Origin of the sequence: Streptomyces sp. NBC_00370 (genome assembly GCF_036084755.1) — a bacterium.
GTDB lineage: Bacteria > Actinomycetota > Actinomycetes > Streptomycetales > Streptomycetaceae > Streptomyces.
The window spans coordinates 3,544,906-3,601,609 of record NZ_CP107968.1 but is presented as its reverse complement, the minus strand read 5'-3'; the positions used below and the strand labels follow the sequence as shown (position 1 = coordinate 3,601,609).

50 protein-coding genes, 1 tRNA gene and 4 pseudogenes (1 of these 55 cut by a window edge) are annotated in these 56,704 nt (G+C 69.0%); 21 read left to right on the top strand and 34 right to left on the bottom strand.

Going from position 1 to position 56,704, the window contains the following annotated elements; translation table 11 throughout:
- Positions 1-21: 21 nt before the first annotated feature.
- Entirely contained in the window at positions 22-609 is a 588-nt protein-coding gene (locus OHS57_RS15985; RefSeq protein ID WP_328582377.1) for a TRADD-N-associated membrane domain-containing protein, read from the bottom strand.
- Between the two features lie 392 nt (positions 610-1,001).
- On the bottom strand, positions 1,002-4,790 hold the full coding sequence (locus OHS57_RS15980; protein ID WP_328582376.1) for a hypothetical protein: 3,789 nt from the start codon (positions 4,788-4,790) through the stop codon (positions 1,002-1,004).
- 281 nt (positions 4,791-5,071) lie between these two features.
- Here OHS57_RS15980 and OHS57_RS15975 point away from each other — a divergent pair.
- Together OHS57_RS15975 and OHS57_RS15970 are read left to right on the top strand one after the other, a co-directional pair.
- Positions 5,072-5,298, top strand: a pseudogene (locus OHS57_RS15975) (hypothetical protein); the annotation flags it as partial.
- Positions 5,291-6,334: a phosphotransferase gene (locus OHS57_RS15970; RefSeq protein WP_328582375.1), complete on the top strand. Its 1,044-nt coding sequence runs from the start codon at positions 5,291-5,293 to the stop codon at positions 6,332-6,334. The pseudogene OHS57_RS15975 and the gene OHS57_RS15970, both read left to right, overlap by 8 nt.
- On the opposite strand, the gene OHS57_RS15965 is transcribed toward OHS57_RS15970, so the two are convergent.
- The 10 genes from OHS57_RS15965 to OHS57_RS15920 all read right to left on the bottom strand — a co-directional run bounded on the left by OHS57_RS15965 (position 6,304) and on the right by OHS57_RS15920 (position 14,304).
- Positions 6,304-7,362: a glycosyltransferase gene (locus OHS57_RS15965; protein ID WP_328582374.1), complete on the bottom strand. Its 1,059-nt coding sequence runs from the start codon at positions 7,360-7,362 to the stop codon at positions 6,304-6,306. The genes OHS57_RS15970 and OHS57_RS15965 overlap by 31 nt on opposite strands.
- Before the next feature lie 7 nt (positions 7,363-7,369).
- Complete coding sequence (locus OHS57_RS15960; RefSeq protein ID WP_328582373.1) at positions 7,370-7,984, bottom strand: dTMP kinase; 615 nt, start codon at positions 7,982-7,984, stop codon at positions 7,370-7,372.
- Entirely contained in the window at positions 7,981-8,895 is a 915-nt protein-coding gene (locus OHS57_RS15955) for a PIG-L deacetylase family protein (protein ID WP_328582372.1), read from the bottom strand. The genes OHS57_RS15960 and OHS57_RS15955 overlap by 4 nt, the downstream gene beginning before the upstream one ends.
- A 14-nt stretch (positions 8,896-8,909) precedes the next feature.
- Positions 8,910-9,647, bottom strand: a complete 738-nt coding sequence (locus OHS57_RS15950; RefSeq protein ID WP_328582371.1) for a glycosyltransferase — start codon at positions 9,645-9,647, stop codon at positions 8,910-8,912.
- Positions 9,644-10,564 carry a phosphotransferase family protein gene (locus OHS57_RS15945; protein ID WP_328582370.1) on the bottom strand — a complete coding sequence of 307 codons (921 nt, stop codon included), beginning with the start codon at positions 10,562-10,564 and terminating at the stop codon, positions 9,644-9,646. The genes OHS57_RS15950 and OHS57_RS15945 overlap by 4 nt, the downstream gene beginning before the upstream one ends.
- A complete protein-coding gene (locus OHS57_RS15940; protein ID WP_328582369.1) occupies positions 10,561-11,445 on the bottom strand; it encodes a glycosyltransferase family 8 protein in 885 nt (294 codons plus the stop codon). Before OHS57_RS15940 ends, OHS57_RS15945 begins: the two co-directional genes overlap by 4 nt.
- A 50-nt stretch (positions 11,446-11,495) precedes the next feature.
- A complete protein-coding gene (locus tag OHS57_RS15935) occupies positions 11,496-11,702 on the bottom strand; it encodes a hypothetical protein (protein WP_328582368.1) in 207 nt (68 codons plus the stop codon).
- The gene (locus tag OHS57_RS15930) at positions 11,699-12,142 is read right to left on the bottom strand and encodes a hypothetical protein (protein ID WP_328582367.1); all 444 of its coding nucleotides are present in this window, start codon (positions 12,140-12,142) and stop codon (positions 11,699-11,701) included. Before OHS57_RS15930 ends, OHS57_RS15935 begins: the two co-directional genes overlap by 4 nt.
- 188 nt (positions 12,143-12,330) lie before the next feature.
- Positions 12,331-13,533 carry a helix-turn-helix domain-containing protein gene (locus OHS57_RS15925; protein WP_328582366.1) on the bottom strand — a complete coding sequence of 401 codons (1,203 nt, stop codon included), beginning with the start codon at positions 13,531-13,533 and terminating at the stop codon, positions 12,331-12,333.
- 108 nt (positions 13,534-13,641) lie between these two features.
- Positions 13,642-14,304, bottom strand: coding sequence for an HAD-IA family hydrolase (locus OHS57_RS15920; RefSeq protein WP_328582365.1), 663 nt, complete (start codon positions 14,302-14,304; stop codon positions 13,642-13,644).
- Positions 14,305-14,813: 509 nt separating this feature from the next.
- Here OHS57_RS15920 and OHS57_RS15915 point away from each other — a divergent pair.
- Together OHS57_RS15915 and OHS57_RS15910 are read left to right on the top strand one after the other, a co-directional pair.
- Positions 14,814-15,662, top strand: a complete 849-nt coding sequence (locus tag OHS57_RS15915) for a TRADD-N-associated membrane domain-containing protein (RefSeq protein WP_328582364.1) — start codon at positions 14,814-14,816, stop codon at positions 15,660-15,662.
- Positions 15,663-15,742: 80 nt separating this feature from the next.
- Positions 15,743-15,949 (top strand): annotated as a pseudogene (locus tag OHS57_RS15910) (hypothetical protein); the annotation flags it as partial.
- 48 nt (positions 15,950-15,997) lie between these two features.
- On the opposite strand, the pseudogene OHS57_RS15905 reads toward OHS57_RS15910, so the two are convergent.
- The 5 genes and pseudogenes from OHS57_RS15905 to OHS57_RS15885 form a co-directional block, all read right to left on the bottom strand.
- A pseudogene (locus tag OHS57_RS15905) lies at positions 15,998-17,697 on the bottom strand (mobilization protein).
- 4 nt (positions 17,698-17,701) lie between these two features.
- Positions 17,702-18,103, bottom strand: a complete 402-nt coding sequence (locus tag OHS57_RS15900) for a plasmid mobilization protein (RefSeq protein WP_328582363.1) — start codon at positions 18,101-18,103, stop codon at positions 17,702-17,704.
- A 388-nt stretch (positions 18,104-18,491) separates the two neighbouring features.
- Positions 18,492-19,364, bottom strand: coding sequence for a DUF2637 domain-containing protein (locus OHS57_RS15895; RefSeq protein ID WP_328582362.1), 873 nt, complete (start codon positions 19,362-19,364; stop codon positions 18,492-18,494).
- A 423-nt stretch (positions 19,365-19,787) separates the two neighbouring features.
- Positions 19,788-21,101, bottom strand: coding sequence for a DUF3631 domain-containing protein (locus OHS57_RS15890; RefSeq protein WP_328582361.1), 1,314 nt, complete (start codon positions 21,099-21,101; stop codon positions 19,788-19,790).
- 233 nt (positions 21,102-21,334) lie between these two features.
- Positions 21,335-21,565: a hypothetical protein gene (locus tag OHS57_RS15885; RefSeq protein WP_311304223.1), complete on the bottom strand. Its 231-nt coding sequence runs from the start codon at positions 21,563-21,565 to the stop codon at positions 21,335-21,337.
- Between the two features lie 94 nt (positions 21,566-21,659).
- Here OHS57_RS15885 and OHS57_RS15880 point away from each other — a divergent pair, with 94 nt between their 5' ends.
- The 3 genes from OHS57_RS15880 to OHS57_RS15870 all read left to right on the top strand — a co-directional run bounded on the left by OHS57_RS15880 (position 21,660) and on the right by OHS57_RS15870 (position 26,306).
- On the top strand, positions 21,660-22,340 hold the full coding sequence (locus tag OHS57_RS15880; protein WP_328582360.1) for a helix-turn-helix domain-containing protein: 681 nt from the start codon (positions 21,660-21,662) through the stop codon (positions 22,338-22,340).
- Positions 22,337-23,887, top strand: a complete 1,551-nt coding sequence (locus OHS57_RS15875) for a site-specific integrase (RefSeq protein WP_328582359.1) — start codon at positions 22,337-22,339, stop codon at positions 23,885-23,887. Before OHS57_RS15880 ends, OHS57_RS15875 begins: the two co-directional genes overlap by 4 nt.
- A 511-nt stretch (positions 23,888-24,398) precedes the next feature.
- Entirely contained in the window at positions 24,399-26,306 is a 1,908-nt protein-coding gene (locus OHS57_RS15870; RefSeq protein ID WP_328582358.1) for a hypothetical protein, read from the top strand.
- A 91-nt stretch (positions 26,307-26,397) separates the two neighbouring features.
- Here the strand turns inward: OHS57_RS15870 and OHS57_RS37775 are convergent.
- Both OHS57_RS37775 and OHS57_RS15860 read right to left on the bottom strand, forming a co-directional pair.
- Positions 26,398-26,585 (bottom strand): annotated as a pseudogene (locus tag OHS57_RS37775) (IS630 family transposase); the annotation flags it as partial.
- A gap of 460 nt (positions 26,586-27,045) precedes the next feature.
- Positions 27,046-27,118, bottom strand: a tRNA-Arg gene (locus OHS57_RS15860).
- A 128-nt stretch (positions 27,119-27,246) separates the two neighbouring features.
- Between OHS57_RS15860 and OHS57_RS15855 the strand changes: the two genes are divergently transcribed.
- The 6 genes from OHS57_RS15855 (at position 27,247) to OHS57_RS15830 (ending at position 34,559) form a co-directional block, all read left to right on the top strand.
- Positions 27,247-28,212, top strand: a complete 966-nt coding sequence (locus OHS57_RS15855; RefSeq protein WP_328582357.1) for a threo-3-hydroxy-L-aspartate ammonia-lyase — start codon at positions 27,247-27,249, stop codon at positions 28,210-28,212.
- Positions 28,213-28,373: 161 nt separating this feature from the next.
- Positions 28,374-29,711: a ThuA domain-containing protein gene (locus OHS57_RS15850; protein WP_328582356.1), complete on the top strand. Its 1,338-nt coding sequence runs from the start codon at positions 28,374-28,376 to the stop codon at positions 29,709-29,711.
- Positions 29,712-29,804: 93 nt separating this feature from the next.
- On the top strand, positions 29,805-30,227 hold the full coding sequence (locus tag OHS57_RS15845) for a MarR family winged helix-turn-helix transcriptional regulator (protein ID WP_041988685.1): 423 nt from the start codon (positions 29,805-29,807) through the stop codon (positions 30,225-30,227).
- A 185-nt stretch (positions 30,228-30,412) separates the two neighbouring features.
- The gene (locus tag OHS57_RS15840; protein WP_443043073.1) at positions 30,413-32,128 is read left to right on the top strand and encodes an MFS transporter; all 1,716 of its coding nucleotides are present in this window, start codon (positions 30,413-30,415) and stop codon (positions 32,126-32,128) included.
- Positions 32,104-32,685 (top strand): cysteine hydrolase family protein, encoded by a 582-nt coding sequence (locus OHS57_RS15835; protein WP_328582355.1) that lies wholly within the window; start codon positions 32,104-32,106, stop codon positions 32,683-32,685. The genes OHS57_RS15840 and OHS57_RS15835 overlap by 25 nt, the downstream gene beginning before the upstream one ends.
- Positions 32,686-32,840: 155 nt before the next feature.
- Entirely contained in the window at positions 32,841-34,559 is a 1,719-nt protein-coding gene (locus OHS57_RS15830; RefSeq protein ID WP_443042899.1) for a class I adenylate-forming enzyme family protein, read from the top strand.
- Positions 34,560-34,623: 64 nt separating this feature from the next.
- On the opposite strand, the gene OHS57_RS15825 is transcribed toward OHS57_RS15830, so the two are convergent.
- Complete coding sequence (locus OHS57_RS15825; protein ID WP_328582353.1) at positions 34,624-35,922, bottom strand: M6 family metalloprotease domain-containing protein; 1,299 nt, start codon at positions 35,920-35,922, stop codon at positions 34,624-34,626.
- A gap of 304 nt (positions 35,923-36,226) precedes the next feature.
- Here OHS57_RS15825 and OHS57_RS15820 point away from each other — a divergent pair, with 304 nt between their 5' ends.
- Positions 36,227-36,886 (top strand): TetR/AcrR family transcriptional regulator, encoded by a 660-nt coding sequence (locus OHS57_RS15820; protein WP_041988691.1) that lies wholly within the window; start codon positions 36,227-36,229, stop codon positions 36,884-36,886.
- Positions 36,887-37,081: 195 nt separating this feature from the next.
- Positions 37,082-38,605, top strand: coding sequence for an MFS transporter (locus OHS57_RS15815; protein WP_041988693.1), 1,524 nt, complete (start codon positions 37,082-37,084; stop codon positions 38,603-38,605).
- 82 nt (positions 38,606-38,687) lie between these two features.
- On the opposite strand, the gene OHS57_RS15810 is transcribed toward OHS57_RS15815, so the two are convergent.
- On the bottom strand, positions 38,688-39,197 hold the full coding sequence (locus tag OHS57_RS15810; protein WP_328582352.1) for a MarR family winged helix-turn-helix transcriptional regulator: 510 nt from the start codon (positions 39,195-39,197) through the stop codon (positions 38,688-38,690).
- A gap of 95 nt (positions 39,198-39,292) precedes the next feature.
- Here OHS57_RS15810 and OHS57_RS15805 point away from each other — a divergent pair, with 95 nt between their 5' ends.
- Entirely contained in the window at positions 39,293-40,075 is a 783-nt protein-coding gene (locus OHS57_RS15805; RefSeq protein ID WP_328582351.1) for a dioxygenase family protein, read from the top strand.
- Here OHS57_RS15805 and OHS57_RS15800 read toward each other — a convergent pair.
- On the bottom strand, positions 40,058-40,636 hold the full coding sequence (locus OHS57_RS15800; RefSeq protein WP_328582350.1) for a GNAT family N-acetyltransferase: 579 nt from the start codon (positions 40,634-40,636) through the stop codon (positions 40,058-40,060). The two genes, OHS57_RS15805 and OHS57_RS15800, sit on opposite strands and share 18 nt — an antisense overlap.
- 152 nt (positions 40,637-40,788) lie before the next feature.
- Between OHS57_RS15800 and OHS57_RS15795 the strand changes: the two genes are divergently transcribed.
- On the top strand, positions 40,789-41,784 hold the full coding sequence (locus tag OHS57_RS15795; protein ID WP_041988700.1) for a sigma-70 family RNA polymerase sigma factor: 996 nt from the start codon (positions 40,789-40,791) through the stop codon (positions 41,782-41,784).
- A 118-nt stretch (positions 41,785-41,902) separates the two neighbouring features.
- Here OHS57_RS15795 and OHS57_RS15790 read toward each other — a convergent pair whose 3' ends face one another.
- Complete coding sequence (locus tag OHS57_RS15790) at positions 41,903-42,880, bottom strand: helix-turn-helix transcriptional regulator (RefSeq protein ID WP_328582349.1); 978 nt, start codon at positions 42,878-42,880, stop codon at positions 41,903-41,905.
- A gap of 63 nt (positions 42,881-42,943) precedes the next feature.
- On the opposite strand from OHS57_RS15790, the gene OHS57_RS15785 reads away from it, so the two are divergent.
- Positions 42,944-44,458, top strand: a complete 1,515-nt coding sequence (locus OHS57_RS15785) for an MFS transporter (protein WP_328582348.1) — start codon at positions 42,944-42,946, stop codon at positions 44,456-44,458.
- Between the two features lie 52 nt (positions 44,459-44,510).
- Here OHS57_RS15785 and OHS57_RS15780 read toward each other — a convergent pair whose 3' ends face one another.
- The 3 genes from OHS57_RS15780 to OHS57_RS15770 all read right to left on the bottom strand — a co-directional run bounded on the left by OHS57_RS15780 (position 44,511) and on the right by OHS57_RS15770 (position 47,660).
- Positions 44,511-45,293, bottom strand: a complete 783-nt coding sequence (locus OHS57_RS15780) for a DUF6227 family protein (RefSeq protein ID WP_328582347.1) — start codon at positions 45,291-45,293, stop codon at positions 44,511-44,513.
- 113 nt (positions 45,294-45,406) lie between these two features.
- Positions 45,407-46,453 (bottom strand): P1 family peptidase, encoded by a 1,047-nt coding sequence (locus tag OHS57_RS15775; RefSeq protein ID WP_328582346.1) that lies wholly within the window; start codon positions 46,451-46,453, stop codon positions 45,407-45,409.
- The gene (locus OHS57_RS15770; RefSeq protein ID WP_328582345.1) at positions 46,440-47,660 is read right to left on the bottom strand and encodes a low temperature requirement protein A; all 1,221 of its coding nucleotides are present in this window, start codon (positions 47,658-47,660) and stop codon (positions 46,440-46,442) included. The genes OHS57_RS15775 and OHS57_RS15770 overlap by 14 nt, the downstream gene beginning before the upstream one ends.
- Before the next feature lie 60 nt (positions 47,661-47,720).
- Here OHS57_RS15770 and OHS57_RS15765 point away from each other — a divergent pair, with 60 nt between their 5' ends.
- Positions 47,721-47,924 (top strand): hypothetical protein, encoded by a 204-nt coding sequence (locus OHS57_RS15765; RefSeq protein WP_041988713.1) that lies wholly within the window; start codon positions 47,721-47,723, stop codon positions 47,922-47,924.
- A 37-nt stretch (positions 47,925-47,961) separates the two neighbouring features.
- On the opposite strand, the gene mscL is transcribed toward OHS57_RS15765, so the two are convergent.
- The 4 genes from mscL to OHS57_RS15745 form a co-directional block, all read right to left on the bottom strand.
- Positions 47,962-48,429, bottom strand: coding sequence for a large conductance mechanosensitive channel protein MscL (gene mscL / locus OHS57_RS15760; RefSeq protein WP_041988716.1), 468 nt, complete (start codon positions 48,427-48,429; stop codon positions 47,962-47,964).
- Positions 48,430-48,552: 123 nt separating this feature from the next.
- Positions 48,553-49,149: an RcpC/CpaB family pilus assembly protein gene (locus tag OHS57_RS15755; RefSeq protein WP_328582344.1), complete on the bottom strand. Its 597-nt coding sequence runs from the start codon at positions 49,147-49,149 to the stop codon at positions 48,553-48,555.
- Between the two features lie 144 nt (positions 49,150-49,293).
- Positions 49,294-49,761: a Clp protease N-terminal domain-containing protein gene (locus tag OHS57_RS15750; protein WP_328582343.1), complete on the bottom strand. Its 468-nt coding sequence runs from the start codon at positions 49,759-49,761 to the stop codon at positions 49,294-49,296.
- Positions 49,762-49,768: 7 nt separating this feature from the next.
- Positions 49,769-49,972, bottom strand: a complete 204-nt coding sequence (locus OHS57_RS15745; protein ID WP_041988720.1) for a helix-turn-helix domain-containing protein — start codon at positions 49,970-49,972, stop codon at positions 49,769-49,771.
- 84 nt (positions 49,973-50,056) lie between these two features.
- Between OHS57_RS15745 and OHS57_RS15740 the strand changes: the two genes are divergently transcribed.
- Positions 50,057-51,634: an FAD-dependent monooxygenase gene (locus OHS57_RS15740; protein WP_328582342.1), complete on the top strand. Its 1,578-nt coding sequence runs from the start codon at positions 50,057-50,059 to the stop codon at positions 51,632-51,634.
- On the opposite strand, the gene OHS57_RS15735 is transcribed toward OHS57_RS15740, so the two are convergent.
- The 4 genes from OHS57_RS15735 to OHS57_RS15720 form a co-directional block, all read right to left on the bottom strand.
- Positions 51,621-52,454 (bottom strand): S-methyl-5'-thioadenosine phosphorylase, encoded by an 834-nt coding sequence (locus OHS57_RS15735; protein WP_328582341.1) that lies wholly within the window; start codon positions 52,452-52,454, stop codon positions 51,621-51,623. The genes OHS57_RS15740 and OHS57_RS15735 overlap by 14 nt on opposite strands.
- A gap of 173 nt (positions 52,455-52,627) precedes the next feature.
- The gene (locus OHS57_RS15730) at positions 52,628-53,017 is read right to left on the bottom strand and encodes an FmdB family zinc ribbon protein (RefSeq protein WP_328582340.1); all 390 of its coding nucleotides are present in this window, start codon (positions 53,015-53,017) and stop codon (positions 52,628-52,630) included.
- A 66-nt stretch (positions 53,018-53,083) separates the two neighbouring features.
- Positions 53,084-54,397, bottom strand: coding sequence for an MFS transporter (locus tag OHS57_RS15725; protein ID WP_328582339.1), 1,314 nt, complete (start codon positions 54,395-54,397; stop codon positions 53,084-53,086).
- A 189-nt stretch (positions 54,398-54,586) separates the two neighbouring features.
- Complete coding sequence (locus tag OHS57_RS15720) at positions 54,587-56,104, bottom strand: potassium/proton antiporter (protein WP_078863602.1); 1,518 nt, start codon at positions 56,102-56,104, stop codon at positions 54,587-54,589.
- Positions 56,105-56,353: 249 nt separating this feature from the next.
- Here OHS57_RS15720 and OHS57_RS15715 point away from each other — a divergent pair, with 249 nt between their 5' ends.
- A protein-coding gene (locus OHS57_RS15715) for a penicillin acylase family protein (protein WP_328582338.1) crosses the window boundary here: on the top strand, positions 56,354-56,704 show its start. Its footprint extends 2,517 nt past the window's final position; the window shows 351 of its 2,868 coding nt (coding positions 1-351); the start codon lies at positions 56,354-56,356; the stop codon falls past the right edge of the window.

The window sequence follows — 56,704 nt, the reverse complement described above, 5'->3', positions numbered from 1 at the left end:
CCGTCCCGGGCCTTGTGCTGGTCAGCGGGTGGAGCCGCCGGGCTCAATCTCATCGGGCTGTCGGTTCTCTTGCTCAGGCAAGAGGCGGTTGACCATCACCTCTGGGGTCGACTGCATGTCGAGCGCCTTCATGGCTGCCGCCGAGTTGAGCCGATCGCGCACCGCCGGATCGCCGACACGATCGATAAAGGTGGTGGCGGTCTCCATCTTGTGATCGAGGTCGATCTTGGCGTCCATCCGGTCGGCCTGTTCTGTGACGTGGGCCCTGGCACGTCGGGCGTGAACCGCCAGCGCGCCACCGCCGCCCGTGATCAGTGCACCCGTCAGGAACGTCACGACCGGCAGGTAACTGAGGTCCGGATTCCCGGCGTGCACCAGTCCCAGGACAGCCGCAGTCAGGATGATGGCTGCGCCGCCAGCCATGAACCAGACGCTCAGCCGGAACGTCCACTCGGCTTGCTTGAGCGAGTGCTTCAGAAAGTCGAAGAAGAACTTCTGTCGCTGCTCAGCGAGGGGCTCACCGTCGGCCTTCTGAGCACTGTTTGTCTCAGCGCGCTGATCCGCACCAACATTGATGACACTGCCGGTAACGCTGCCGATGTGCACCACACCGTGATTGCTGACCTGCCCCCTTCTTCGTCGTCTTCTGCTGGCACCGCGTAACTCGAATCGTCCATGTCGTCTCTCGACATGTCGTCCCCCCTTCCGGCGCAGCCGCCACTGCTCCAACTTCGGTCAGAGTAGCGGCGGCAGGACTGTCAGGCGGCGATGGTGACGCGGGACCGAATCGGAGCCAGAGCGGCACCCGGCGCGGAGACGGCGCTGACCCGCACGGGCACGGTCGGGCTCTCGACGTCCCGGGCCGGACAGCCGCGATACTGGCCGACGCGGAGGCCCGAACCATCGGGTGTGCTTAAACTGCCGTACACGATGGTTGAGACAGCCGGAGAGAAACTGGACCTCCTTCGCTGGCAATTCCGCGGGACTTGACGCGGTACGGCCTACTCCAGGCCCTGATGCCGTCGCTCTGCCTCTTGGTCCTCCCGCCGGGCGTCAGCTTCGTACGACTCCGCAAGCCCGTTGAGCAGCTTCTTGGTTCGCGGCCAGGCGCGTGCACGTTCGGCCTGCTCCCGGAAGGACCGGGCCAGCTCCGACTCTTGTACTCCGCCATCCAGGAGTCCCCGGCTGGTCACACCTCGTTTGTTGTAGATACCGATTCTGATACCTCGTTCGAGATCGCTACTGTTGATCTCTTCAAGTAGGTCTCGGACAGCCTCCGGGATCTGCAAGTCGTCCGGGTCGCGTGGGGCGGAAGCAAGTACCTGACCGATCTGTTCGTCACCGATCCTGGCACGATCTCTGGCAGCCAGTTCTGTCCGTGCCGCCATCACCCACGTGCGCAGCGCAACCCTGTCGAGGCTCCCGCCGGCCGTCAGTCCGGGGCATGTACGCAAAGTGTGAAGGATTCCGTAGGCACGGCTCGCGATATTGCGTCTATTTTCTTGCTCTACGGGATCTGTTAGGTCCTCCTCGGTAGCGGTGCTGGGGCGGAAGGACCACGTCACCAAATCCGCGAATGCCTCAGGGTCCTCAGCCAGCGTCTTGTGGAGGGTCGGGGCCTCAGCGTCGAACCCGAGCGCAGGGAAGAGCTGCCACTCCAGACTGAGGATGCGTTGACGCCCGACGTGCTCGTGGTGCCGGGCCAGCAGCGCGAAGAGATCCTGGAAGCTTGAACTAAGTCGGCCGAGCTCGGGATCGCTCAACCTAGCTGCGATGAGGTCTTCAAGTCCGGTGAGGACGATCTCAGCGGCCTCTGCTCTGTCGCCTTCTCCGCCGTATAGGAGGATCACGTCCAGCGCTGCTGCGGGACGGCCTGCACTCAACAGCGATCGGGCCGCTTCAAGAGCTTGCGGGAAGTCGGAGCCGAGCCCGAAATAGGAGAACTCACGCCAATAGTGCTCTGCTACTTCCGGACTGAGTTCGGCTAGCTTGGGCCATGCGGTGGCTGGCTCCAGGGCGAGCCGCAGGATGAGTGCCTGAGTCTGCGGAACCTCGGTAAGAGAAAGAAGCCTGTCGCGGAGATCATTCCCGTGGGCCCACATGCGCCGACGCATGTACCCTGTCGCAACCTCCTTTGCTGGTGAGGTGTCCTCCTCGAGCCAGGACAGCAACTCTTGGTCATGGTCCCCTGAGTGCTCTGCCAGGGCGATGCCCACCAGGTCCGCGAACTCCGTTGCGGAGGCCAGCGCCACAAGGCCCCCCAGTCCTCTGTCCGCGACTGTCTCCCTGACCGCTGCGGCCCGCCGGGCGAGGATTTCCGCGTCGTAGGCGGCGAAGTCGTCACGACGCCTTATGTCGCCGAGCGTGATCCAGTGGGATTGGAACAGCCAGGCGTGCCGCTGCACCGGATTCCGAGGCTCCAGTGCTTCGCACGCGGCTTGCAGAGGGCGAAGCTCGTCTGCGGGAAGGGCCCATGCGGTGTCCGCATACTCCTGGTGCCGGGAGATTTGACTGCGCAGCGCGTGGTGGAGAACCGCACGCTGATCGTCATCTTCCAGGCCGTCGGCCAGCTCGGTCAGTCGTTGCGCGACCTCAGCGCGGTGCTTGGGAGGGAGATCGTCCACTTTGCCGATCAGGTCCACATACAGCTCGGGCGCGGCATTGAGTTCGTCGAGGAGCAGGTCGACAACGGCGGTGATAACACTCCATCGATCATGAGGGGTGACCGCGGTGTCCATTTTCCAGCCACGAAAACGCGGACCAGGATGGCCCATCTGAACCGCGTGACTGTCAGGGATGAGCTGGAGGAGCAACTTCCGGCCGACTACCAGGTGCCTTCGCGCCAAACGTTGGATCACTCTGATGCGGTCCTCGGCGAGGGCGGTTGTGTTGGGAGCCCATGCGCTGAGAATCCCAACCAGGCTCGCGAGGGGACGATTCGATAGGCGGCCGCCCGGGTCCGCGACGGCCAGCGCGGTCAGGACGTCGACTGCGTCATCGAGGTGCTCTGGAGACCATGCAAGGATTTCCAAGGACCACAGGAACCTTGTGTGGGGAGAGCTGGATCCCAGCCCCATGTTGTCAGGCTGGTTGTCGGTGAACATGGCAGCGTGAAGAGGTGTGGTGCCACTGAGGCCCTCGTGCATCGCCTCTATGAACTCCTCCGGTGCAGCCTCAGCTAGCAGGGTGAGCACATCGCCCAGGGAACGCCACAGGCTGTACGAGTCATCAGCGTTGGCCTGCTCCAGCAGGTCACGGACCATCAACCGTGCCCATCGATCCCCCGTGATGCCTTGGGGACCCCGTAGGTCCGCGCCCAGGTTGCCCAGGAGGGCGAGCGACTGGGCGAGCCCTGCGCGAAGGGTGCCTGAGAAGCGCGGCCTCGCGCCCATCACCCCGGCTCTCCACCGCTCGCTCGGGTCTAGGTCGAGAGTTGGATCCGTTTCAGTCAGTACCTCCATGACTGCCGTTCGGAAGACGTGGAGATCGTCGCTGGTAAGGGATGTACCGAGCACAGTCCAGGCATCCTCGGCTGCGAGCACGTGCCAGCTCTCCTCCAGGTGGCCTAGGAAAGGGATGTCGGTCCCGGTGGCGAGCTCTCGGGCTCGTTCCTGCAACTTCTCGTACTCAAGACCCAAGCACTGTGCAACAACACGGCGGTCTTCTCGATTTTCCCCTTGCCAGGAGTTCAGCAGGAGTAGCCGTCGGCGGACCACATCGAGCGTCGAGGCCCGTTCCGATGTGAGTGGCTCCGGGTGGTGGGCCAAGGCTCGCCGCAGCGCGAGCAGGCTGCGACGACCGAGCGTGCCGAGCCGGGCCGCACGTTCGTACGACATGCCAGCTGCCTGCAGCACGGACTCGACGGCCTGGCTGTGGAGCCTGGGCACCATCACGTCGCACGGGGCGCCGGGCATCGCCGCCCACACGAGCTGGTGAGGGCGCTGCTCCGGAATGTCCCGTGCGAGCGCCGGGTCTGCGAGGACCAAGATCAAAGGCTGGAGCTGCGCGACCAGTTGCTCGAGACTGTCCTTGCTGGAAACGAACAGCACTCGCGTCCCGACCTGGCTGGAGCCCAGGATGCCTTCCTGCTCTAGAGCAGCGGCAACGAAAGCACAAACCTCGTCGGGGCGCAGATCACCACCCAGCGCGATCACCGACGGCTTGGTGGCGAGTAAGGCACTGAAGTCGGCGGCCGCCGTCTCTCTCCCGGCCAGCACCACCGTCCGGTCCAGTGGGACGCGCGTCGAACGGAGCCAACTGTCAGTCCACCACGTTTCCAGAGACCGCACGCCCGGCAGTGCTTTCCCTAGTCGGGCAGCAAGCCATGCCGTGGTGGCGGGCGCCTGTTCCAGCCAGAGGTCGATCCCGTCGAGGTTGTACCCGCGTACCTCCCGCCATCGACCATCCTCGGTGTGGCGCTCGACCCAGGTTCGAGCATCTCTCCACGTGTCGAGGACGACTTCCACGTAGGTGACGTCTTTGGTCGCGAGCCCGTTCGGCCCTTTCGTCCTCTTTTCGTAGTCTCCCTCGGCCTTGCTGTTGCCGCCGCCAACAGACAACTCCCACACCGAGGTTCCCTCGGGTACGAACGCCGATGGTCCCGACGCTGTGGCAATGCCGTCGAAACCCCCGACCGCAGTGCCGGAGCCTCCGGGCATGTCCAAGGATTCCAACCCGATTGCGGTCTCGGCTATCAAGCGCCTGACGAGCAACGGGAGCACGGTATCGAAGCCCGCGTCACCGCGTGCCTTGCGAAGATCGTCACGATCGATGGGCGGCCATGCAGTCATGCCCCGACGGTACTGCCACCCACTGACACTCATTTCGGATTTAGTTTCCGTCGACGCCTCCATCGCCCGCGTTCTGGAGCTTCAGTGCCTCATCGCCGGCCGCGGCGGCCCGCTTCTTGCGCGCCCGTGCCGCCGGCGAGAACGCCGGCCCTGAGAAGAGCCAGAGCCTTATGACGCGGGGAAGGCTGGCCTGGACTTCGTGCCGGATGATGCTGATCGGGTGGGAGACATGTCGGAGATCAACTCTCCGTCCGTTCACGCAAACGGCTGCGGACGAAAACCCCGGCGTCTTCGGTGCAGGCTATGTCTTGGGCCGTACCTATAGGCAGGCCATCACCGCAGCCGGCAGCGGCGCTCGGCGGCTCTGGACGCCGAGCGCTACCTCCCCGCACTCACTGCAGGCGCACCTGACACTGCGAGGCTGAGCCCCAGTGAGGTGTGGCCTCGGCGTGCTGTGAAGCTCGTATCTGGGGGCCTCGGCTCCGCGTATCGTCCTTCGCGTGACTGATGCCACCGCGAAGAACAGCACTGATATCCCTGACAGCGTCTTCGTCGAGCTGACCAGTACTTTCGGCCTTGGAGAGGTGCGCGAGAGGCGCTATCTCGCCGATGGACTGATGAACGAGAACTGGAAGGTGGACACCGCAGCCGGGGTGTTCGCACTCAAGCGGGTCACCGACGTGTCGCACGATCGGCTGGTGCGCAACCTTGGCGTGCTGGATTCGCTGGCCTCTGATGGTATCCCGGCCAGTGCTCCCGTCCCTACCGCCTCCGGCTCTCTGGTGGCAGAGGTTGGCGGCGGTGTCTGGTGCCTCTTTCCATGGGTGACTGGCAGCCATCTCCGTGGTGTGGACCTCAGCCTGTCCCAGGCCGCTTCCCTGGGGGTGCACCTGGGGCGCCTCCATGAAGGGCTCGATCGGGCCCGCGACAAAGGCATGCTGCCCGCGGTGCCGGAAACGGTGCCCGCCGATGTGACGACGCCGAAGCGGGCAGTGGAAAAGGCCGAGCGATTGTCCGGAGCGGTGGGAAACAAGGGCGCCTGCACTGGCTTCGACGTGGCGGCGATGGCCGCCCTGGAGCAGCGCCGTGTACTGATCAGCAAGCACGCCGGTCGCCGGCCACAGAGCGGGGTCCCTGCGGGCCGCCACGGGTGGACGCACGGCGATGTCCAGTACCGGAATCTGCTGTGGGAGGGCGGAGATCTGGCTGCCATCCTCGACTGGGACCGTGTCGGCGTCCGACCGTACGCCGAGGAGGTCGTGCGGACGGCCCAGGTGCAGTTCGGTGTGGACGGGGTGTTCGACCTCGCGCGGGTCTCAGAGTTCGTTCGTGGCTACCGCTCGGTGGTGCCGCTGGAGACGTCGGCGCTGGCTGATGGTGCCCGTCGGCTGTGGTGGAAGCGGATGACGGACTTCTGGCAGCTGGAGTTCCATTACGACCGCGGTAAATTCTCGTTCGATGATCTCTTCACGGCGGACGAGGCGCTGCTGCACTGGTGGACGGAGCGGCTCGATCAGGTCGAGGACGCGTTCGCCGCAGGGTAGATCCCGAGGGCTTCGAGCTCTGGCAGCCTGGGGCGGGTGAGGCGCGCCGCGTGGCCTCGGGCTTGCTGGCCGAGGGCGTGATGGTCGGCAGCGTTGATGGCGTTCGCCCAGGCCCGTGGTCCCGCCGTGTGAGGTAAGACGATTCCGTGTGGGCCGATGGCTTCCGGGATGCCGCCTCTGGCGCTGCCGATGCTGGGGGTGCCGTGCAGCGCGGCTTCGACGATCACCCGGGGGAACGCGTCCTCCACCGTGGATGGCACTAGCAGCAGGCGATGGCTTCGGTAGAGAGCGTCCATGCCGTAGGTGCGAGGGACGTAGGCCACGTTCGGGTAGGCCGCGAAATCTTCGGCGTTGTGCCACCAGCCTTCGACCAGCGTGAAGTGCTGCTCGGGCATCATGCGGATGACCTCGTGGAGGAGGGCAGAACCTTTCGCCGGGATCGGGTTGACCATCAGCACCGCCTCCGTCCGCAGCACGTTTGTACCAGGCGAGGGCTGCACGAACGGCGGGTAGAAGACGGCGAGACGTGTACCGAGGTGGTGGCGTGCTCGGCCGAGCACGAACTTCGATACAGCCAGGCCGTATTGAGGGCGTCCCGTCAGGACCCCGAGGCCGGTCTTCGATACGGAGTGCAGGATGCCTGCGACGAACGCAGAAGGCCGGGCCTGTTCGGCGAGGTCCGCCGCACCCTCTTGAGAGGTGAACACAACATCGGGGCGCAGGCCGGTCAGCAGCTCGTGCAGGGCGGTGCCGATTTGATGCTGCGGTGCGGCGATGCAGTCCACTCCGTTCCAGCGGTAGCGGAGCACCCCCTTGGCCTCCTCGTATGGGGTCTGACGTGCATCGAGCAGGCTTCGTAGCTGGGGGAGTTGTGTGGTCTGGTCCCAGGGCGCCTGGTGAGAGCCCAGGTAGACGACCTGCCAGCCGGCAACCGCGAGTTCTTCGGCCAGGAGTTGCTGTGTGACTTCGGCGCCTCCGATGAGGAGTGGTGGTGGGGTGCGGCGCCAGGCGAAGAGGGCAGTGGGCATGGGCGGGTCACCTGGTCCAGAACGAGATGAGGGTTTCCACTGCCTGGGCGATGCCGTCTGGGCTGGTGTCGGCAGGGATCACGGTGACCTCTTGGGAAACGGGAGGCTGTGCGCGGGCGAGGAAGTAGTCGCGGGTGTGCGTGAGGAAGGCGGGCTCGTGCAGGAAGTAGTCGGGCTCGGTGGCCGTGTGCCCTGCGGTTTTGCGGCGCAGGCCGAGTACCTCGGTGGGCACGTCGAGGTAGAGCGTGTGGTGGGGGCGTAGGTGGGGGAGCACTTGGAGCCGGTCGCGTAGCTGGTGCTGGACGGCGTAGCCGAATAGGGCGTCGACGGCGTGGGCATGAGCGAGGAGGGTGTCCACAGAGCGGTCGAGGATCACCACGGGGTTCGCGGCTGCGAGTGCCGTGTGGACGCGCGCTTTCTCGACGGCCATGAACGTCTCGAAGGCGGCGACCTGTTCGGCCGCAGACGCGGTGCGCGCCGGGGGCACGGCGTCCCGACGGCCGATCTGCTTGACGTAGCAGTCCGCGATGTAGGCCCGCTCCCCGTAGCCGCGCCTGCGCAAGTGACGTACCGCCGTCGACTTCCCGGCGTACGAGGGACCTTCGATCGCGATGACCTTCATGACGACTCCGTCCGGTAGAAGCGCTCCGCGTACGTGCCGGAACTGTTCGGGAGATCGGCGGCGGCGGTCCAGGCGTGCCGGATCGGCCGGTACATCTTCCGAGCCGGGTACATCTGTGAGCCGTGCATTCGCAGAACGGTGCACTTGTCGAGGACCACCGAGGTGACGTCGACCAGCGAAGGCACGAGCGCGGCCCGTGTTCGGGAGCGGAAGAGATGCTGGTCGCAGCCCGCGAGAGCGTAGGTGGACCAGAACGCCAGGTCCTCCCAGAACCACCGGCATCCGAGGCGGACAGCGGCGTCGTGCACCAGCAGGTGGTCGGGGTGGCGGGTGGCGGCGGCGGGGGCGAGGAGCTCGGCGTCCGGGTGGGCGGCGACGATCGCGCGGAGTTCCTCCGTGATCTGCGCGAGGCGGCCTTCGTCGTAGGGGCGGTACGGAGGTTCCGCGTCCTTGTGGCCGAGGGCGAGGCGGGTTGCGGCGAACGGGGCCAGGGCGGCGGCACCCTCTCGATCGCGCAGGCGCGAGACCGCCGATTCCGTGCTGTAGGCGTCTTCCAGCGACGGGTGGACGCTGGTGGAGCGGGTGAAGACCGTAGCCACGGTGAGCGGGCGGGGGTGGGCGAGGAAGGTCCCGGAAGCCGACAGCGCGAAGTCGTCGTGGTGCGGTTCGAGCGCGAGAACGGGGCGGCCGGTCGGGCGGCGCAGCTCGATGAAGTGGGGCCGGCCGCTGTGCGGGGCCATCAGCTCGATGACCTGGTGGTCGTGTGCCTGGTGGCGGGTGAGGAGCTGGTGGGTCCACTGGTGGTGGGCGTGGTCGAGGTCGTCGGGGAAGGTGTAGATCCCCGTCGCGTCCGGTATCGGCATGGGAACCGACGGTGCGGACGTGTCGGTGAGGGCGGTCGTGCCGTTCATCCGGGGCTCCTGACTCATCGGACGGTGGTCTCGTACCAGTGGCGCCACATGCGCGGGGAGCTGAGCCGAAGGCGAGCGGTGATCGGGTTCTGCCACCACAGCATCCGGAGGCTCGACCACTGGTCGTAGCGGCGGGTGGAGGGGCGTACTCGCAGGTCGTCCAGAATCTTGACCGGTGCGGCGGTGATGCGGCCGTGGGCGGTCAGGCGGGCAAAGAGGTCGACGTCCTCGCTCATGAGCAGGTCCTCGCGGTATCCGCCGATCGCCTTGAACGCGGCGGCGGTGGCGAACTGGGCGACTCCCTGCGCGCCGCCGTGGCGGGCGCGGTAGTGGTCCCAGTACGCGCACAACAGTCGTGCTCCGAGCCGGTCCGGCGTGTAGAGGGGCGGGATCGCTCCGCCGACGGCTCCGGTGTCCAGCGCGGATGCTGCCGCGCTGATCGCTTCGGCGGGCAGGGCGACATCGGCGTCTGTGAAGAACAGCCGGGGGCTGCGCGCAGCGTTCGCACCTGCGTTGCGTACCCGGCCGATGCTGCGGACCGACTCGCTGATCACTCGGACCCCGAAGGTGGCGGCCATCTCGGCGGTGGCATCGGTGGAGGCGTTGTCGACCACGATGACTTCGCCCTGCTCACCGCTTGCGGCTTGCCAGTGCGCGAGGGAAGTGAGGACGGTGGGGAGGTAGCGGGGCAGGTAGGCGGCTTCGTTGTGGGCGGGGATGACTACCGTCAGGCCGGGGGCTGGGCTGGTCATCGGGCTCTCCTTCTCGCGTGCGGTGCGTGGGAGTGCCCCGGGTGGGGCCGGAAGAGGTGTGGCGTTCGACGGGACAGCTCGGTCAACCGGTTGGACCAAGCGGTCCGGCTGTTGCCGGGGCTGGCGTGGGTCCAGCAGCTGACGGTGAGGAAGGCCGACCATGCCGCGAGATGGGTGTCGTTCAGGGCGTGTGGATAGGCGCCGAGGAGGGCGTGTCGGTCCCATTGCGAGTGGGCGTCCGTCATGACGAGGGCGTGCGCCAGGTCCGCTTCCCGGCGTCCGGGCGTGGCGTCTGTGAAGTCGACCAAGTGACGGGTCTGCCGGGTTCCGGAGAGGACCACGTTGTCGAGGTGGGGGTCGCCGTGGCACCACACGACGGACGCCTCGTCGAGGGGGTCGGTGACGATGGTTAGGGCGGGTGCGAGCCGGTCGAGTACGTCGGACGGGCAGCGTCGACTGAGGGAGGCGACTGCTTCGATCACGGGACGCCGAGGAGCGGTGGCGGAAACCGGTGCCTCGTGGATGCGGCCGAGGAGCGTGCCGAGGTCCCTGAGTGCCTGGAGGCGCGGGACGCTCCCCGAGCGCACGGCGGAGCCGAGGGTGCCGGGGCCCAAGTCGGAGGTGACCAGCGCGGTGGCGCCGGCAGTGGAGGTGGTGCCGTAGCCGAGTACCCGCGGTACGGGCACGGCGGCCGAGACCGCACGAATCGCTGCGGCTTCGGTGAGGGCGTTCCGGCGTGCGGTGTGGGAGTAGAGCTTCACGATCACGTTCGAGCCGACAGCGAGGGCGACGCGGTAGACCGCGGTACGAGAGCCGGTTGCCAGGCGTTCGGCGGCTTTGACGGGGCTTGCCAGCAGCAGGTTGCAGGCGCGTGAGACCATCGGCGGGACGGGTGCGGCGAGGGGTGAGGTGGTCATCGGAGCTCCGGTTGCTCGGGGGCGAAACCCAGGGCGCGGACGTGGCGCATGGTGCGTCGCAGGTGGGTGCGGTACTCCTGGACCTCCTCGGTGCGGGGGCAGTCGGCCTGCCATGGCTTTTCGGGTCCCACGAAGTGGATGAGGGGTGCGGAGGTGTCGGGAAGCGGAGAGCGGGCGACGACGCGTCGGGCCCAGTTGCCGCGTTCGAGGAACCTGCCGAGCTCGAAGCGGTTGTATCCGGGGCCGACTGATCGAACGTGGCCCGCGTGGAGGAGCCAGAGGTTCAGGGCGTCTTGGTCGTTGTGATGGATGTGCTGGCGCATCCGGACCAGTGCGTGGCCGACTCCGCGACGCACCCGTGGCAGGTCGGCGGCGTGGGCCCACAGCAGGCCGGCGTTGTAGTACGGCCTGCCCTTCAAGTGCGGCCAGCGTTCTGCGGTACCCGGCAAGGCGTGGCTGTCACCCACGGACGGGCCGAACTCGTCCCGTACAGCGCCGACGTCACCCAGGCACAAGTCGTTCAGCGGTGCACTCAGGTCGCCTCGCACGAGAGTGTCGGCGTCGAGGTAGATCAGATACGGGCGTCGGACGAACGCGGCGGTGAACTCGAACCGCAGGTAGGTGGCGACGCTGATGTAGGAGGAGTCCGCCATCCGCGCGGTCCGCAGCGGGGAGCGGTGGGCCAGGTCGAACGAGCGGAAGCCGACCCGTCGCGCCAGATGCGAGAGGAGCTCGGCCTCGGGCGGAGTCAGGTCGAGGGTGAGTACGCGCAGCGCCACGTCCCGGCGGGCTCGGGGAGTGAGGCTGTCGGCGAGGGCGGTGATGGCGGCCATGCCGGGGACGAGGTAGCGCTGGTCGAGGCATAAGCCGAATGCGTACACAGCGGATTCGCCTTCCAGAGGCAGGAATGGGATGTCTGTGGGGGCGCTCGCTACTTGTCTCGCTGGCGCTCCAACCGGGACGTGCGGGTCTCCAGTACGTGAAGGGAGTCAGGGTCGTCGGTCTCCCACTGGTGCGACATGCCGCCAGCCGGTCGACGCAGGACCCAGGTCCGCCCTTGCTTGATGTCGGTCACGATCGCCTGCGGTCCGGTGCCGTCCCGGACGAGATCGCCTATCTCCGCACGTACGCGACTCACTGGACGCTCCCAGGGACGAGGCGCCTCCACGGCGTCCAGCCGGCCGCCGCCTCGAAGAGGATCCGGCGACGGTTGTGCTGGCCGGGCGTGTGGCGGGAGGGGCTGTTCGTCGCCTCGGCCAGGAATCCGCCACGATCGCGGATGAGGACGCCGAGTGCGGCGAACTGGGCGGCGTCGTCGGCGACGTGTGTGGCTCCGGCGACGACGATGCCGCGGACCAGGCCGGACGACAGAGACCCCGTGATGGCCGACCAGCCCAACCGGGTGTCCAGGGGCACGGTGGGGTCGTCGTCGGACCAGACACCGGCGACGTGCCAGTGGCGTGCGTCGGAGTAGTGGCGAGCACGAAGTTCGGCCTCGCGTACTGCAGGGGGCTCGACAGCGCAGGAGTAGACGGCGACGGGAACGTGTCCGAGGCCGCCGGACGAGGAGTTCGGCATGCCACAAGCGTGCTGGGACGGACCGTTGGTCAACAGACACGGGCCGTTGCTACAGCGGAGGTTCGGGACCGGTTGGGCTGCCACACCCCGTACCGGTAGAGCTCGCAAGCGGGGTTCGGACTGTCACGGAGCGTGGCAGTCGGCGAACTCCTGACCGCCGAACTGCTACGGGTCGTGGTGGTGGGTGGTCAGCGCACGCCCAAAGGGACGCCGGCTGCGTGCGCGAGTCCGCGAAGTCGGCCCACGGACACACCTGCCAGCCGCGAGATGATCACGCCGGGCAGCATCTGGTGCTGAACCCATCCCGGTGCCATGGTGCAGACCGCCTCCAGGGTGTCAGCAGCCCGGTCCCACCGACGGCACTCCACGTGGGTCAGGGCGACGTCGAGCCCATAGCGGGCTCGGGTCGCGAGCGGGACCGTTTCGTCCAGTCGGACGGTGTCCATGAGCCGCAGCGCCCCCGCCGTATCGCCCAGGGCAACGGCGATGCTCATGGCCTGGGTGGCGGCGTACAGCGGACCGTACGGCTGGGCGTGGCCACCGCGCGCGTACTCGCTGCCGAGGCGGGCGCCGACCGCGTGGGCCTGGGACAGGTACTCGCGTGCCGTGTCGGCGGAAGCCCCTCCCCGCGACGCGGCCACGGCTGCATTGGTGACGAGCTGCCCGTACACCGACAGGCGGTCGGGGTCGTGCTCGGACATCCTGGGCTCGATCCGCTCCGCTCGGGCGGCGGCGAGCGCGAAGCCCTGCGCCGTACGCCCGTCACGGAGGTTCACCCACGCCGTCGTGGCGGCGAGGTGCGCCTCGCGCAGGTCGTCGCCGGCCTGGACAGCGATCTGGCGCCCGTAGGTGAGGGCGGCGTAGGCGAGGTCGCGCGAACCCCAGACGTTCGCGGCCATGCCCGCAGTCTGGAAGACGTCGGCCAGCAGACCGGCCGCGGCTTCTCTCTCGCCGGTGCCGACGGCGTCGTACCGAGCACGAGCCTCTGGCAGCAGGGCCGCCAGCAGGGTGCCGAGTTCGGTGTACCGGCCAGCCCAGTAGGCGGTGTCCGCGTGCTGGACGACGGCACGCAGCTCGGTGACGGTGCCCGGTTCGGTGTCGGCGGGGATGCCGATCGCGGCGTCGTGCGTGGCAGCCGAGAGAGTTCGCAGGGCTGCCCGCTCGTCACGATCCATCGAGCGGCGAGGTGCCTGCTGCCCGAGAAGTACGGCGATGTCGGTGCCGAGCGTGGAAGCGATGGCCAGCAGGGAGGGAAGAGAAGCGGTGCCGCCACGTTCCAGCTTCCGCACGACACCAACCGATACCTCGGCCGCCTCCGCCAGCTGTTCTTGCGTCATCCCGCTGCGGAGGGTCTTGAGGCGTTCAGCGGTGGTGTATTCCGACCATTGCATGGCAGTAACTCCCCGGGCCGATCAAGCCAGGCTTGGACCGTACCCACTTCACCACAGGAGCGTGCACCCTTTGCATGACGGCGAGTTGGCGGGGTGGCTGGAAAGTGACTACACGGGAAGGACCGCGTTCACCCCGAGTAGGTCCTCTAGCTCGTCGACCGTCTCGTTCTCCGTCGTCGCGAGGACGGAGGTGATGCCGAGGGCCTCGGCGGGCGGAAGGTTGACCGGGTGGTCGTCGACGAAGACGCAGGCCGGCCCCGGCAGGCCGAGGCGGTCCAGGGTGAGCTGGTAGATCGCCGGGTCAGGCTTCGCGAGACCGACCACTTCCGAAACCACGTGGACATCGAACAGGTCCCAAACGCCCGCATGCGCGTAAGGGTTGAAGGGCTCCAGTCCGAAGCTGTTCGACAGGAGCGCCAGCCGGTATCCGGCATCCTTGGCGGCGCGGGCGAGCGCGGCCATGCGCCGGGCCGGCGGTACGTTCGCCCAGGCGCGTCCCATCAGGTTCTCCGGGGGAACGTGTGCGCCGAGCAGGGTGGCAGTCCCCTCGTTCCACTCGGCCTGGCCGATTTGGCCGATCTCCAGGGCGGTGTACAGCCGTCGTCCCTCGGGATGGTCGTTCAGGGTCGCCCGCCATGCTTCGGCGAGGAGCCCTTCGGACTCGCACCAGGCGCGATGCACGGGGCGGGGATCCCCGGTCAGTACGCCGGCGAAGTCCAGGATGAGCCCGCGCGGGGCGTCGTGATGGGCGGTGTCTTTGGGCTGCGGCATGCTGCGGGGTTCCTCTCCGTCGAACTCAACGACGACGCTACAGCGAGATGTTGCGCTCCTTCAGCGCCGTTCGTTTCGCCAGCTCTGCCGAACGAGTTGCGCGGGGCGGCCGGGGCGGGCAAGTCCCGGGGATCGGAAGCGCTGCTCAGGCAGACAGTCGCCCTTCGACGGCGGCCCAGTCGGCGCTGGCCCTTGCCGTCAAACCACGTTGCCCCAGGCCAGAGCCGCCCAGCCATACGTCGGAACGGCTGGCCGTTGACCATGACACCCGTGATCGCCTTGGGGCCAGCCTCCTTGGCCTCGCTCCCAGGAGTGAGAGCGGGCAACGAAACGAACATTGGTATGGCGGAGACCGGGCGGGAACCGCAGAATCAATGTCCGCCAGCCCGCACAATGCGTGCAGTGCATCTCCGAGAAAGGCACAACAGACCTTGGCCGGGACAGAACCAGAGACAGGTGAAGAAGCCCCGTCTCCTTCACCTGCGACCACGGAACGACTCGTGCGTAGAGTGCGCACGCCCCTGGTTGCCGCCCTCGGGATTGTGCTGTCGGTGGTGGTCGCCTTCGCTTCTTGGGCATTCTTAAAGGCCAACGGCCCCTCCTACGACGACCTTGAGAAGCGTGCTTGGCTTGATACCGCTACCACGACCGCTTCCGTCCTCCTCGGAGTATCCGGGGTGATCTTGTCGTTGCTATGGGCGGCGAGCCGCTCCTTCGCCAGCGAGGCAGAAAGTGCACGTCGCCACGTAGAAGACCCCGACCTTCCCCACGTCCACGTCTATGGCGCTGAGTCCCAGGTCTACATCCAGCCCGGGGCGTCTCACGCAGGTGCCAAGAACGGCAATACCGCACCGCTCCTGGGCCCGGACGCGCAGTCGTCGATGCTGACCCAGATCTACTCCCACGGACTCGCCCAGGCCAAGGTCAGCTTCTTCGTCAGCATTGTCTTCGGCATGGTCGGTTCAGCGGTTCTCCTGACTGGGGTCGGACTGGCAATCGTGCACGCCGACAGCAACGGCAGCCGGTACGCAGCGATCGTGACGCAGACCGCTGGAGCAGTCATCGATCTTCTGGCAGGAGTCTTCTTCCTGCAGTCCAACCGCACGCGTCGAGACATGGGTGCGCAAGGCGTGATGCTCCGTGATGACGGCCGGTTCGACCGTCGGCTGAAGGCCGCCGGTGTGCTATCCGACAACATCAGCGAAGAACCTCTTCGCAACCAGGTGCGGGCCCAGATGGCTCTGCAACTTGTTGGTGGTCAACTAGACGCGTCGGTGGCGGCCGATAGCCCGGATGAAGCCGTTGGCGCGAACACTGAGTCCTCGCCAACGGATGAAACGCCTCCAAGCGGTTCCTAACGCCTTCTTTCATCGGTCAGGAACTCTCGACCGGACTGGGTTGCTATCGAGAGATTGAGTGCAGTTCCGGCGGCGATCGCGGGCGGATATGTCGACCACCAGCTCACGGACTGCCAGGCGACGGCTTCGGCATCCCTACCTCCGTCATGCCCTACCTGAACTCGGCGCAGGCCGCCCATCCCGCATACAGCCAGAGCCTGGAGCTGCTGCGCGAGATGGGCGTCCTGATCGGTTCGTACGAGCCCCACAAGCCGAAGGCCGGCGGTGGCGCGGACCAGTACCGCTGAGAAGAGGCGCTGGAACTGCTTACTCCCAAGCTGTCCGCACCAGCCTGATCAGCGCCGCCGTGCTGGCGGTGCCTGCGGCGGCGGAGGGGCTGCTACCGGGTAGACGGGAGCAGCGGCGCGTTGTGTGGTGCTGCGTGCCTGGCCGCCTGGGCGCGGGGGCCAGGGGCGTGACGGTCGCCGAGGCGGCGGATGCGCCAGGTCAGCGTGCGGGCGGGGCTGCGGGCGTCGTCCAGGGTGCGCTGCCCGAGGGCCTGAACGAGCACGGTCGTCGCGTTGTGTCCGGCAGCCTCGGCTTCGGCGAGCACGGCGGTGAGTGCGTCCCAGGCGGGGTCGTTGAGGATGCGCTCGGCGTGCTCCGGCACGGCCTGCTGGAGGTGGTGGGCGTAGCGGTGCTTCATCTGGGGGCTGGGGGCGCGTTGCGCGAGGCCGGTCAGGACCGGCTCGGCGACCTGGGCGTACGCGAGCTGAAGGTGTACGAGAGCCTGTTCTGCTGCCGCTTCCTGCTGGGCGTGCTGGTGGGTGCGGTGCCAGTGCATGGCGAGCACTACTGCCGTGAGCACGGTGTCCAGCAGCATGGCGATTCCGGACCCGTCGCCGTCCGAGGGCCGGTCTCGCCAGATCGTTTGGATTCCGCGCCGCAGAGCGTGGGTGCTGGCGAGGTCGGCCGCGATGCGGGAGCGGGTGGCGCGCTCGAAGGCGGCAGCGGCTCGTTCCAGTTCGGCCTTCACCGCGGTCGGTGCGTTGATCGGCAGTAGATCCAGCGTTGCGCCGAGTAGGACCAGTTGGCCTTGGGCGGTCTGGTCGTCGCCGTGGGTGAGGTGGTGGGGGATGCGTTCCGCGGCGGCGGTGGCTTGGTGCCATGGGTTGCCCGGCCGGATGGTGACCGGTTCGGGGCTGGTGGTGGCGAGGCTCTTGCGGATCTTGGGCAGAGACAGGTCGGGGGCGAGGGTGGAGCCCGCGTAGAAGACTGGCTCGCCCTTGTCGTTGGTGTCGTGGGGCAGGGCGAAGTTGCAGCCGAGCGCATCACCGGAGGGGCCGCGCTTGAAGCGCACAGCCACTCCTGTGTTCTCCAGCAGTGCGAAGAACTCGGCCTCGTCGGACGCGGCGGCAACCGCGCGGCGTACCCGCAGACGCAGGACGTCGCGGGCGGCGGCGCCCTGGCCCAGGCGCTTGGCCTTGAAGTGCTCCTTGCTGGTGTGGCGCATGGCGCCGGTGCCGTCTCCCGGCTTCAACCGCCGGAGCCCGTAGTCGGCCTCGATCGAGCGGGCCTCACGCTGGACTGCGCGCTGGTCGTAGCCGCGCTCGGGACGGCGGCCGTCGTGGCGTACGAGGGTGGCGGCGATGTGGATGTGGTCGTCGGCGTGACGGACGGCCACCCAGCGGCAGGCTTCCTCATCCCCGTTGGGGGCTATGCCGGCGGCGGCCACCATCCGGCGGGCGATGTCCGCCCACTGCCCGTCGCTGAGGATCGGGTCTTCGGGCGCGGCGCGGACGGGGCAGTGCCACACGGTGTCCCTGGGTGCCTTGTCGCCCAGTATCTTCACGGGCTGATCCAGTTGTGCGACGAGCTGGGCCTCCACATCCTTCGGGTCGCGGTGGGGGCTGCGGCCGGGGTCGGGGGCGAAGCCGTTCCAGGAGGCCACCAGGTGTGGGTCGGTGTGCTCGTTGGCCCGTCCCTTGCCGAAGAGGTAGGCGATGGTGCGTTGTGTGGCTTTCGGGCCCGCGCTGAGGATGATCTTGGGTATCACTGGCTCACCGGGCTTCAGTGACCTGGGCGATGGCGGTGTCCAGTTCGTCGATGGACGCCTCGACGCGGGCCAGGAGCTTTTGGACGGTGGCGGGGTGGGGCCATGCGCCGTCCTTGTTGAGGTGATGGGTGAGCTGATTGAGGTTGCTGCCGATCTTGCCGAGCTGTCCGTTGGCGGCCATGAGCGTCTTCACCATGGCGCGATAGTCGGCAACAGCTGCGGTGGGGTCGCCGGCACGGGCAGCGGCGAGCGAGCACTCGGCCACGTAGCCACCGGTCGCCATGCCGCTCAGAGCAGCGGCGTTCTTGACGAGGACGAACTCGTGGTCGTTGTAGCGGGGGTGGACGCGGCGCTCGCGCAACTGCTTGTCACGCAGACGGCGACGCGGCGCTGGCTGCTGCGGCACGCTCGACGATGGCTTGGTGCCTCCTGACCCGGCCGGCTCCCCGGGGCCGGCCGACTCCGGTGCCGCCTCGGCGCCGGATGCCTCCGCCTCCCCTGGGGCGGAGGACGGGTAAGGACTCCTTACCCGACAACTTGCTCCGTCGGAAGCAGCCCGTCCGAATGCCTGCCGCACACGTTCCGTCAGCACAGGCGACTTCGTCAGCGGTATCGGTTCCTTACTGCGGTGTGGGTCGTGCGTCATGAGTGATGCTCCAGACGAAGGTGGGGCGGGCTCTTGGGCCCGCGAGCTACGAGCGGTCACACGGACCCGTCCATAGGTGTGATGAGCCAGTAGTGACCGGCTGGGCCGGGTGACCGGAACGGGTTCCGGTCACCCGGCAGGTTCCTGGTCAGCCGCTGGCTGGACCGCTTTCGGCGGAGGCTGTGAGTTCGTTCCGGAGGACGTTCGTCACCTCGGTCAGCCGCTCGCTGGAAATGGGAAGGCCCTTGTCCTCAACTGCCTTCCGGACAATGGACCGGGTGGCTTTTCCCTGCTCAGCACAGGCAGCCCTGCCGATCTCCACGAGATCCCCGAGCGGGGCGCCGGGCGGGCGGCCACCGCGGGCCTTGGTCTCCGCAACCTCCGCAGGAGGTTGCGGAGACCAAGCGGGCACGGCGACCGGTGGCTCGGTGAGCTCGCTGGGTTCTGCTGGCTCCGCTGGTATTCCGGCGGAGCGGAAGGGTGTGGTGGCCGATGCCCTCAACACCTGCCCGGAACCTGCGGTCGGGTGCTGGTCCACGAGCTGGTGGATCTGCCGCATCAGTACGGCGAAGGCCACCATTGCGGCTGCCGGTGGAACCGCGGCCACCACGTAATCGAGGAACGGAACGTCACCGGTATCGCGTGTGCCGCTGACCCCGGCAACGTTCAAGGCGATGGAGCCCACAGAACCGATGGCGGTCACGGCGATGGCCCATCGGTCGGTGACCCGGCGCAGCCCTGCGCGGAGCATGAGCAGCTCACCCGCGACGATGAACGCGTCCAGGGTCGCGGGCCATGCCCAGCGGCGGACCGGTGAACCTCCCAGGCCATGCTGCCCGGCGACATCGGCCAGGTGCGCGTAGGAGAGACAGAACGCTCCGGCGGTCAGGGCGACGATGACGATGCCGGCCGCGATGAGCGCGTATCGCTCGGCAGCACCCTGGGACGCTGCTGGCCGTCCTTCGGCCGTCCGATTGCTCGGCTGGTCGTGGTGCAGGGGTGAGAGGGGAGGGGTGGACAAGCAGGTGCTCCTGGGGGTGGTGTGGTGCGTCTTTGGCGTCTTGGCCGTTGCAAGTGCAGGTCAGGGCGGTACGGCAGCGGCTCCGGCTCTCCGTCTCGGTGGTACCACCAGCGTCTTCAGCTCTGTCGAAGTACGGCGGAGGCGGTTCGCCGTGCCAGCACCCGGCTGGCGGGACAGGGGTGTCTGTCCCGAGTCGGGACAGCGCATTGCGTCTTCCGTCTCGCCGCCCATGGCTGTGACCTGCACTGATACGGCAAGGACGCACAAGACGGTGAAAGACGGATCTCGGCAGCGTCTTGGGCGGCCCCGCCGGTAGTCGTGATCGCGTTGCCGTCTTGCCCCCGGTCGCCGTCTCGCCTGCAGGCCGTTTGACCTGCGAGATCACGGCAGGGACGGCAGGGACGGCAGCCAGGGCGGTGGGCCTCAGCCCCTGTCGGGGGCGGGGTGGGTGTCGAGGGGGTGGACGGTGGGGCAGTACCGCCGCCAGCTGTCGAGGAACTTGTTGCGCGTGTAGCCCTTGCGCTGCGTTCCGTCGGCCATCCGGACGTTGCCCGGCCCCACACCGAAGCTCCGCAGCAGCCTGCCCAGCTCGCGGGCGTTCAGCCCGCCGCGTCCCCACTCCGCCCACGGGCCCTCGGGGTCCTGGCGCAGGTGATGGAGGAGTTCCTCGGTGGAGAGACTGTCCACTTCCCTCTGGGCGGCGAAGATCCGACGGATGTCGGCGAGGATCCGTGCGCCGCCGGGATTGTCCTCCTCGGCGACCACTTCGGCAGCAACCATCCGCGCGCACGCCACTCGGGCTCGGCGCGGCCAGGACCCCCCGGCCAGCTCGGCGACGATCACCAAGGGCTCCCAGGTGTCGGCTGCACGGTCCTCGACCGGCATGTCCGGCTCAAGGATCGCGGCCTCCTCCAGAAGCGGGCGGGCCCACGCGTCTATCCGGTCGCGCAGCTCGTGCAGGGCAGGAATGTCACGACGAGAGCGGAATGGCTTCACCCTCTCCCCTTCGGCCCGCCGACGCATCCGGATCACGACCGACCGGTCCATGATCGTGTCGGGCAGGTCGCCGATCCCCGCGATGGCCGCCATGGCGAAGGTGGCGAACTTGTGCGGCGTGTGGTCGTTACCGACGACCCGAGTCACGTAACGCCCACGCTGATGACCGGCGTTGAGCAGGCCACGCGTCTCCTCGTTCCGCTCCGCCTGCTTCGGCGTACCGAAGATGGTGTCCGCCTCGTCCACGAGAAGGGTCGGCGGCTCCTCCTCGGTGATCGAGCGGAAGATCGCCGCCGGCGTGGTGTTGATCGTCAGCATCGGCTCGTGAACCGTCTCGGTCAGCACGTCCAGGAGCCGCGACTTGCCGCACCGCTTCGCCGGCCCCACCACCGCCAGACGCGGCGCGTGCTGCCACGCGGGCTGCAGGTGCGTGGCCACCACCCACAAGGTGATCGCATCGAGCGCCTCCGCTGACGGCAGGATCACGAACTGCGCTATCTGGGCATGCAGTTCCTCCAGCAGCACGGAGCCCTGCGTCGGCTCAGCATCGGGCATGTCCTCCAGCCCGCTCGGAGCCTGCGCCTCGGCGGCGCTGTCGGCGGCCGAACCGGCGGTCAGGCCCGGATCGGTGTCCACGGGCTGAGCAGCGCTCAGGTGGGCACCCGGCCGGCCAGGGATGGCGGTCGTGGGCCAGCTCGCCTTGACGGGCTCGGAATAGTCCTTGGGGTCCTCGGGTTCCACTGGGCAGCTCCTCGTCTGGCGGTGGCGGGCTCGCCCGCCCTTTCCGCCGGGTCGGTTCTCATCGGATCGCTGGGGAGCTACGGGGCCTCCGGCGTTGCACCGCCGGGGGCTCTCCCCCTTCCCGCAGGCACTGAGGTACCGCGAGGGACCACGGACAGTACGGTCACGCCCGGCCACAGTCCAGCATTTCTGTGTCAGCTCAGCGCAGAATCGTCTGCTACGCTCCCGCCCTCTCACGCGGCCAGACCCAACAGGATCAGCAGATCCGCGGTCACGACCCGATAGGCGTTGCCCAGCCGCAGGACCTTGCACGGGTACGCCCCGCGCTTCGCCAACTCATACCCCTTGCTCCGCCCGAGCCCAAGGGCGCGGTTGCTGGTTTCGAGGTCAACGGCCACCGGTAGGGCCAGCAGGTCCTCACGGCTCATCCCCTTCGCCAACCCCGCCGTGGTGTTTTCGCGCATGCGCCATCCCCTTCGGTACAGCCGTCGGCGAACGCGGGCATCACGTCCGGCTCCAGGCAGCCACCAATAAGAATCCACAAGCTAATGTGTCTGTATGACACAACGCGGTGTAGATGATGAAGCGGACGACTTCCCGGAGTGGGTGGACCGTGTCCAGGCGAACGTGGCCGGCGAAGTCCGCCGCAGACGAAAGGAGATGGGATGGAGCGCGCAGGAACTCGCCGACCGGTGCGAGCAGCTCGGGCACCCGATCCCACGCAACGTGATCGCCAACATGGAGTCCGGCCGCAGGGCCGGCCTGCCATTGGTGGATGTCCTGGTCCTGGCCGCTGCCCTGGACACATACCCGGCCTGCCTGATCTTCCCGGTCGGCTACGTCGAACAGACCCAGGAACTCCCCTTCGAGCACCTCGTGCCGACCTGGGACGCCCTGCGGCGCTTCACCGGCGAGCAGGAAGTACCGGGGCACGACGCCGGCCTCGTGCCCGACTTCGAAATTCACGCCAGCCTCGTGAGCACCGCCCTCGCTGCGCTCGACGAAGAAGAGCAGGCACGGTTCGCCGCCAAGACGGCAACCAGCCGCGCCCAGCAGGAAGAAGCCGAACGCAAGCGGACCGAGTACGCCGACCGAGCCGTCTCCGCGAAGTACAACCTTCGCTACCTCCGCCGAGACCTCCTCGACGACGGGGCCACCCCGCCCGATCTCCCACCCGCACTCCACGACGTCGACCCGCCCGAATGGGCCCCCGATACCACCACGGAGGAACGCCCTTGAAGGGATCCACCCACCGCCGCTGCTACTGCCGCGACGCCGAGACCGGCAAGCCGCTCGGCAAGAAGTGCCCCAAGCTCACCAGCCGCAAGCACGGCTCCTACTCCATACGCCAGGAGCTCCCACCCCGAGCCGATGGAATCCGCCGATCCTTCAGCCGTGCCGGCTACGAGAGCATCAAGGCTGCCCAAGTCGACCTCGACCACATACGGGCGCTTCTCGGCCTCGCCGACTCTGATGACTCCGAAGGTCTAGATCAGATTGCCGAGTTGCTGGAGAAGGTGGCAGACGAGAAGGCTCCGCTACCGGACATCGAGGCGACCCGTCGGCGCCTGAGCCACGGCCTGGACCTCACCAGCCGCCTCACGGTCGGCGAGTGGCTGGACATCTGGCTGGCGGGCAAGAAGGGGCGGCAGAGTGCAATCAGCCGCGACGAGAGCAATATTCGCGTCCACCTTCAGCCGCGCATCGGGCACGTACGGCTCGACCGCCTTCGGGTCACTCACCTCTCGGAGATGTTCGAGGCCATAGCCGAGGCCAACGTCGAGATCGCCGAGGGGAACGCCGCACGACGCAAGGCGTTCGAGGACCTTGCACAGATCCCATGGAAGGGACGCGATCCCCGATCCCGACGCAAGGCCATGAAGGCGGCCATCGCCGAGATGGATCCCTACCGTCGCATCGTCGGTCCGGCGACGCGGCAACGTGTTCGCTCGACGCTGCGGGCCGCGTTGAACGCGGCGATCGCTCAGCAGCTGATCACATTCAACCCGGCCTCCCACGTCGAGTTGGAGGCCGGCAGGCGCCCCAAGGCGCTTGTGTGGACCGAGGAGCGCATCCTCCATTGGAAGCGCACCGGCGAGAAGCCCTCGCCGGTGATGGTCTGGACGCCGGAACACACCGGCCTTTTCCTCGACCATGTAGCCGAGGACCGGCTGTACGCGCTGTTTCACCTGGTCGCCTTCCGCGGACTTCGGCGAGGCGAGGCGTGCGGTCAGAGGTGGACCGACACCCACCTGGACGCCGGGCTCCTCACGGTCGCCAAGCAACTCGTGGTGAACGGCTGGGAGGTGTACGAGGACGACCCGAAGACGGACGCCGGAGCGCGCACCATCGCCCTCGACTCCGACACGGTCCAGGCCCTCACACGGCACCGTGCCCAGCAGGACAAGGACCGCAAGGAGTGGGAGAGCGCCTGGGTGGAGACCGGAAGGGTCTTCACCCGCGAGAACGGAGAACTGCTCCACCCTGCCAACGTCACACGGCGGTTCATCGAACTGCACGAGGAACTCGGTCTACCGCCGATCCGGCTCCACGACCTCCGTCACGGTGCCGCCACCCTGGCTCACGCAGCCGGTGCCGGCCTGAAGGACATCCAGGAAATGCTCGGCCACTCCTCGATCACCATCACGTCGGACACGTACACGAGCCTGCTCCCCGAAGCGGATCTGGCAATCGCAGAGGCTGCGGCCCGGCTTGTGCCGCGAGCGCGCACAGCCCCTGAGAACACCGCTCCCGAAGCGGAGGCCGAGCCCGACGGTGCGGAGTAGGAGTTCGAGGCCGAGTAAGGCCCCCACTCTGGGGGAGAGAACGCATCACAGAGCGGTAACGCCTCGTGCCCCCCACAGGCTTCGAAACTGCGACACCCGCTCTATGAGCTGGGATCGAATCCTCGCCGAGTAGTGCCCGAGTCTGCCGCGTGGTGCTGTCCTCGGCCTGGTCAGCGCCATGCGGCTATGCACTCGGTCCTGCTCGTGACACCTGGTGCTGGAGCTGTCCGTTCACACGTCGCTCATGCATGTCAGGAGTGGGGGTGCCCTGTAGGGGCGCGGTCGAGGGGAAGTTGCCTGTCCGACGCCCGGGCCCACAGGAGCGACGCCGCCGCTCTAACATTGGGCCGCTGGTCGTCCCATGCTTTGCGGCCGGGACGATGCGTGCCCCGGGGAGGAGATGCCTCGGCCCTTCTTACTTATAGGGGTGAACGTGCCCCGTATCCTCACAAGGACGTGATGAAGCAGCCATCCGGCTTGCTGCGAGGCTTGCACGAGAGGCTGGCGGCCCATGGTGATGACCGATTACAACGTCAGCGACCACTGGTCCGCCGACGATCCAGACTGGCTGAAGTCCCTCGTCTCATCGCTCGATCGCCGCCACGGCGGCAGCACTGTCGTACCGCTCACCGTGCTTGTAGAGGAAGTCCTGCAGTGGGTGGAGCTTGCCAGCGGCGTCGATGCCTGGAAGAACTCCGCTAACCGAAGGTCGCTCCAGCTCGACCTCGACGAGTCGATCCGTGCGCTCGGAACCTCGCTCCGAGCGCGCATTGACACACCGCTCCAGCGATTCCAAACCGTCTTCTCACAGCTCACCGGAAGCACTGCAGAGACCTTGAAGCAGGCGCCGGGTACCCGCACCGCCGCCTCCTGGACCAACGTCATCGAGACTGCGAAGGGCCTCCTCGAAGCGCTCGAGGCAGACGAAGCTGTCCGCATCAGCTGGGATGACCTTGTGGCCACCGCGCAGGACCGCACCTTGGAGGGCCGGGAATACCGGCAGATCGCCGAACTGCTCTTCGATCAGCTGCGCAGGCGCGGTCTCAGTGCAGAGGGAATCTTCCGCGATCTGGTCTCGATAGTCGGATTCGGTCGTGACCCCAACGACATCCCCATCGGCCAGCAGAATGTGCCGCTGCCGCAACGGATCGCGAGGGCCCGAACCCACATCGGCACTCCGGCCCCGGTCGAGCCGATCGTGGTGTGGCTCGGCTACCAGGGCGAGGCTTTCATGCACCTCTCTGCCGGGCGGGTGTCCTTCATCAATGCCCACTGGGCGGTTCCCAACGCCATGCCCGAGCGCCAAGACTTCGAGCACAAGGCGGAGCTCTGGGAGCTGGTGCAGCACGGTGGCATCTTTGAGGTCGCGAAGAAGGTCGACGAGGAGTCCGACGTCGACTTCCTGGTGCGTGTTGACCTCGGCAATACCACGCTATCTGGTGCGTTGGAGCGTGCCGTTCATGTGGTGAACACGATCCTCAACGTCTCGATCCACAACTCCGGTGGTGTCCGCCCGCACCTCGCTCAGTACGGGGTCCTGCGTTCCGGCAAGGCGGGTCCTCTCAGCTGGCTTGTCTCCCAACGTCAGGCTGCCTTCCCAGATGATCGTTACGGTGAAAGTATTACCGCGGACGCGGTCAAGAAGCATGGGCCGCGCATCGCCTCGGCGCTGGCCCGCGAGGAACTTCCCCGGTTCCTCGCGGCCGCACTCGAGGTGCAGACTGCCGCCGACCACCCGTTCAGCCGTGCCATGGCGATGCGCAAGCCGTCCGAAGCAGATATCAGCAGCGTGATCCCCCTCACGGACCGTGTGGTGCAACACGTCGCGGCACACGCTGCGCTCGCCCCTAACGACCTGTTCAACCTCCTCGGCGAGCGCTGGCCCCACATTCGGTGGCTTACCGACGTGCAGCAAGCCGTTGGTATGTGCCTGCTCGGCGGTGGGAACCAGAGTGCACTGCGCAACGAGCTGACCCGAGAATGGCTTGCGGACAAACCGTCGCGCCCGTGGATTCTCTTCGTCGCCGACCGCTGCGGTGATCTCCTCTCGCTGTGCCGCATCGAGTCCGAGCGCGCCTGGATCAGGCGAATGTTCGGCAGCGTGAGCGACCATGCCGAGTACAGCGCCCTGATTGCGAACTACACCGCCGAGAGTGCGGTGTTGAAGGCCAGGCGGAGCCGTGTTCGCAACGCCTTGGTGCACGGGAATCCCGCCAGCTTTCCGATTGTCGCGTCCGTGCACGAGTACGCCGAGTTCCTGAGCCGCAGCGCGCTCAACCGTGGTCTCGAGTCTTACGTTCAGGGCACGGCGCCCGCTGCCGCACTCAGGCAAGAGTCGGAGGAGTTCACTGCGATGCAGGGAGGCCAAGACGCCGCCAGCTACTGGCGGACTCGTCGCACAGCTACGGCCTCGTCGTAGGTATGGATCGGGGGCATCGTGACTTCCTCGTGCCTCTCCGACCAATTCGCACACTCGGGCTGTCAACTGAGGTTGAACTCGTGACGTCGCCCAGGCTGGGGGCCTTGTGGACGTTGAGGTGTCCCAGATGAGCACGATCGGGCCGTTAAGTTGCTGGTGGGCTGCGGTCAGCAGGTCCCGATATTCGCGCCAGGTGAGGTTCTTGCGCCCGTCACGCCGGCCATCATTCAGGTGAGGCCGGTAGATCAGCATGGGCTGATGGCCGGGTTTGTAGCAGGGCGGCTCGCGGCAAGCAGGGCCAGCGCAGCGGGATCCTTCCGATCGCGTAGGGGGAGACCGTCGGCTCCGTCCTGTAGGCGTCTTCCAGCGACGGGTGGCGCGTGTGCAGACCGTGGTCACGGTGAGCTGGCGGAGGTGGGTGAGGAAGGTTCTGGGGGCCGACAGTGCGAAGTTGGCACGAGCTTGCTCCCCGAGGCGGACCTGACGATCGCGGAGGCCGCGGCCCCGCTCGTGTCGCGAGCGCGATTCACTGCCGAGACACCCGTTCCGGGGCGGGCGCACAGCCCGGTGAGGCCGACGAGTGCGTGCCGACCGGTGCTGCTCCGTGGGGCCAAATTGGGGCGGCAACTCCCCCGTCCGCTCACGCACCGCTCACGCAAACGGCCCCGGACGAGAAGTCCGAGGCCGAGTAAGACCCCTCCCTGGGGGAGAAACCCCAGGTCAGAGCGGTAATACGTTGTGCCCCCGGCAGGATTCGAACCTGCGACACCCGCTTTAGGAGAGCGGTGCTCTATCCCCTGAGCTACGAAGGCGGGGCTTCGTGGAAGCCTCCGGGGACAGGTTAGCGGATGTTCGGGGGTGGCTGGGGGGTCCGGGCGCTGGCCCGGGGGGTCGGTAGGGTCGGAGGCCGGTGGGGCGGAGTGCGAGGAGTGTGGCGGCGATGGTGCAGGCACCGACCTTTCGGGACGTGGAGGCCGCGGCGGTGCGCGGGGCTTCCGTGGTGCACCGGACGCCCGTGTTGCGGTCGCGGCTGCTCAACGAACAGCTCGGCGCCGACGTGGTGTTCAAGTGTGAGAACTTCCAGCGCGTCGGCGCGTTCAAGTTCCGTGGGGCGTACAACGCGCTCGCGCAGTTCAGCCCCGAGCAGCGGAAGGCCGGGGTGGTGGCCTATTCGTCGGGGAACCACGCCCAGGCGGTCGCGCTCTCCGCGCAGCTGCTGGGCATTCCCGCGACCATCGTCATGCCGCACGACGGCCCCGCGTCGAAGATCGCCGCGACCAAGGCGTACGGCGGCCAGGTCGTCCCGTACGACCGGTACACCGAGGACGTCGTGGAGATCACGCGCGCGCTCGCCGATGAGCGCGGGCTGACGTTCGTCCCGCCGTTCGACCATCCGCATGTGATCGCGGGGCAGGGCACCGTCGCCCGTGAACTGTTCGCCGAGGTCGGTGAGTTGGACGCGCTGTTCGTGCCGCTCGGCGGTGGCGGGCTGCTGTCGGGTACGGCGCTGGTGGCGCGCGAGGTCGCGCCGGGGTGCCGGTTGTACGGGGTCGAGCCGGCGGCCGGCGACGACGGGCGGCAGTCGTTGCGGCAGGGGCGTCTCGTGCGGATCGAGACGCCGAAGACCATCGCGGACGGCGCGCAGACCCAGCATCTGGGCGAGCACACCTTCGAGATCATCCGCCATGCGGTCACCGACATCCGCACCGTGACCGACGACGAACTCGTCGACGCCATGCGGGCCTTCGCCACGTACATGAAGCTCGTCGTGGAGCCCACCGGCTGTCTCGGGTTCGCCGCCGTGCGCGGGGCGGCCGACGAGTTGCGTGGGCAGCGGGTCGGTGTGGTGATCAGCGGCGGCAACATCGACCTCGACCGGTACGCGGCGCTGCTGGCCGCCGCGTGACCGGCGCGCGCGGGTGACCAGCGTCTTCGACTTATTGGTCCATACCAAAGCCTTGACACGCGATGCCTTCACTTCTTAAATCACGAGTGAGCCATGTCACTCCGTCAGTGATTGGCATGGGCATGACACACCCCCCATGTGTGAAGAAGGGTCGTCGCCCGATGATCAGGAACAGCTGGAACAGACCTCGCCCCAGGAAGGCCCGCCCGCTGCTGCTCGCACTGCTGGCCGGGCTGCTCGGCCTGGTCGCCACCGCCACCACCGGCGGCGGGGCCGTCGCGGCGCAAGCCGCCCCGGCCGCACCCGCGTTCAAGGTGCTGGCCTTCTACGACGGTACGTACGACGCCGCCCACATCGACTTCGTCAAGGAAGCCAACGCGTGGTTCCCGCAGACGGCGGCCGCCAACAACTTCTCGTACACCGCCACCAACAACTGGGACCAGCTCACCAACGCGAGCACCCTCGCCCAGTACCAGGTCGTGCTGTTCCTCGACAACGCCCCGCACACCGCCGCCCAGCGCGCCGGGTTCGAGCAGTACATGCGTAACGGCGGCGGCTGGATGGGCTTCCACGTCTCCGCCTTCACCACCGACGCCGGCGAGTGGCCCTGGTACTACAACGAGTTCCTCGGCTCGGGCAACTTCCAGACCAACACCTGGGGCCCGGAGGCCGCGACGCTGAAGGTCGAGGACCACTCGCTGCCCAACACCGCCGGGCTGCCCGCGACGTTCACCTCCGCCGTCAGCGAGTGGTACAGCTGGAGCAACGACCTCAGGCAGAACCCGAACATCAAGATCCTGGCGTCCGTCGACCCGGTGAGCTTCCCGCTCGGCACCGACCCCAACCAGGACTGGACCAGCGGCTACTACCCGATCCTGTGGACCAACACCAACTACAAGATGGTGTACGCCAACTTCGGGCACAACGACATGAACTACAGCACCAACCAACGGCTCTCGTCCACGTTCGCCAGCGCCACCCAGAACAAGTTCCTCGTCGACAGCCTCAAGTGGCTCGGTACGGGATCGGTGGGCGACGGCGGTACGACGCCGCCGTCCGGGCCGATATCCGAGACCGCCTGGTACTCGCTGGTGAACAGCGGCAACGGCAAGTGCGTGGACGCGAAGGCCGCCGCCACCGCCAACGGCACCCCCGTCCAGCAGTACGCCTGCAACGGCACCCAGGCGCAGCAGTACCAGGTGCGCGCCACGGACGGCGGCTTCTCGCGGATCGGTGTCCGGGCCGACCCGCAGCAGGTCATCGACGTCACCAACGTGTCCACGGCCGACAACGCGCCGCTCCAGCTGTGGAGTTACTCCGGCGGCACCAACCAGCAGTGGAAGGCGGTGGCCGAGTCCTCCGGCGCCTACCACTTCACCACCCGCGCCACGGGCAAGTGCCTCAGCGCCCCGGCGAGCGCGGCGGACGGTGTGCAGCTCGTCCAGCGTGCCTGTGACGGCTCGGCGGCCCAGTCGTTCAAGCTGCTCCAGCAGTCGTAACGGGGGACGTATCGCCGCACGTAGCTGACCTCGGCGCCGCTTCGGTGGTGTCGAGGTAGTTACGTTCTCTTGATAAGCCTATTGTTACTACTTATGGATGAAGAGATTGGAGCGGCGCTCCGCCTGTCCGTCGCCCGGATCGCCCGGCGGCTGCGCCAGAAGCACGCCGTCGGCGACGTGACCCTCTCCGAGGTGTCCGTGCTCTCCCGGCTCAGCCGGGACGGCGCCGATTCCCCCGGCTCCCTCGCCGACCTCGAACGGGTACGTCCGCAGGCGATGGCGACGACGCTCGCCGCACTGGAGGAGCGCGGGCTCGTCCTGCGCACCCCGGACGCCGCCGACGGCCGCCGCGCCGTGATGACGGTGACCGACCAGGGCCGCAAGGTGCTGATCGACCGGCGCTCCGAGTCCGTCCAGCGGCTCACCACCGTCCTGAACGAGGAGTTCACCGACGACGAGCGCGCTGCGCTGCGGGGCGTACTGCCGTTGCTCGACCGGCTGGCGGAGCGGCTGTGACGGCCGAGCGCAAGGGCCCCGGCGGCAAGGGCCCCGACGGCAAGAGCCCCGGCAGCGAGGGCCCCGAGGGCAAGGGCCCCCGGCCGAAGGGCCGCGCCGCCAGGGAAGCGGCCCGGGGGCCCGTCACCGACCGCTACAAGTGGGTGGCGCTGTCCAACACCACCCTCGGCGTCCTGATCGCCACGATGGACAGCTCCATCGTGATCATCTCGCTGCCGGCGATCTTCCGGGGGATCGACCTCGACCCGCTCGCGCCGGGGAACATCGGCTATCTGCTCTGGATGATCCTGGGCTATCTGCTCGTCTCGGCCGTGCTCGTCGTCGTACTGGGCCGGCTCGGGGACATGTTCGGCCGCGTCAAGATGTACAACCTCGGCTTCGTGATCTTCGCCTGCGCCTCGATCGCCCTGTCGCTCGACCCGTTCAAAGGCGGCAGCGGCGCGCTCTGGCTGATCCTGTGGCGGGTGGTGCAGGCCGTCGGCGGCTCGATGCTGACGGCGAACTCCGCCGCCATCCTCACGGACGCCTTCCCGTCCGGGCAGCGCGGCATGGCGCTCGGCATCAACCAGGTCACCGCACTGGCGGGACAGTTCCTCGGTTTGCTCGCCGGCGGGCTGCTCGCCGTCGTCGACTGGCGTGCGGTGTTCTGGGTCAGCGTCCCGATCAGTGTGATCGGCTCCATCTGGTCGTACCGCAGCCTGCGCGAGACCGGCACCCGCAAACCGGGCCGGATCGACTGGTTCGGCAATGTCACCTTCACCGCGGGCACGGGCATCCTGCTCGCCGCGATCACGTACGGCATCCAGCCGTACGGCGGGAACGCGACCGGCTGGTCCAACCCCATGGTGCTGGGCGGGATCTTCGGCGGGATCTTCCTGCTGATCGTGTTCTGCTTCGTGGAGACGCGGGTCAAGGAGCCGATGTTCCAGCTCGCGCTGTTCCGGGTGCGGGCGTTCGCCGCCGGCAACCTCGCCGCGCTGCTGACCGCCATCGCCCGCGGCGGGCTCCAGTTCATGCTGATCATCTGGCTCCAGGGCATCTGGCTGCCGCTGCACGGCTACGACTTCGAGGACACCCCGCTGTGGGCCGGCGTCGCGATGCTGCCGCTCACGGTCGGGTTCCTGATCGCGGGCCCGGTGAGCGGCTACCTGTCGGACCGCTTCGGCGCCCGGCTGTTCTCGACCGGCGGGCTGCTGCTGGTCGCGGCCTCGTTCGGGGGGCTGCTCACCCTGCCGGTGAACTTCAACTACTACCTGTTCGCCGCGCTGTTGCTGCTCAACGGGCTCGGGCAGGGGATGTTCTCCTCGCCCAACACCTCGGCGATCATGGGCAGTGTCCAGCCGGAGTACCGCGGGGTCGCCTCCGGGATGCGCTCCACGTTCCAGAACTCCGGTACGGCGCTGTCGATCGGTGTGTTCTTCTCGCTGATGATCTCCGGCCTCGCCTCCTCGTTGCCGCACACCCTCAACTCAGGCCTCCAGGCCCAGGGGGTACCGGCGGCGACGGCGGACCAGGTCGCGTCGCTGCCACCGGTGAGCACCCTCTTCGCGACCTTCCTCGGCGACAACCCGATCGGACATCTGCTGGCGCCGAGCGGAGTGCTGGACAAGCTCTCGCACGCCCAGGTCACCAAGCTGACCGGGCACAGCTTCTTCCCCCAACTGGTCTCGGGTCCTTTCCACGACGGACTCGTGATCGTCTTCAGCGTGGCCGCGGGCATGGCTCTGGTCGCCGCGGTCGCCTCCCTGCTGCGCGGTGGGCACCAGCGTGCCGACCAGCAGCCTCCCTCGGGCCAGGGCCCGGACCAGGGCCCGGACCAGGGCCCGGACCAGAACCCGGGCAAGGACCCGGGCAAGAATGAGAAAGGACAGCCCAAATGGCGAAAAGCGCCCTCCTCGTGATGGACGTCCAGCGCGGCATCACGGACCGGTTCGACGGGGACGCCGGCTATCTGCCACGGCTGCGCCGGGCCGTCGACGCGGCCCGCGCCGCCGACATCCCGGTGGTGTACGTCGTGGTCGGCTTCCGGCAGGGGCACCCCGAGGTCAGCGCCCGCAACAAGACGTTCGGGGCGGTCGCCGCGCACGTCGCGGCCTCCGGTGCGCCGGGCGGTTTCACGGACGACGATCCGCAGGCGCAGATCCACCCCGATGTCGCGCCGCGCCCGGGTGACGTCGTCGTCACGAAGAAGCGGGTCAGCGCCTTCGCGGGCAGCGATCTCGATCTCGTGCTGCGCGCCGGGGAGATCGACCAGCTCGTCCTCACCGGCATCGCGACCAGCGGTGTCGTCCTGTCGACCCTCCGCCAGGCCTCCGACCTCGACTTCGGCCTCACGGTGCTGGAGGACGGCTGCCTCGACTCCGACCCCGAGGTGCACCGGGTGCTCACCGACAAGGTGTTCCCGCGCCAGGCGGACGTCGTGACGGTGGACGAGTGGGTCGCGACCGTCGGCAAGTGATCGGCAGTGATCGGCAGTGATCGGCAAGTGTGACCGGCAAGTGCAAGTGATCGGTAGGTAAGGGGCTGTGACGCCGTGCCCGTGCCCGGTTGACCGCGTACCGGGCGCGGGCATAGCGTCACCGGGTCACTGAGCAAGCGCTTAGGCCTAGGAAGGTGCTCCAGGTGCCCGTGCCCCACACCGAAGCCGAGGCCGGCGCCGCGCTGACCGCACCCGGCGCGCCCTTCGCCGTCGTACGCGCCGAGGACGGCTCGCTGATCTACGAGAGCGGCCCGCGCACCCTGCGCGAGTTCGTCGAGGCCACGTGGGCGTACGGCGACCGGCCGTTCCTCGTCGGCGAGAGCCGCACGTACACCTACGGCGAGTTCTTCGCCGCCGCCACCGCGCTCGCCAACCGCTTCGCCGGCCCGTACGGGCTGCGCCCCGGCGACCGCGCCGCCATCGCGATGCGCAACCACCCCGAGTGGCAGATCGCCTTCTGGGCGACGCAGCTCGCCGGTCTCGTCGCCGTACCGCTCAACGCCTGGTGGACCGAGGACGAGTTCCGCTACGCCCTGGCCGACTGCGAGCCGCGCGTGCTGCTGGTGGACGGGGAGCGGCTGCCGCGCGTCAGCGGCTGGGCGCGGAGTGCCGGGGCGCGGACGGTGGTCTTCCACGCCCTACGTGACGACGAGGCGCAGGACGGCGTCGAGCGGTACGAGGACCTGCCGGCCCCCGATCCGGCCGCCGCCCCGCCCGACGTAGAGGTACGGGCCGAGGACGACGCCACGATCATCTACACGTCCGGCACGACGGGCCGGCCGAAGGGCGCGGTCGCCACGCAGCTCGCCCAGGCGGGCGCGGCGACGAACCCCCGCTACCTCGCCGCCGTCGCCGCGCTCGGCCGCGGCGAGATCCCGGGCCAGGGGCCCGCGCCGGTCGGCCTGATGACGTTCCCCTTCTTCCATGTGGCGGCCTTCACCAGCGTCTACTCGGTGATGGCGGCGGGCGGGACGCTCGTCCTGATGCGCAAGTGGGACGCGGGGCGCGCCCTGGAACTGATCCGTGAACACCGGGTGACCTACTTCGCCGGCGTCCCGTCCACCGCTCTCCAGCTGCTGGACGCGGCTGTCGCGGCCGACGACGACCTGCCGACGCTCGCCATGCTGAACACCGGCGGCGCCGCAGCCCCGCCCGGCCTCGTGGGCCGGATCACCGACCGTTACGGCGAGCGCGTCGAACCGCGCAACGGCTACGGCCTCACCGAGACCTGCGGCGGGGTGACGGCCAACTTCGGCGCCGCCTACCGCGCCTTTCCCGGCAGCGTGGGCCGGCCCACCCCGGTCACGGAGACCCGCGTCGTCGACCCGACGGGCGCGCCGCTGGAGGCGGGCGAGGTGGGGGAGCTGTGGCTGAGGGGCCAGTCGCTGGTACGGGGCTACTGGGGCGACCCGGAGGCGACGGTGGAGGCGGTCACCCCCGACGGATGGTTCAGGACGGGCGATCTCGCGACGGTGCGCGAGGGGCGCGTCAGCATCGTGGACCGGATCAAGGACATGGTCGTACGGGGCGGCGAGAACGTGTACTGCGTGGAGGTCGAGGCCGCGCTGTACGACCATCCGGACGTCCTCGAAGCGGCCGTGGTCGGCGTACCGCACCCGGTGCTCGGCGAGGAGGTCGTGGCCGTGGTGCAGCTCAGGCCGGCCGCCACGGCGGGGGTGGACGAACTGCGCGCGTACTGCGCCCTGAGCCTCGCCCCGTTCAAGGTGCCGGCGCACGTACTGCTGCGGGCGGACCCACTGCCGCGCAACGCGACGGGCAAGGTGCTCAAGCGCGAGTTGCGCGCCGCGTCACGCGCCGCGACCGGGCCCCTGGGCGGGCCGGGCGCCACCTGACCCGGCCGAGCCGCCAAGCCGCAAAGCCGCCGAGTCGCAAAGCCGCCGAGCCGCCGCACCGGCCTCAGGAGCGGGTCACACGTACCCGGTAGTTCCCGCTCGGTTCCTGCGCCAGGACCGTGATCTTGATGTGGTTGTCGTCGTCCGTGAACGACTCGCCCGCCTGGTACGGCGCGTCCGACAGTTCCGCCTGCACGTTCGGCAGCCGCGTGCAGCCGCCGCTGTCCTTCTTGCTGTCCTCGATACTCACCGGGCCCCTGCCGGTGTCCACGGTCGAGTCCACGTGGTAGATCAGCACCCCCGGCTCACACACCGCCTCGTCGTTGCCCGCACGCGTGCGCACCTCCGCCGCGTACCCGGACTGGCCCGACACGGGTATGAAGATCAGCTTGGAGCCGCCGGGGGTGGCCAGCGGCTTCAGTGTGTACTCGCTGGTGCCCGGCGACGAGGCGCAGTTGATCTGGTTGTCGTCGAGCCAGCCGAGCTTCCACTTGTGCCAGCCCAGCAGGTCGTTGTCGGCGCCCCAGTCCTCGGACATGATGTCCCAGTGCCCGACGGCCCCGCCGCCGTCCGTGGTGTACAGGTCGGGCAGGCCGAAGACATGGCCGTTCTCGTGCGGCAGCACCCGAAAGCCGGTCTCCGCGTACGACCCCGACCCGTCGTCCTGGCGGCTGTAGACGAAGGACGTGTTGGACAGCGGCACCCCGTCCGCGTGCGGGGCGTCGTCGTTCCCCGAGAACGTCACGGACAGGACGGTGTCCAGCGCCGAGGGCCCCGCGTTCGGGGTGACCAGGATGTTCACCAGGTCGTACGCGCTGAAGTCCACCCGTGAGTCGGCCTCGCGCACGATGTCCTTGACGAGGTCGTGGTAGCCGGGTTCGTACGGTGAGCCGCGCTCGATCCCGTAGGCGGAGAACGCCTTCGGCATGCGCAGCCAGTCCTTCAGCGGGGCCTCGGGGTGGTAGTCGAGCCGCCCGTAGGAGCTGGTCCTGAACCACTTCGTGGTCTGCGGGAAGAATTCCGCGAGCCGGTCGAGCGCCCGCCCCTTGCCCGGCGCGTCCGGGAAGTCGATCATCAGGTTGAGGGCGTGCACCGTACCGGTGGAGGGCGAGTAGCCGGGCGGAGTCGGCAGCCCCTCGGACATCTGTACGGTCGTCGTGGTGGAGGCGATCCGGCACGGGCCGAGCACCGCGTCGTTGTCCACGGCGGGCCCTGCGGAGGCGCGACTGGCGTTGGGGAGCGTGCCGCTCGCCGTCGTCAGCGCCGCGAGGGTGAGGGCGGCCAGTCCGGCGAGCGCGCCGACCCGACGGGGCCTGCGGTGCCTGCCGTGAGAGCCTCCACGTATCCCGCGCGTGTGCTGCATACGGTCGCCGCCTTCGGGTCACCGGCAGCCGGCCGTCCTGACTGCCCGGGCCGAACGGGAGCGCCCGGGCCGACTGCGCTCTGTTCGATCACCCTGCGTCGCCCGGCGTGTCGGCGCTCGCTGGGTGCGCCGATCGTGGGTACTTCCGGTGCCGGTCGCGGGTTCTTCCGATGGTGTGAGCCAGGTCACGCGATCGAGTGAAATAACCGGGGATCTCTTCCCCGTTTGCACCTGTGTCCGAGCCAAACGGGGAAGCCATCCCCGGTTACGGCCGAGTTACCGCCCACTACGAGGGAAGGCCGACGTGACCGCCACAGCCGCCGTCGAAACCGAAGCGCGCCGGGTTCCCCGACCGCGCGCGGACGCTCTGCGCAACAGGGAGCGGATCGTCGCAGCGGCCCGGGAGATGTTCGTGGAGTACGGGCCCGAGGCCCCGCTCGACGAGATCGCCCGCCGCGCGGGCATCGGCAACGCCACGCTGTACCGGCACTTCCCCGACCGCACCTCCCTCATCCACGACGTCGTGCTCTCCGTCCTGGCCCGCACGGCGGACCTGGCCGAAGAAGTCGCGATGCGGGAGTCCGACCCCTCGTTCGCGCTCCGCCGCTTCGTGCACGCGGCGGCAGACGAGCGGGTGGGGGCCCTGTGCCCCCTGCTCTCCGGTGATTTCGACCGAGCCCGCCCCGACCTCGACGCGGCGCGCATGCGCCTCGAAGGCGCCGTAGAAGCGCTGATGGAACGGGCACGGCAGGCCGGACGACTGCGCACCGACGTCGCCGTCGGCGACCTGATGGTCGCGCTGTCCCAGCTCACCCGCCCGCTGCCCGGCACCGGCTGCGTCAACATGGACCGGTTCACCCACCGGCATCTGCAGCTGTTCCTGGACGGCCTTGAGGCGCCCGCCCGGTCGGAACTCCCCGGCAAGGCCGCGACTCTGGAGGATCTGCGCCGCGCCGCTCCGTGACGCGCCCTGAACCCATTCCACGTATTTGACCCTCGGCCCTAGGCCGTCACGTAGACCAGCGGCAGGCGCTCGACCCCGCCTGTCCATCACACCGTCACCTCATGACCCGGGTGACTCAACGACCTCGTAAGACCGGCAGCGTCGCCTGTACTTACGCACGTTTTCGCCTTTTCGCACCCTTAGGTGGATACCTCCATGTCTCAAACAGCCGACACCCGGCTTCCCGATCCCAGGCGCTGGACGGCACTCGTCTTCATCGCCCTGGCCCAGTTGATGGTGGTCCTCGACGCGACCATCGTGAACATCGCGCTGCCGCACGCACAGGCCGACCTCGACATATCCGACGCCAACAAGCAATGGATCATCACCGCCTACGCACTCGCCTTCGGCGGACTGCTGCTCTTCGGCGGACGTATCGGTGACCTCTGGGGCCGCAAGCGCGCCTTCGTCATCGGTCTGACCGGATTCGCCGCCGCTTCCGCGGTCGGCGGCGCCGCCGTCAACGAGGCGATGCTGTTCAGCTCGCGCGCCGCTCAGGGCCTCTTCGGCGCCCTGCTCGCGCCGGCCGCCCTGTCGCTGCTCGCCGTGACCTTCACCGAGGCCAAGGAGCGCGCCAAGGCGTTCGGCATCTTCGGTGCGATCGCCGGTGGCGGTGGCGCCGTCGGCCTGCTGCTCGGCGGCTTCCTCACCGAGTACCTGAACTGGCGCTGGACGTTCTTCGTCAACATCCCGTTCGCCGCTGTCGCCGCGCTCGGCGCGTACTTCGTCATCCGTGAGCCCGAGGGCCAGCGCAACCGCTCGCCGCTCGACGTTCCCGGTGTCGTGCTCTCCACGCTGGGCCTGGTCTCGCTGGTCTACGGCTTCACCCGCGCCGCTTCCGACGGCTGGTCCGACCCGATGACGGTCGGCCTGTTCGTGGCGACCGTGGTCCTGCTCTCGGCGTTCGTCTTCGTCGAGTCGAAGGTCAAGGCCCCGCTGCTGCCGCTGCGTGTGGTCGCCGACCGCAACCGCGGTGGTGTCTACGCCTCGCTGGGCCTCGCCATCATCGGGATGTTCGGTCTCTTCCTCTTCCTGACGTACTACCTCCAGGTCGTGCAGGGCTACTCCTCGGTCAAGACCGGGTTCGCGTTCCTGCCGATGGTCGTCGCCATGATCACGGGCTCCACCCAGATCGGCGCGCGGCTGATGACCCGGGTCCCGGCCCGGCTGCTGATGGGTCCCGGCTTCGCGCTGGGCGCCGTGGGCATGCTGCTGCTGACCCGGCTTGAGGTCGGCTCGTCCTACCCGGCCGTGATCCTGCCGGGCATGGTCCTGCTGGGCCTCGGTATGGGTACGGCGTTCATGCCGGCCATGTCGCTGGCCACGCACGGCATCGAGCCGCGTGACGCCGGTGTCGCCTCCGCGATGGTCAACACCTCGCAGCAGGTCGGCGGCGCCATCGGTACGGCGCTGCTGAACACGATCGCCGCCTCGGCCACCACGTCGTACCTCGCCGCGCACCTCGCGGGCGCCGGTGCCAACGCGAAGCTGGTCCAGGCGCAGGGTCTTGTGCACGGCTACACGAACGCCATCTGGTGGGCCGTCGGCATCCTCGCCGTCGCCTCCGCCATCGCGTTCACCTTCATCAACGCCGGACGGCCGAGCGCGAGCACGGTCAGCGGCGGTACGAAGGACGCCGGCTCCGAGGACGAGGTCAAGATCCCGGTGGCGATGCACTGACGGTCGCCCCCGCCGGCTTGAGCCGGTCGTGAAGGCGATCAGGTGAACACGTACGACGGATCTGCCCTGGTGTCGCGGTGTTTCAGCGGCGCCAGGGCAGATCCGCGTCCGCGCCCGCGCGGCTCTCGGCCTGCAGCCCTTCGGCCAGCACCCGCATGATCTCGCCGAGCTGGCCCACCTGCGCCGGGCTCAGCCGGTCGAAGATGGCCTCCCGTACGGCGGCGACATGGCCGGGCGCCGAGCGCCGCAGCACCTCACCGCCCGCCTCGGTCAGGAACGCGTTCTGTCCGCGCTTGTCGGACGCGCAGTCCTCGCGCCGTACCCAGCCGTGCTTCTCCAGGCGGGCGACCGCGTGGGAGAGCCGGGACCGGGTGATCTTGGCGTCCTTGGCCAGCTGGGTCATCCGTATCCCCTGCGCGGGCGCCCTGGAGAGCTGGACGAGCAGGGCGTAGTAGATGTGCGGCATCCCGGCGTCGCGCTGGAGCTGCCGGTCGAGATGGTCCTCCAGCAGGGTCGTGGCATGCAGATAGGCCTGCCAGACCCGCTGCTCCTCGTCGCTGAGCCAGCGGGGCTCCGTGGGTGACGTGGTCATGAAGGCACCCTATCTGTTATTGAAAGTTTAACTAGATTCGGTTAGTCTCAGGACCGAGAACGCTTGAGGTCTCAAGTACCTGGGAGTGAAGAGCCGTGAACGCAGTCGCCGAGCGCATGCCCACCCTCTACCTCTCCCACGGCGCCCCGCCGCTCGCCGACGACCCGCTGTGGCCCGCGGAACTCGCCGCCTGGTCGGCGGACCTGCCGCGCCCCAAGGCGATCCTGATGGTCTCCGCCCACTGGGAGGAGGCGCCGCTCGCGCTCGGCGCGGTCGAGACGATACCGCTCGTGTACGACTTCTGGGGCTTCCCCGAGCACTACTACCAGGTGCGGTACGCGGCCCCCGGCGCCCCGGAACTCGCCGACTCCGTACGGAAATTGCTGCGCGGCGCGGGCACGCCGGTGCAGGACGTGCCGGACCGCGGCCTCGACCACGGCGCGTACGTGCCGCTGGTCGAGATGTTCCCGCGGGCCGACATCCCCGTCCTCCAGGTCTCCATGCCGACGCTCGACCCGCAGCGGCTGCTGGAGATCGGCCGCAAGCTGGCGCCGCTGCGGGACGAGGGCGTGCTGATCGTCGGCAGCGGCTTCTTCACCCACAACCTCGCCGCGCTGCGGCACAGCGGTCCGGGGGTGCCCGGCTGGTCGGCGGAGTTCGACGACTGGGGGCAGCGGGCGCTGCTCGCACAGGACGTCGACGCGCTGCTGGACTTCGAGCACAAGGCCCCCGCGGGGCGGCTGGCCCACCCCCGCACGGAGCACTTCGCCCCGCTGTTCGTGACGCTGGGAGCGGCGGAGGGCGAGCTGGGTGAGGGCCGGAGCATCATCGACGGCTTCTGGATGGGCCTGGCGAAGAGATCACTCCAGTTCGGCTGAGCGACTGATGGGCGGGCTGAGCCGCCGTGCCCCGGTCTCTCGGCCGAGCGGCTTCTCGTACCAGGCCACGTCCCAGTAGCGGCCGAACTTCCGGCCGACCTCCTGGTACGTCCCCACGTACCGGAAGCCGAAGCGCGCGTGCAGCCGCCCGGAGGCCTCGTTGGGCTGCGCGATGCCCGCGTAGGCGCGGTGGACGTCCTCGGACTCCAGCGCCGCGAAGAGCGCCTCGTACAGCAGCGTGCCGACGCCGCCCCCCGCGGCGTCCGGCGCGCAGTAGACGCTGACCTCCACGGAGGTGGAGTAAGCGGGCTTCGCCCGGAAGGGGCTGCTGGTTACATAACCCAGAATGCGGGCATACGGGACATCCTGAGCAACCAAAAGCCGGTGCGGGCCGTCTTCAGGGTGGGAGCGCAGCCATGGCAGCCGCTCCTGCGGGGTGAAGGGAACGGTGTCGAACGTGACGGCGGTCTCGCGGACGTAGTGGTTGTAGATGTCGGTCAGCGGGCCGATGTCGGCCTCCGTTCCTGACCTGACCTGCACTTCTCGGGCCCTGGGCGCCATTCGGTACCTCCCTGCGGCGGGACAGGGTACTGCATGATCACAAAAATCCAGGCACGCAGGGGAATTCTGTCCGGATTCCAGTCGTTCTTACCGACAGATGCAGGGCACCCGGGAGGGTGTCGCGACCTACTCAGTCAAGTAAGGGAGCTCGCATGGCAACCCGTGCCGTCGCCCGTCGTACCGCCACCCGCGGAACGAACGCGGCAAGCAGTGTTCGCGCTGTGGGCGGGGAGATCGCCGACCGCGACCTGGTCGGCATGTACCTCGACGAGATCGCTCGCACACCGCTGCTCGACGCCGCAAAGGAAGTCGAGCTGTCCCAGACCATCGAGGCCGGCGTGTTCGCCCGGCAGATCCTCGAAGGAGACGTCCAGAGCGAGGCCGGCGGAGCCTCGCGCGAAGAGCTCGAAGCGCTGATAGCCGAGGGCGAGCGCGCCAAGGACATCTTCATCAAGTCCAACCTCCGCCTGGTCGTCGCCGTCGCGCGGCGCTACCCGCGCAGCGGCCTGCCCCTGCTGGATCTGATCCAGGAGGGCAACGCGGGCCTGGTGCGCGCCGTGGAGAAGTTCGACTACGCCAAGGGCTTCAAGTTCTCGACGTACGCGACGTGGTGGATCCGTCAGGCCATCACCCGCTCCATAGCCGACCAGTCCCGTACGATCCGGCTCCCCGTCCACCTGGTGGAGGAGCTGGGCAGGATCCGGCGCGTGCAGCGCGAGTTCAACCGCGAGCACGGCCGCGACCCGGAGCATGCCGAGGTGGCCAAGGAGCTGGACTCCACGCCCGAGCGCGTGACGGACGTGCTGGACTGGGCGCGTGACCCGGTCAGCCTGAACATGTCGGTGGACGACGAGGGCGACACCCAGTTCGGCGACCTGCTGGAGGACACCTCGGCGGTCTCGCCGGAGCAGTCCGTGATGACGCTGCTGCGCAGCGAGGAGCTGGAAGACCTCATCGGCAAGCTCGACCAGCGCACGGCCTCCATCATCAAGATGAGGTACGGCATCGAGGACGGCCGCGAGCGCACGCTGACCGAGGTCGGCAAGGAGCACGGGCTGACCCGCGAGAGGATCCGTCAGATCGAGAAGCACGCGCTTCTGGAGCTGAAGAAAATGGCCAGGGACACAGGTTTCGACGCGGCGGCGTGACGCAGCCGCTCCGCAGCCGTAGTGTCACCCGTATCCGCACAGTGCGCTTGTGCGCGTCGGCCGATTCGTCGGCCCCCTGAGACGAGCCCCGGCACCAACCCCCCCCAGGTGCCGGGGCTCACCCATGCCCGGCACGGCCGGCCGCGCGGGTGAGCCTGGCGCCCAGGTCCTTCAGATGGTCCGTCAGCGACGTGGGCGCGTGGACGGTGAACTCGCAGTCCACCAGGGCCAGTCGCAGCGCCAGCCACTCCGGCGAGTCGTTCGACTCGGTCCGCAGCCGGCAGGAGTCGGGCCCGGTCGGGGCCGGTGCGCCGAGGAACGACGGCAGCCGGCCCGCCACGAAGTCGGCGGGCGCCGCGAAGCTCACGTCGACCTCGAACCGCGCCCGCGTCCGGGCGGCCATCGACTTCCCCAGCAGCTCGGCCGCGTCACCCGCCGGCAGCTCGCGCGGGGTGAACCGCGAGCCGGTGGCGAAGGGGTCGCTGACCCGGTCGACCCGGAACGTACGCCAGTCGGCCCGCCCCAGGTCGTACGCGACGAGATACCAGCGCCAGCCGGTGGAGACCAGCCGGTACGGCTCGACCTGCCGCTTCGTGCGCGTACCGTCGCCCGAGCGGTAGCCGAAGCGCAGCCGCTCCTTGCCGGTGACGGCGGACGCGATCGTGGTCAGGGTGCGCGGGGCGACCGTTCCTCCGTCGCCCCGGGTGAGCGGCATGGTGGCCGCCTGGAGCGTCGACACCCGGCGACGCAGCCGGGACGGCAGGACCTGCTCCAGCTTGGCGAGAGCCCGTACGGACGCCTCCTCGATGCCCTCGATGGCGTGGCCCGCTCCCGCCCGCAGTCCCACGGCTATCGCGACGGCCTCCTCGTCGTCGAGCAGCAGGGGCGGCATGGCGCTCCCCGCGACCAGCCGGTAGCCGCCGACGGCGCCCTTGGACGCCTCGACGGGATAGCCGAGGTCGCGCAGCCGGTCGATGTCGCGGCGGATGGTGCGCGGGCTGACGCCGAGCCGCTCGGCCAGCTCACTGCCCGGCCACTCGCGCGGGGTCTGGAGCAGGGACAGCAGGCTGAGGAGTCGTGCCGGGGTGTCCGTCATGGTTCCCATGATGCGGTCCGTATAGGACATGAACTGTCCTAGATGACTTCTAGCGTGTGCCCCATGAGTTCCCGAACCGCCGTACTGGATACGGCTTCCGACCCCGCGCCCGAGGGCCGCCCGCCCGGTGCCTCCGCGCCGGTCGCCCCCGCCCCGGGGGACCGCAGGCGCTGGCTCGCCCTGGCCGTCATCATGACGGCGGCCTTCATGGATCTGGTCGACGTCACCATCGTCAACATCGCGATCCCCAGCATCGAGCGCGACATGAAGGCCTCGTTCGGCTCGATCCAGTGGATCACCGCCGGGTACGCGCTGGCCTTCGCTGCCGGTCTGATCACCGGCGGCAGGCTCGGTGACATCTACGGCCGCAAGCGGCTCTTCCTCGTCGGCATCACCGGTTTCACCCTCGCGTCCGCGCTGTGCGGCTTCGCGGCGAATCCGGAGATGCTGGTCGCCTCCCGGCTGCTCCAGGGCGCCATGGCGGCGATGATGGTGCCGCAGGTGCTCGCCATCATCCACGCGACCTTCCCCGCGCACGAACGCGGCAAGGTCTTCGGGATGTTCGGCGCGATCGTCGGCCTCGGCGCCGTCTCGGGACCGCTGTTGGGCGCGCTGCTGACGCAGTGGAACGTCGCGGGCCTGGAGTGGCGGCCGATCTTCCTGATCAACCTGCCGGTCGGGATCGCCGGGGTGATCCTCGGCCGGAGGTTCATCACCGAGTCCAAGGCGCCCACGGCGTTGCGCCTCGACCTGGTGGGCGTCGTGCTGGTGACGCTCGGTCTGCTGATGCTGATCTATCCGCTGACCCGCGGCCGTGAACTGGGCTGGCCGCTCTGGGGACATCTGCTCATGGCCGGCAGCGCGGTGGTCTTCGCCGGCTTCGTGGCGTACGAGCGGTACAAGACGCGCAAGGACGGATCGCCGCTGGTGGAGCTGTCGTTGTTCAAGGTGAAGAGCTTCGCCGCCGGTATCGCCGTGCAGTTGACCTTCGGCATCGCGCTCGGCATCTTCTTCCTGGTCTGGACGCTCTACATGCAGATAGGGCTCGGCTGGACACCGCTGCGGGCCGGGCTGACCGGACTGCCGTTCTCGATCGCCGTCTCCACGGCGGCCGGGCTCTCCGTGCAGAAGCTCGTGCCGCGCTTCGGCCGCAAGGTGCTGCAGGCGGGCGCGCTGCTGATGATCGCCGGACTGCTGCTGTACATCGGTGAGTCGGCCCGGTACGGCACCGGGATCCACACCTGGCAGATGATCCTGCCGCTGGTGGTGATGGGCCTCGGGATGGGGCTGATCGTCGCGCCGCTGACGGACGCCGTGCTGTCGGACGTACCGCGCGAGCACTCGGGTTCGGCGTCGGGTCTCATCAACACGACGCAGCAGATGGGCAACGCACTGGGGCTCGGGCTGGTGTCGGTGGTGTTCTTCGGCGTGATCGACGGGGCGAAGGGTCCGGTGGGTCCGGCGTTCGTGGACGGCTTCCAGCACGCGCTGTGGTGGGTCGTCGCGGTACTGGCGGTGATCTTCGCGGTCATGTTCGCCCTGCCGGCCAGGGCGCGGGCGGCGGCCGTCGACCACTGAGCCGTGCGGGGGAGGGCGGCCCGGGTGCCCGCGTGGTGCCCTGGGCCGCCGCTCAGCCCTGGGGGCCGACCCGGGAACGTACCCGCATCGCCTCGCGGGCCGCGCTCTCCTCTTCGTAGACCTCACACATATGACGGCGGTCCGGGGTGGCCGTGTGCTCGACTTCCCAGAGGCTGGTCTCCGAGCCGTCGATCAGCAGGAACGCGTGCTCGTAGAGGGTGAATCCGACGCTCTTGCCGTCGATCTGGCACTGCTTGCCGTAGACCTGCGCGATGTGGTGGGCGAAGGCGGTACGCAGCTGGCGCGCCGTCCCCTCGCCCGGCCGGTCCGGGTTCTCCGCGCGGCGCAGCACCCGGCGGGCGTGGTCGGGGGAGTTGTCCGCGACGTACATCCGCTGCGGGGTGGCGGCGGGCGTCACCAGCAGACTGCCGAGCAGGGTGAACTCGGCGCCGAAACCGCCCGCCCCGAAATCTGCCGTGCTGTCACCGCCGGGTCCCGTACCGGCTTTCCCGCCGGGGGCCAGCCGGGAGGCGGCGAGCCGGGCGTCCGCCTCTTCCGTGTACAGCTCGTGCACCTGCGCGCCGTCCCGGCAGGCGTTGTGCACCAGCTCCCACACGGTGAGCGCGCTGCTGTCCGTGAGCAGATACGTGTGCCGGTACAACTCGCGGTGCAGGCCGGCGCCGTGGTGTGCCGACGTGAGCGTACTGGCGTGGGCCAGTGCGCCGTGGAGCCGCTCGATCAGGGTGTCGGGCAGATCGAAGGAGTTCAGCGCACGGCCTAAGAGGCGTTCGATCTGCCTCTCGGTCGGCTCGGTCGTCTCATACGGACCGTTCAAGTTGGCTCTCCAGGACGTCGCCACATGTCACTTGGTGATTGCATAACGTAGCCCCTGGGGCTGACATCGGGTCCGTAATTTGGAGAAAGGTAGACGTTCGTAGCGGAAGTTTTTCACACCCGTTTCCGTCCGCCGCTGCCGTAGAGATCCGTGTACGAGGGGAACGTCCCGCCGGGGCCCGTCATTCCGCGCGCCGTGAGAACCGCGCGCACGATCGCACGGGTCACCACGTCCGCACCGGCGGCCAGTACCTCGTTCAGGGCGAGCGGATCGCCTTCGGCGAGGGGGAGTTGGCCGGTCGCGAGGGTGAAGACGGTGTCGCCGTCGTTGAGCAGGTGCACCGGGCGCACCGCCCGCGCGATGCCGTCGTGTGCCGTGCCGGCGAGCTTCTGGGCCTGGGCGCGGGTCAGTTGGGCGTCGGTGGCCACGACGGCGAGCGTGGTGTTGAGCGGAGCGGAAGCCCCCTGCGCTCGTACCTCTGCCAGTCTTCGCAGCGCCGCCTCGTGGACCTCCGTGGCGGGATGGTCCGTACGTCCGTCGTAGTACTGCCCGTACAGCACCCCTGTGAGTGGATCGACCGCCGATCCGGCCGCGTTGGCGACGACCAGCGCGGCGACGGTGATGCCCGACTCCAGCCGCTGACTCGCCGTACCGACCCCGCCCTTGAGCGACCCCACCACCGCCCCCGTACCGGCGCCGACCCCGCCCTCGGTTACCGGCGCCCCGGCAGGGGTCGCCGCGGCGGCCTCGACGGCGGCCCGGCCCGTCGCCGCGTCGGGACGCACCTGCCAGTCCCCGCCGCGCCCGAGGTCGAAGATCCCGGCGGCCGGCACGACCGGCACCACCTGGGCCGGGTCGGCCGAGACCCGTACGCCACGGCCGCGCTCCTCCAGCCACGCCATCACCCCGGACGCCGAGTCCAGGCCGTACGCGCTGCCGCCCGTCAGGACGACCGCCTCGACGCGCTGCACGAGATTGCGCGGGTCGAGGGCGTCGGTCTCCCGGGTGGCGGGCCCGCCGCCCCGTACGTCGACGGCGGCGACCACCCCGCCCTCCGGGGCGAGGACGACCGTCGTCCCGGTCAGGGCATGCTCCCCGTCGACCTGTGCGTGGCCGACCCGCAGTCCGGCCACATCGGTCAGTGCGTCATTCGCTGTCATGATCACCCTCCGTCTCGCTGTCCGTGCCGCCCCTGACGAGTGCCACCCCGACGGCCACCGCCGCTGCCGCCACCAGACCGGCGACGAGCACCGCCCACGTACCGGCGAACGTGACGGCGGCGATGGCCACCGCCGCGCCCGGCAGCACGATCTGCTGGGCCGGGCCGGACTTGAAGTGGCGCGCGTGCAGCAGCCAGACGGTCAGCAGGAAGACCGCCGCCGGGACGGTGACGGCCGCGGACGCCGCCAGGGTGGAGATATGCGCCTCGCCCGTGGCCTGCTCCACCGCGACCTCAAGGCCCGCACCGATCGCCGCGGCCGAACCGAAGATGACGAAGTGGCCGTAACCCCAGGGAATGGCCTGCCGGTTGCTGCTCAACCGCCGCTGCGCCGGGACGGCGAAGTAGATCCACCAGGCGGAGAAGACGATGAGGACACCGCCACCGGCGATGGGCAGCAGCCGGTGCAGGACGTCATGCTCGTCGAGGGCCGACTGGACGGCCACGGTGGCCGCCGACATCGTCTCGCCGAGGACGATCAGCGTGAACAGCCCGTAGCGCTCGGCGATGTGGTGCGGATGCCACGGCGTCGCATGCCGGCGCTCGGCCACCACCGGCACCAGCATCTCGGCCGCCCCGACGATCAGGAACAGCCAGTGCTTCATCCCTCCGGGCACCGCCAGCAGACCGAGCCAGGCCGCCTGGCAGATCACCAGCCCCACGGCGTAGGTCACATTGGTCCGCCGCCCGGGACTGCCCGCAGGTTCGGCGGCCGTCGCCCGCAGCCACTGTGTCGTCAGCGCCAGCCGCATCACGACATAGCCCACGACGGCGACGGTCCAGTTGTTGTCGTCGAAGGCGCGCGGCACCCCGGCGGCGAAGATCAGCACACCGCAGATCTGCACCAGGGTCGCGATCCGGTACGGCACGTCGTCGGTGTCGTACGCCGAGGCGAACCAGGTGAAGTTCATCCAGGCCCACCACACGCCCCAGAAGATGAACAGATACCCGATGACGCCGGTGCCCACATGCCCCTCGGCGAGCGCGTGCACCAGGCGGCCCCCGGCCTGGGCGACGGCGACCACGAAACACAGGTCGAAGAAGAGTTCCAGCGGGGTCGAGGCGCGGTGTGCCTCGTCCCGGCTGCGGGCGGTCATCCGGCGGTGCGGGCTCACCGCTGCGTCATGCGCTGCGTCGGTCGGCGTCATGGGACCAGCACAGCAGAGTGCTCCGACGCGGCGCGACGCGCACCGCCGTACGCTTGCCGTATGAGCAGTGTCCCCGCACCCGACCCGCAGCCGGCCGACCACGGCCGGCCGCCGCGCCCGCACCCCGGCCTGATCTTCGACGATCCGCTGGACCAGCAGTCGTCGGACGACACGGACAGCGGCTGGGGCGAGCGGCCCTCCGGCGGCGACAGCGCCGCCGACCTGGCCCGGTTCCTCGACGAGAAGCCCCCGCACCACATCTGAGTGAGGGCGGCCAGGACGGCGGTCACGAGCATCGTGACTAGCCGTCGCGCCCGGGGCCGCGCTGGGTGACCAGGGTGTCCCTGATCTCCTTCAGCACCTCCAGCTCGCTGACCTCGATGATCTCCTGCTGCTCTTCCTTGACCTCGTCGTGCCTGGCCCGCCGGGCGAGGTACCTGGACATCGGCAGCACCATCAGGAAGTACACGACGGCCGCGGTGATCAGGAAGGTGAGCGTCGCGCTGAGCACCGTCCCCCACATGATCTGAATGCCTTCGGCCTCCCCGGCGCCGTTCGTCCTGCAGGGTGCCTTGAGGCACGAGCTGTACTTGTCCAGATCCTTCGTGCCGAACGCGCCGACCACGGGATTGATGACGCCCTTGACGACCGCGTTCACGATGTTGGTGAACGCGGCGCCGATGACGACGGCGACCGCGAGGTCGATCACATTGCCGCGCATCAGGAAGGCTTTGAAGCCCGCCAGCACGCTGTCCTTCTGCTCGCTCACGAGTGAGCCTTTCTTCGCCTGTGGGGTAGGGGTCGCACACTGCACCGCAACCTACGGCAGCGCGTGCCCACGCTGTCCAATCCGCACACGCGATCTGCTGACCCGCCGGTTCGTCAGTACGAATCAGCACAGCGTCACCGCCAGTTCGGAGCCGGCGGCGGCCCCGGCGAGCGCAGTCGCCGTGGCCCGCGGTACGGACAGGACGAGCAAAGCGCCACCGTCAGGGGCGAGTTGCCCGCCACCGTACGACTCTGACATCTCCGGCATTTCTGGAATCTCGGTCACCCGGGCGCCTGCGGCGACCACCCGCGCCTCGGTCCGCGCCTCCGTCCCTGCCTCGGGCCCGCCCGTCGCGATCACATCGACCCGGTCGCCGCGCCGCAGCAGGCGGACCGTCGCCGCGTCGGCGATCCGGACCGGCGCCGACACCAACTCCCTTGCCCTGGACCTCGGCAGCGGTGCTTCGGCCCTGCCCGGCGTCCGGGCCACGGCCGCCGCCGCGGCGCTCGCGCGGCTGTCGCCGTCGGCCGCCGCACCGCCCGGCCCGCTCGCGGCCAGGGCCGCCGCCGTCACGGCGAGACCGGCCGCCACGGCACGCCGCCGCCGGACCAGCGCCCTGTGCAGCCGCTGACCACGACGGCGTACCAGCAGCGGCTCGAAGGGCGGCACGCCGCGCGGGGGAGAGGGCAGGGGAGGCAGGGGAAGAGGGACACGGGACATGGCAACCACCGTCCGACGTGAGAAGTTGTGCGGTCGCTCCTCACGATCCACGGTTCCGCCAGATCCCGCTCAAGGCTGTGGACAAGCGGACGATTGTGGATAACTCCCCTGCCGTTAGGGGTGAATCACCCGGCCATGGATGAGTCACTCGGCCTGGCGGACGCGTTCCCGTACGGCGTCGCGGTCCACGCCCAACCGGTCCAGCAGCTCGGCCGCCGGATCCGGCCGCTCGCACTTCAGCAGCGACAGCAGCAGATGCTCGCGCGTGATGCGCCGGCCGCCCGTCTTCCGTACCTCCGCCAGCGCGCGCGGCAGCACCGCACGGGCACCCGACGTGAACGGGGTGCGCTTGCGGGAGAGCGGTACCGGCGGCCGGGCGACGCCCTTGACGTCGATACCGAGCATCGCCAGCGCGTCCTGGTCGAGGGCGTCGAGAGCGCCGCGCGCGGTCTCCAGATCGATGTCGAGGGCCCGGACGGCCGGTGACTCGGGCGCGTCCAGCAGCCCCAGCAGCAGATGTTCGGTGCCGATGCGGCGGTCGCCGCGCTGCCGCGCGGCCTCCAGCGCCGAGGTGACGGTCGTACGGGCGTCCGCGGTGAACTGTTCGAACATGGTTGTCTCACTTCCCGTGCTTGGTGTGCACCGACTGTCGCGAGACGCCGAGGGCGTCCCCGATCTGCTCCCAGGTCCAGCCCTGCTCCCTGGCCCGCGCCACGGCGGCCGACTCGACCTGTTCCGCCAGCCGGTGCAGGGCGCTCACCGCCCGTAGCCCCACGGCCGGTTCCCGCGACCTGAGTCGTGCTGAGAGGTCATCCGATTCCATGCCGTCAGCCTGGATTGACAGGCGTGCGATTGTCAACCCAGACTGACATCGTCAATCCAGACTGACATGCCGAAGGGATCCCCGATGAACACTGCCGAGGTCGTGATCGCGGGCGGCGGCCCCAACGGGCTGCTGCTCGCCTGTGAGCTGCGCCTGGCCGGCGTACGCCCCGTGGTGCTGGAGCGGCTGCCGGCGCGCGGCGCGGCGCCCAGGGCCAACGGGCTGGTCGGGCAGGTGGTGCGGATGCTGGACCTGCGCGGCCTGTACGAACGGCTGGCGGGCCGGGCAGGACCGCCGGAGGCCACGCCCTTCTTCCAGTTCGGCGGCATCCCCCTGGACCTGCGCGCACTCGACCCGAACCCGCTGCACACCCTGCTGGTCCCGCAGGCCCGTATCGAACAGGTCCTGGAGGAACGCGCCCGGGAACTCGGCGTGGAGATCCGCAGGGGCCACGAACTCACCGCGCACGACCAGGGCGCGGTGAGGGGCGCGGATCAGGGCGCGGCCGGTGACGGCGCGGGCGTCACCCTCGACGTACGCGCCCCCGACGGCCCGTACCGGATGCGCACCCGCTATCTGGTCGGCGCCGACGGCGGCCACAGCCTGGTCCGCAAACAGTCCGGCATCGGCTTCCCCGGCACCACCGACGACACCTTCTCGTCCCTCACGGGACATGCCGTCGTCCCGCCGGGCCTCCTCCGCGCAGGCACCGGCGAACTCACCCTGCCCGGCGCGCCGCCGCTGCGCCCGTACGCCCAGAACCGGCTGCCGGGCGGGGTGTTCACGTTCGCCGAGATGCCGCCGGGCTCCGGTGTCCATCTGGTCTCCGTCATGGAGTGGCACCGCCCGCCGTCCGGGGCGGGCGACAACACCGCGCCCGCCGTGACGTTCGGCGAACTCACCGCCGGCGTACGGCGCGTGCTCGGTACGGACCTGGCGTTGACGCCACCGACCACCGAGGGGCCACACCGGCTGAGCCGGCTCACCGGCGTCAGCTCGCGGCAGGCGGAGACCTACCGGGCAGGGCGCGTCCTGCTGCTCGGGGACGCCGCCCACGTGCATTCAGCCGTCGGTGGCCCCGGGCTCAATCTCGGGCTCCAGGACGCCGTCAACCTCGGCTGGAAACTCGCCGCCGAGGTACGGGGCGTGGCGCCGCGCGGGCTGCTCGACACGTACGAGACCGAGCGCGCGCCCGTCAGCAGGCGGGTCCTCATACAGACGCGCGCCCAGATGGCGCTGATGCGGCCCGGCGATGACATCACGGCGGCGCGCGAACTGCTCACCGAGCTGTTCGACGACCTCGGCAACCGGCGGCGGATCGCGGCGCTGCTGGCGGGGCCCGAGACGGCGTACGGCCCGTGGTTCCCCGACACGCGGCCGTCCGGAGTCGCGTGGCCCGCCGTCGCCGAACGGCTGCGGGCAGGCCGCGCCGTACTGCTCGACCTCGGCGGCCACAGTGCCGTCGCCGACATCGCGGCAGCCCTGCCCGACCGGGTCGATCTCGTCACCGGCCGACCGGAAGAGCGTCCTTCGGCGGCGGGCTCCGCCGTGCTGATCCGGCCCGACGGCTACGTGGCCTGGTCGGCGCCGGCCGCCGGGCCACCGCACGAGGGGCTGCGCGAGGCCCTGGCCGACTGGTTCGGGACGGCTACGGCAGCTTGAGGCCGGTGTCGATACCGTCCAGCGCGTGCGAGCACAGGCAGTCCCGCTCCTCGCTCGCAGGCAACCCGCCCACCGCGTCGAACAGGACCGTACGCAGCCGGCCCACATTGGCCGCGAAGACCTTCAGCACCTCTTCGTGCGACACGCCCTCGCCCGTCTCGGCGCCCGCGTCCAGGTCCGTCACGAGCGTCATCGACGTGTAGCAGAGGCCCAGTTCGCGGGCGAGGACCGCTTCGGGGTGGCCGGTCATCCCGACGACCGACCAGCCCATCGCCGCGTGGAACACCGACTCGGCGCGGGTGGAGAACCGGGGCCCCTCGATGACGACGAGCGTCCCCCCGTCCACCGGCTCCCAGTCGTGGGTGCGGGCGGCGGCGAGCGCGGCAGCGCGGCCGTCGGGGCAGTAGGGGTCGGCCAGCGAGATGTGGACGACCTTGGACGCGCTGCCGTCCGGCAGCGGCACCCCGTCGTAGTACGTCTGGGCGCGGGCCTTCGTACGGTCCACGAGCTGGTCCGGTACGAGCAGGGTGCCAGGGCCGTACTCCGGGCGCAGCCCGCCGACGGCGCACGGGCCGAGCACCTGCCGTACGCCGACGGAGCGCAACGCCCACAGGTTGGCGCGGTAGTTGATGCGGTGCGGCGGCAGGTCGTGGTCGCGGCCGTGCCGCGGCAGGAAGGCGACCCGGCGGCCGGCGATCTCGCCGAGGAAGAGGGAGTCGCTGGGCGGTCCGTACGGGGTCTCGACGGGCAGCTCGGTCACATCCTCCAGGAAGGAGTAGAAGCCCGAGCCACCGATCACACCGATCTCTGCGTTCGCCATGCCCGTCACACTATCGGCACCCACCGACAGTCAGGCCGAGCGGCTGAGCGGCCAAAGTGGCCGGGGACACGCCGAAGACCCCGCCGTGCGAAACGGCGGGGTCCTCGAAAGCGAAAAATCCGGGCGGACGAATCCGGGCGGACGAATCCGGGCGGACGAATCCGGGCGACGGATCAGGCGGCTGACGAGCCGCTGGAACTGCTCGACGAGTTCGACTTCGAGCCTGAACCCGACTTCGAACCCGAACCGGAGTCCGAACTCGAAGAACCGGAACCGGAACTGGAGCCCGAGGCGGACGCCGACGAACCGGCCGTCGCCTTGGAGTCCGACTTCGACTCGCCACCGGAGGCCGACTTGGCCGCGGCGGGCGCGCTGCTCGTGGACGAGCCCCGGCTGTCGTTCCGGTAGAAACCGGAACCCTTGAAGACAATGCCGACCGCCGAGAACACCTTCTTCAGGCGTCCCTGGCAATTGGGGCACACGGTGAGGGCGTCATCGGTGAACTTCTGCACCGCCTCAAGGCCCTCGCCACATTCGGTGCACTGGTACTGGTAGGTCGGCACTTGCTCCTCCTGGCACTCTCACTCAATGAGTGCTAACGACGCTCCATAGTGACGTATTCCGAGCGATCAGTCCACTGCCACCGGCTCGCGGTGACTCATCCCACGCGCCGCGACAAGGCCCGTGGTCTTCACCGTGAGCCGTGACCGCAGGACGAACAGGGTGATCAGCGCCAGTGCCGTACCGGCCAGCGGCACCACGAACCCGGCGCTCGCGCCGTGCGTGTCAGCGAGCTGTCCTGCGACCGTGACGGCCGCCGCCTGGCCCAGCGCCACGGCGCCGGTGAGCCAGGTGAACGCCTCGGTGCGGCCTTCGGCCGGCACCAGCCGCTCGACCAGCGTGTAGCCGCTGATCAACGCGGGCGCGATGCAGAGCCCGATCAGCAGCCCCAGCCCGGCGAGCAGCGGCACGGAGTGCACCGCCCACAGCGCCGAGGCGAACAGGGTGAGCCCGGTGTAGCCGGCCAGCAGCCTGCCGCGCGGGCCGGTCTTCCAGGCGACGGCGCCGCAGACGATCCCGGCGAGCATGTTGCCCGCGGCGAAGATCCCGTAGAGCACTCCGTTGACGCCGGGTTCGCCGATCTCCTCGGCGAACGCCGTCAGCGACACCTGCATGCCGCCGAAGACCGAGCCGATGCCGAGGAAGGCGACCGCGAGCACCCGCACACCGGGCACGGGCAGCGCCGACGTACGCGTACGACCGCCGGTCGTCGCAGCCGCACGACCACGGGCGGCCCCCGCCGTACGGCCGCGGCTCGGCTGCGGCTGCGTGCCGCGCCGGGCGGCGAACAGCAGCCCGCCGGCCAGGGTTAGCGCCGCCTCGGCGATCAGCCCCGCCGCCGGGTGCACGCCGGCGCACAGCGCCGTGGTGAGCACGGGACCGATGACGAACGTGAATTCGTCGGTCACCGATTCGAAGGCGGCGGCCGTCGGCATCAGTGGCGAGGTCTCGCCAAGTGCCGTCGTCCACCGCGCCCGCACCATCGGACCGATCTGCGGTACGGAGGCGCCGGTCGGCACGGCCGCCAGGAACAGCGCCCACAGCGGGGCACCGGCCAGCGCGAGCGTCAGCAGCGCCAGCACGGACACGGTGTGCGCCAGTACGCCGGGCACGAGCACGGCACGCTGCCCGTAACGGTCGGCCAGCTTGCCGCTCTGCGGCGCGAAGAGGGCCATGGAGACGCCGGTGACGGCGGCCACCGCGCCCGCCGTGCCGTACGAGCCTGACGTGTGCTCGACCAGCAGGACGATGCCGATCGTCAGCATCGCGAAGGGCTGGCGGGCGGCGAAGCCGGGGAGCAGGAACGTCCAGGCGGAGGGGGTACGCAGCAGCCGCCCGTAGCCCGGTCGTGCGTCGGCAGCGCTTTTGACCGTGTATGACACGGTCCTTGCCTTTCTGCTGTCTGGTGACGCGCTCCACGCGAGCGGCCGAGAGCTGTCCTCTTGCGCGGAACTGCGGTAGATACCGGGGCCCGCCGGGAGGGGGCGCCGCGGCCGCCTTACGGTCGCGCCAGCTCTGCGTCAGACAGAGGTGGTCAATCTGTGGTGATCAATCTGTTCGTCATCGGCCGGTCATGGTCGATCGGCACCGTTATCGTACCGTGCGTCCGTCCCCAGCCAGCCCGCGAGCTTGCCGCCCTGCCCGACCGCCCGCAGCCGTCGTTCGGCGGCGTCCCGTACCGGATCCGTCGCCACGACCAGCAGCTCGTCGCCCCGGTGCAGCAGGGTCGAGGGCAGCGGTACGAAGCTGCGGTCGTCCCGTACGACCAGGGTGACCGCCGCCCCGGCCGGCAGCCGCAGCTCGGAGACCTCCACACCGTGCATCTTCGAGTGTGCGGGGATCGACAGCGAGAGCAGATGGCCGCGCAGCCGTTCCAGCGGCGCCGACTCGATGCCCAGGTCGGAGGCGTCCGACGCGGCGCCGAGCCGCAGTGCCTTCGCCAGCCAGGGCAGCGTCGGCCCCTGCACCAGGGTGTAGACGACGACCAGCACGAACACGATGTTGAAGATCCGCCGGCTGCCCTCGATGTCCGACACCATCGGGATGGTCGCCAGGATGATGGGCACGGCGCCGCGCAGCCCCGCCCAGGACATCAGGGCCTGTTCCTGCCAGGGGAGGCGGAAGGGGAGCAGGCTGAGGAAGACCGAGAGCGGTCGTGCCACGGCGGTGAGAATCAGCCCCACGATCACCGCGGGCCAGAAGTCGTCGCCCAGCTCGTGCGGGGTCACCAGCAGTCCGAGCAGGACGAACATGCCGATCTGGGCGATCCAGCCGAGCCCCTCGGCGAAGCCGCGGTTGGCCGGCGCGTGCGGCAGTCTGGAGTTCCCGAGGATCATCGACGCCAGGTAGACGGCGAGGAAGCCGCTGCCGTGCGCGGTGGCGCCGACGGCGTACGCGGAGACCGCGATGGCCATGACGGCGATCGGGTAGAGGCCGGAGGCCGGCAGCGCCACATGCCGCAGTCCGAACGCGCCGAGATAGCCCACCACGAGCCCGACGCACGCGCCGATGGCCAGCTCCAGCGCGATCTCACCCACCAGCACGTACCAGTGTTCGACGTGCCCCGATGCGGAGAGCGCGACCACGATGATCACCACAGGGGCGTCGTTGAACCCCGACTCGGCCTCCAGCGCCCCGGTCACCCGGGTCGGCAGCGGCACCCTGCGCAGTACGGAGAAGACGGCGGCCGCGTCCGTCGACGAGACGACGGCGCCGACGATCAGGGCCTGCCGCCAGTCGAGTCCCACCAGGTAATGCGCGGCTGTCGCCGTCACACCCACGCTCACGCCGACACCCACGGTCGAGAGGGCGACAGCCGCCGGCAGCGACTGTTTGACCTCTTTCCACTTCGTGCCGAGGCCGCCCTCGGCCAGGATCACGACCAGCGCCGCGTACCCGATGACCTGGGTCAGCTCGGCGTTGTCGAACTTGACGTTGAAGATCCCGTCCTGGCCTATCCCGATCCCGATGCCGAGATAGAGCAACAGACTGGGCAGCCCGCTCCGGGACGAGATCCGCACGGCCACGACCGCGATCAACAGCACGAGCGAGCAGATGAGCAGGAGTTCATTGAGCTGGTGGACAGTCAGCGGCCGATCCTTCCACTCGCGCTCGCCGGATCGTTCCTCCGGCGGCCGGTACTTCGTTACCTTACCTAATCTTTAACGTTTTCTTGACGCGTTCGGGCGTCTGTGCGATCACTCCCGGAATCCTTGTGTGATCGTCCGACGGGTGGCGTGATCGGGAGCACTTCCTGACACCGCGTCCAGGCGGGTGAAGCGCTGCGCCTATGGTTGCTCCAGCATTTCCAGGACCACCCTGCCCCTCGAAGGACAGCGATGCCCGCCAACACAGCTCCCTCTTCCGTCAAAAAGAAGGGGCGACGCGCCCGTCTGATCGTGATCGTCCTGGTGCTGGCACTTGTCGCGGGTGTCGGCTACGGGGCGTACTGGGGCGTGAGCACTGTGCGCTCGTCGTTCCCGCAGACGACAGGCACGCTCAAGCTCCAGGGCCTCGCGGGCCCCGTCGACGTCAGACGGGACAGCTACGGCGTCCCGCAGATCTACGCGAACAGTGACGCCGACCTGTTCCGCGCACAGGGGTACGTCCAGGCGCAGGACCGCTTCTACGAGATGGACGTCCGCCGCCACATGACGTCGGGCAGGCTCTCCGAGATGTTCGGCAAGAGC

Coding starts and splice junctions, on each gene's coding strand:
- OHS57_RS15980 (WP_328582376.1), bottom strand. CDS start 4,790: ATGACTGCATGGCCGCCCATCGATCGTGACGATCTTCGCAAGGCACGC.
- OHS57_RS15965 (WP_328582374.1), bottom strand. CDS start 7,362: ATGCCCACTGCCCTCTTCGCCTGGCGCCGCACCCCACCACCACTCCTC.
- OHS57_RS15960 (WP_328582373.1), bottom strand. CDS start 7,984: ATGAAGGTCATCGCGATCGAAGGTCCCTCGTACGCCGGGAAGTCGACG.
- OHS57_RS15955 (WP_328582372.1), bottom strand. CDS start 8,895: ATGAACGGCACGACCGCCCTCACCGACACGTCCGCACCGTCGGTTCCC.
- OHS57_RS15950 (WP_328582371.1), bottom strand. CDS start 9,647: ATGACCAGCCCAGCCCCCGGCCTGACGGTAGTCATCCCCGCCCACAAC.
- OHS57_RS15945 (WP_328582370.1), bottom strand. CDS start 10,564: ATGACCACCTCACCCCTCGCCGCACCCGTCCCGCCGATGGTCTCACGC.
- OHS57_RS15930 (WP_328582367.1), bottom strand. CDS start 12,142: ATGCCGAACTCCTCGTCCGGCGGCCTCGGACACGTTCCCGTCGCCGTC.
- OHS57_RS15925 (WP_328582366.1), bottom strand. CDS start 13,533: ATGCAATGGTCGGAATACACCACCGCTGAACGCCTCAAGACCCTCCGC.
- OHS57_RS15920 (WP_328582365.1), bottom strand. CDS start 14,304: ATGCCGCAGCCCAAAGACACCGCCCATCACGACGCCCCGCGCGGGCTC.
- OHS57_RS15885 (WP_311304223.1), bottom strand. CDS start 21,565: ATGCGCGAAAACACCACGGCGGGGTTGGCGAAGGGGATGAGCCGTGAG.
- OHS57_RS15880 (WP_328582360.1), top strand. CDS start 21,660: ATGACACAACGCGGTGTAGATGATGAAGCGGACGACTTCCCGGAGTGG.
- OHS57_RS15870 (WP_328582358.1), top strand. CDS start 24,399: ATGGTGATGACCGATTACAACGTCAGCGACCACTGGTCCGCCGACGAT.
- OHS57_RS15855 (WP_328582357.1), top strand. CDS start 27,247: ATGGTGCAGGCACCGACCTTTCGGGACGTGGAGGCCGCGGCGGTGCGC.
- OHS57_RS15850 (WP_328582356.1), top strand. CDS start 28,374: ATGATCAGGAACAGCTGGAACAGACCTCGCCCCAGGAAGGCCCGCCCG.
- OHS57_RS15845 (WP_041988685.1), top strand. CDS start 29,805: ATGGATGAAGAGATTGGAGCGGCGCTCCGCCTGTCCGTCGCCCGGATC.
- OHS57_RS15840 (WP_443043073.1), top strand. CDS start 30,413: ATGGACAGCTCCATCGTGATCATCTCGCTGCCGGCGATCTTCCGGGGG.
- OHS57_RS15835 (WP_328582355.1), top strand. CDS start 32,104: ATGGCGAAAAGCGCCCTCCTCGTGATGGACGTCCAGCGCGGCATCACG.
- OHS57_RS15825 (WP_328582353.1), bottom strand. CDS start 35,922: ATGCAGCACACGCGCGGGATACGTGGAGGCTCTCACGGCAGGCACCGC.
- OHS57_RS15815 (WP_041988693.1), top strand. CDS start 37,082: ATGTCTCAAACAGCCGACACCCGGCTTCCCGATCCCAGGCGCTGGACG.
- OHS57_RS15810 (WP_328582352.1), bottom strand. CDS start 39,197: ATGACCACGTCACCCACGGAGCCCCGCTGGCTCAGCGACGAGGAGCAG.
- OHS57_RS15800 (WP_328582350.1), bottom strand. CDS start 40,636: ATGGCGCCCAGGGCCCGAGAAGTGCAGGTCAGGTCAGGAACGGAGGCC.
- OHS57_RS15795 (WP_041988700.1), top strand. CDS start 40,789: ATGGCAACCCGTGCCGTCGCCCGTCGTACCGCCACCCGCGGAACGAAC.
- OHS57_RS15790 (WP_328582349.1), bottom strand. CDS start 42,880: ATGACGGACACCCCGGCACGACTCCTCAGCCTGCTGTCCCTGCTCCAG.
- OHS57_RS15785 (WP_328582348.1), top strand. CDS start 42,944: ATGAGTTCCCGAACCGCCGTACTGGATACGGCTTCCGACCCCGCGCCC.
- OHS57_RS15775 (WP_328582346.1), bottom strand. CDS start 46,453: ATGACAGCGAATGACGCACTGACCGATGTGGCCGGACTGCGGGTCGGC.
- OHS57_RS15770 (WP_328582345.1), bottom strand. CDS start 47,660: ATGACGCCGACCGACGCAGCGCATGACGCAGCGGTGAGCCCGCACCGC.
- OHS57_RS15765 (WP_041988713.1), top strand. CDS start 47,721: ATGAGCAGTGTCCCCGCACCCGACCCGCAGCCGGCCGACCACGGCCGG.
- OHS57_RS15755 (WP_328582344.1), bottom strand. CDS start 49,149: ATGTCCCGTGTCCCTCTTCCCCTGCCTCCCCTGCCCTCTCCCCCGCGC.
- OHS57_RS15750 (WP_328582343.1), bottom strand. CDS start 49,761: ATGTTCGAACAGTTCACCGCGGACGCCCGTACGACCGTCACCTCGGCG.
- OHS57_RS15745 (WP_041988720.1), bottom strand. CDS start 49,972: ATGGAATCGGATGACCTCTCAGCACGACTCAGGTCGCGGGAACCGGCC.
- OHS57_RS15740 (WP_328582342.1), top strand. CDS start 50,057: ATGAACACTGCCGAGGTCGTGATCGCGGGCGGCGGCCCCAACGGGCTG.
- OHS57_RS15735 (WP_328582341.1), bottom strand. CDS start 52,454: ATGGCGAACGCAGAGATCGGTGTGATCGGTGGCTCGGGCTTCTACTCC.